A 57,671-nucleotide genomic window follows, 5' to 3' on the forward strand; every position below is an offset into this window, starting at 1 on the left:
GCCGCCAGCGTTCGTCCTGAGCCAGGATCAAACTCTCCAATAAAGTTTGATTGCTCATTTGTTCAAAAAAAATTAACGTTGACGCTTTTGTTTTGTTTAGTTTTCAAAGAACTTTGTCCTTTTGAAGCGACTTTTATATAATATCATAGTTATCTATCATTCGTCAATTGTTTTTTTGTAAAAAAACACGACTACTTTTGACAACTTGTTGACCTTGAATAGTATAGCAGGGAAAGTGATTGAGCGCAAGGGAGTAAGTAATTTTCATAATAATAAAACTACTAAAACTTTCTTTTTATAAGGTCCTTGTCGTAAACCTTATTGTTATGTATACAAAATTACACAAACCAAAAGGGTTTATAGATGAAAAGATGCCTAGAAGCTATAGTGCATAAGTGTTTATTTCTCAATAATCAATGCAAAACAGCCTATTACTAAAATAGCAATTCCACAATGAAGTTAAGTTTAGTAATGTTGGCATGGAAACTAGTAACGTACTCGTTTTTTAGTACAAAGAAACAACCTCAATTCGAAAACAGTCATTTATCACAAAATTACTTCCTCAATATAGACGTCTCTATAATCTTTTAATTGAATGATTTCATTAGTTTTAAATAAATTGACCATAGGTCGAGTAGGGTTTTTTTCTTCAACAAAAACTATTTTTCCTGTATAGCCATTTGATAGCTTAACCTTTTGACCAATAGCATAATTCGTAACTATTTTTGTTAACGCATGTACAACATTCGTATCTAATTTACCAAAACTATCTTGAATAATTAAATCCATAACTACAAATGGAGATTGTTTCGCTTTATATTCACGTTCAGATGTCATCGCATGATATACATCTGCTACTGCAACTATTTTACTAAAAGGGTGTAGTATTCCTTTTAGAATTCCTATAGGGTAGCCTGTTCCATCATCTCTAATATGATGTTGAAGAACCGCTTCCTTAACACCTTTTTTTAGGACACCAATTTTTTCAACCATTTTATAGCTGTATTCAGGATGTTTGTTTACTTCTAATCTTTCTTCCTCAGTTAGAGAAGATTGTTTTCTTAATATTTTTGGATTAATCTTTGCCATACCACAGTCACATAAAAAGCCAGCTAATGCAATTTGTATCCAATCTCCTTGGCTATAATGTAGCTGTTTACCTAAAAAGCCAGCTAATAAACTAACAGTTACCCCATGATGATATAAATAATCCTCTTTCGTACTATGTTGATGTAGCCAAAAAATAGATGATGGATTTTCCAGAAACCTTTCTAGCAATGGTAGTAGGTGCTTTCTTATATCACCAATATCGACTGATGAACCTGCTTGCCAGCTAGTAAACATTTTTTTATAATATGCTACCACTTGTAAATAGTGATCAATAAAAGTTAGGGTTTTTCCTTCTTTTTCCTCTATCTTTTCCTCATTTGGCTTCGTAGGTTTAAATAATTCGCCATTTACTAGAAATGTGTCAACTTTCACACTTTCGACTAGAAAAATATGCAAAATATTTAACAAGTTCTCATTTAAAACCGTACCTTTTACCATAATCGGTCTATTTGAAATCGACTTGACATCATCAGAAAGAATACACCCTTCCTGTAATTGATCAATGGATACCTTCATGAATACCCCTCCTATCACTTTTTAATTTCATAACTATATAGAAAGGGTGACCGAAAATAGGCATCAGACTCTACGACTTCGATATCTTGTATAAACAATCGAGGTTAAAAACCTCTTTATACAGCATATAAAGCGTACGGTCAGACCTTTTCAGTCACCCTCTTTAATTATGGCTTTTATTATAAACTTTAAAACTTTTTACTAAGTTTGCTCAGCTAGATGAAGCATTAGAATTACCAATGTTAACAATAGGAAGAGCTATAACAATACAGTTTTGTACAGTTAATTGATTTTTTCATTTATAAAAACATCCTAAAGTGAACTTATTCCTCATTAGCATTTAATTCTTCATCTTCTCCATCATCTTCATCTTCAACTTCTTTTTGTACTTTAGCAACTGTTGCTACAAATTCATTTTCATCAGATTCATCAAGACGAATAAGTCTAACACCTTGAGTGTTTCTGCCCATCTGTGATATGTCACCCACATCCATGCGAATAAGTACTCCGCCAGCTGTAATAATCATAATATCCTCAGTGCCAGACACAGCTTTAACCGCTACAACAGTTCCATTTTTATCAGTAATATTACACGTTTTTAAACCTTTTCCCCCACGACTTTGACTGCGATATTCTATCGCTGGCGTTCGCTTACCATAACCTTTCTTTGTGACGATGAGAACATCTGAGTCATCTTCTAAAATGTCCATACCTACAACTTCATCATCATCTTCAATCGCAATCCCTTTAACACCAGTCGCAGTTCTTCCCATAGATCGTACATCTGTCTCAATAAAACGGATAAGGATACCATTTTTGGTGCCAATAATAATATTTTTCGTTCCATCTGTCAGCTTAACAGAAATTAGCTCATCATCTTCTTTTAAATTGAGTGCAATTAACCCATTATTACGGATATTTGAGAAAGATGACAAAGGTGAGCGTTTTGATATCCCTTGTTTCGTAGTAAAGAACAAGTACATATCATCTCCAAATTCAGTGACAGGAATAATAGCATTTATCTCCTCATCCTTATCAATCTCTAATAAGTTAATGATCGGAATCCCTTTTGCTGTTCTGCCTAGCTCAGGGATTTCATATCCCTTTTTACGATACACTTTTCCTTTGTTTGTAAAATATAGAATTGTATCATGTGTGGATGTAGTTAATAAATGCTCAACAAAGTCATCCTCATTTGTCCCCATTCCTTGGATACCACGACCTCCACGTTTTTGGCTACGATAAGTTGATGCTGGAAGGCGTTTAATATAGCCATTGTGTGTTAAGGTAATAACAATGTTTTCCTGGGGAATTAAATCTTCATCTTCTATCGAATCGAACCCACCAGTTGCAATTTCAGTACGTCGCTCATCATTAAATCTTTCTTTCACTTCTGCTAATTCTTCTCTAATAATTTGCAAGATTTTTTCTTCATTTGCCAAAATTTCTTTTAGTTCTGCAATTAATTGTAGAAGGTTTTGAAACTCCTCTTCAATTTTCTCACGCTCTAAGCCTGTCAATCTTTGCAAGCGCATATCTAATATAGCTTGTGCTTGCTTTTCAGATAACGAGAATTGATTCATTAACCCTTCCCGTGCAATTTCTGTTGTCTGTGAACTACGAATAAGCGCAATAACTTCATCTAAATGATCTAAAGCAATACGTAGTCCTTCTAAAATATGAGCGCGTGCTTCAGCCTTACGAAGCTCAAACTCTGTTCTTCTACGAATAACAACTTTTTGATGTTCCAGATAATGATATAAACACTGCTTTAAATTTAATACTTTAGGTTGTCCATCTACTAATGCCAACATATTAATACCAAAACTAGTTTGTAAAGCAGTTTGTTTATATAAGTTATTTAATAGCACATTTGCATTTGCATCTTTACGAACTTCGATGACTATTCTCATTCCATTACGATCTGACTCATCACGTAAATCTGTTATGCCATCTATTTTTTTGTCGCGTACAAGTTCTGCAATTTTTTCTATTAACTTTGCTTTATTCACTTGGTAAGGTAGTTCGTTAACGACAATAACTTCTTTTCCACCATTTTTTTCTTCAATGACAACTTTACCGCGAATTGTAATTGATCCACGACCTGTTTCATATGCTTTTCTAATACCACTCCGACCGAGAATGATTCCTCCCGTTGGAAAATCCGGGCCATGTATTATTTCCATTAACTCAGCAACGCTAATATCAGAATCCTTACTTAGCGCCAAGACGCCATCAATGACTTCTCCTAACTGATGTGGTGGTATGTTTGTAGCCATACCTACAGCTATACCTGCTGCTCCATTCACTAATAAGTTAGGAAAACGAGATGGTAGAACAATCGGTTCTTTTTCAGATCCATCATAGTTATCTTGGTAGTCTATCGTATCTTTATTAATATCACGAAGTAACTCCATTGATATTTTTGCCATTCGTGATTCTGTATAACGCATCGCTGCTGCTGCATCACCGTCAACAGAACCAAAATTCCCATGGCCATCAACGAGCATATAGCGATAGTTAAAATCCTGCGCCATACGAACCATTGTATCGTACACAGCTGAATCTCCATGAGGATGATATTTACCAATAACATCTCCAACGATACGTGCTGATTTTTTGTATGGCTTATCTGCAGTCATCCCTTGATCATTCATTGCATATAATATACGTCGATGAACTGGTTTTAGTCCGTCCCTAACATCAGGTAACGCCCTTGATACTATGACACTCATTGCATAATCCAAAAATGAGGAACGCATTTCCTGACTAATATTTACTTCTTTTATACGAGAGCTTTGATTTTCAGACATGTGAATTTACCTCCTACGAGGGTGGTTGCAATTTTATTATTTAATAATCATAACATACTTTTTTAGTAGCACATATAAATGTCATTACATTGCGCATACTAATAACTATTTTATCCAAATATACACACTCTATATAACTCAAATAATAATATCATCTAATATACTGAACTGCTATTAACATAATAAATGACACGATAACCATCATTAACACCCATAACCAAGCAGTTTCTAAATTACCTGAATCTATTGCAACATAAATAGCTGTCGATGTTGTTTGTGTTTTTCCAGGGATATTACCAGCAAACATGAGTGTTGCGCCAAATTCACCTAGAGCTCTAGCGAAGCTTAATACTGCACCAGATACGATAGATTTAAATGCAAGTGGAATGGAGACAAAAATAAATACTTTCCACTCATTTGCACCATCTATTCGGGCAGCTTCTTCAATACCAAAATCAATGGAAGAAAAGCCAGTCTTTACTGATTGATACATGAGCGGGAAAGAAACGACAACAGCTGCTATAACGGCTGCCCACCACGTAAAAATAATAGATTGATTAAAAATTGTTTCAATTCCTTTGCCAACCGGACTGTTTTTTCCAAATATTACAATGAGTAAAAAACCAACTACCGATGGTGGAAGAACGAGAGGAAGCATTAAGATTGTTTCAAAAATGACTTTCCCCTTAAAGTTTTTTTTCGACATCATACGTCCCATAATTAAGCCAATTATGAGAACAATTAAACCTGAGACACAAGCAATTTCAATTGATTTTTGTACTGGAGACCAAAACTCTACCGCCATGATTGACTCCTTATTCCAAAGGTTTAAATCCGAATTTTTCAAAAACAGTTAAAGCTTGTTCACTCTGTAAAAATTCAAAAAATTGTTCTACTTCATGAATATTTTTCGTATCTTTTATAATTCCTACTGGATAAATAATAGATGAATGATTTGATTTATGAGTAACATCTACGATTTCTATGTCGGAAGAAATTAATGCATCTGTTTTATACACCATTCCTGCATCAACATTACCTGTTTCCACATATGTTAATACTTGTCGAACATCCTTAGACAATATAAGCTTTTCTTCTACTTCTTCCCATAAATCCATATGTAGTAGTGCTTCCTTTGCATATTTCCCCGCTGGTACTGATTCAGGAATACCGATTGCAAGTTGAGAAATTTTAGGACTAGTAAGGTCTTCAAAATTACTAATGTTTGTTCCATGCTCTTTCGGTGCAATAAGGACAAGTTCATTTGTTAACAAATTTACTCCTTGTGCAATCATACCTTCATCAACTAAGTAATCGTACTTATCCTTGGCAGCAGAAAAATACATATCTACAGGAGCGCCTTGTGTAATTTGTTGCTGTAACGCTCCAGATGAGCCAAAATTATAAGCAATCTTAATATTTTTGTTCCCTTGTTCAAAGAGTGATTTTAATTCTGATAGAGCATTTCGAAGACTTGCAGCTGCGGAAATAGTTAGCTCAATTTCTCTTTGCTCAGTGCCTTTACTATCATTATTTGATTGACTAGGCGAACATCCGATAAGTACAACAAAAATGGCCATAATAAAAATCATTTTTTTTCTTAATATGAAAACCACCTCCTGATTTAACAGTAGAAACTATTAAAATGTGGTTTTTTTGACTCTATTCAAAAAAATTGTTGCTAAGCTTTTCTTTTAGACATAAGAACACCAATTTATAGTAACAGCGCTATTACAAAGCCTCGATATAACAAGACTAAATACGAATATATATAATTTTCTATAACATATCTATTATATAGATTTTTATGATTTAAAGCTACTTAATATAAGAGTATTTCACTAACCAATTCAATTTAAAACAATACATACTTAATTTCTAATATGATCAATTGCAGCACATACACCTATCTTATATTTGATTTTATTTTTAATAGGCTTTTGTCTAGAAGTTTGTCACTATTGTCACCAAATTAGCATAGTCAAAAGGGTATTAATACATTTGACATCGTTTTGCAGAAGAAAATATCCCATGAAGGTTAATTATTCGTATTTAGCTCATATTTCGAAAAACAATTCGTAAATGCGCATACGACCAACATAAAAAGGGTCCCGGAAAATCAATGCTCGTTAATTCCGAAACCCCGTTTTATATCCAGTTAAATAGCATAACTCATATTAAATATCTAAATTCTTAACGTATTGTGCATTCTCTTCAATAAAGTTGCGTCTTGGTTCTACTTTATCACCCATTAATATTTCAAATGTCTCATCAGCATCAATCGCATCTTGAAGATTGACCTGCAGTAACGTGCGTGTATTAGGATCCATAGTAGTTTCCCAAAGCTGTTCTGGGTTCATTTCACCTAAACCTTTATAACGTTGAATTCCTGGTTTGGAGTTTCCAGTTAATTCTTCTAATATTCCAGTTAATTGACGCTCATTATAAGCATACTCTACTCTCTTACCTTGACTAACTTTATAAAGAGGTGGTTGTGCAATATATACATAACCCGACTCAATAATTTGTCTCATATATCTATAAAAGAAAGTTAATAATAAAGTACGTATATGCGCTCCGTCTACATCAGCATCTGTCATAATGACAATTTTATGATAGCGAGCTTTTGAAATATCAAAGTCTTCCCCAATGCCAGTGCCTAATGCAGTAATAATTGTCCTTACTTCATTATTAGATAATATTTTATCTAATCTAGCTTTTTCTACATTTATAATTTTTCCACGTAATGGAAGGATAGCTTGGAAATGACGATCTCGACCTTGTTTTGCAGACCCTCCCGCTGAATCACCCTCAACTACGTATAATTCACTTATTGATGGATCTTTTGATGAGCAATCAGCAAGTTTTCCTGGCAAATTCGAAATTTCGAGTGCATTTTTTCTACGTGTTAATTCCCTCGCTTTTTTTGCTGCAAGTCTTGCTCTTGATGCAGTAACTCCTTTTTCTACTATCTTCTTTGCTACTATAGGATTTTCAAGGAGAAATTTTTCCAATTTATCAGAAAAAAGAGAGTCAGTTATTGTTCTCGCTTCACTATTCCCTAATTTTGTTTTCGTTTGTCCTTCAAATTGTGGGTCAGGATGTTTAATTGATACGATCGCAGTTAAACCTTCCCGAACATCATCACCGGTAAGATTTGAGTCATTCTCTTTAAATATATTATGCTTTCTAGCATAGTCATTAATGATTCTCGTTAACGCTGTTTTAAAACCTGATTCGTGAGTACCACCTTCGTGCGTGTTTATATTGTTGGCAAACGAGTATATATTACTCACATAACTGTCGTTATATTGCAAGGCAACTTCTACTGAAATTCCTTCTTTTTCTCCTTCTACAAAGATCGGTTCATCATGAATAACTTCTTTCGTTCTGTTTAAATGTTCAACATACGAAATGATTCCACCCTCATAGTAGTATTCATTACTTTTATCTCCGACTCTTTTATCCTCAATCGTAATCTTGATGCCACGATTTAAAAAGGCTAATTCACGAAGACGGTTTGCAAGAATATCATATTCATACTCTAACGTCTCAGTAAATATTTCACTATCAGGCTTAAAATGGGTGATCGTTCCAGTTATATCTGTCTCACCGATGACTTTTAAATCCGCACACGGAACGCCACGTTCATATTTTTGATAGTGAATTTCTCCATTCAGGTGAACAAATACTTCTAGGTGAGTAGAAAGTGCATTTACAACTGAGGCTCCAACACCGTGAAGTCCACCAGAGACTTTATAGCCTCCACCATCAAATTTTCCACCTGCATGAAGTACTGTCATAATAACCTCAACAGCTGGTCGTCCCATTTTCTCATGAATACCAACAGGAATTCCACGTCCATTATCCTTAACAGTAATACTATTATCCTTTTCAATAATTACGTTGATCTCATCACAAAATCCAGCCAATGCCTCATCTATACTATTATCGACAATTTCCCACACAAGATGATGCAGCCCTTTACCACTTGTGGAACCAATATACATTCCTGGGCGTTTTCTTACAGCCTCTAGTCCTTCTAGGACTTGTATTTGATTTTCATCATAAGATTGTTGATCTACTTCTTTTTGCTCCATTGTCACTTAAACCACCTGCACTTTCAGTGAACTCGTTCAAAAATGCTATTAATAAAATTACTATAGAGAACAATGATATCTGACAAATCCCACACTTTTAGTGTAAAGATAGTCTTTATTCCATATTTCACTCGCAGTAGCACGTATCCTGGAATTCACATCATAATTTGCTTATATTTAGAATAAAATTGAATCTAGCTCTGAACCCATTTGTGCTCTTTTCTTCAGCGTATTCGATGATAGAGGTGAAAAATAAACTTTATCAAGAGTCACTACGACTGATTTTGTTTCACCAGAGAGTTGAACAGTGTCACTCTTGTGTGCTTTTATAAACTCTACAATAATTGGAGAGGATGTGAGTAACTGCCGATCCAAAATAGCGATTATATCACTATTTCTAATAATCAAGTCTTCTCCTAAATGAATGAACATGACATCACCTCATGATAGTTTTGTCAGTTCTCCTGACACAACTTGGTAAGTAGAGGCTTCATCTAATGTACTATGATCAAGCCCATCTACACTTGTTGTCGTAACAAATGTTTGCACTTTTCCTTTTATTGTATTTAATAAGTGAGATTGTCTATAATCATCTAATTCTGATAAAACATCATCTAGCAATAGAATTGGATATTCTCCTGTCTCAGCATAAATCAATTCAATTTCTGCTAATTTCAGTGAGAGAGCTGTTGTTCTTTGTTGTCCTTGTGATCCAAATGTTTGAACATCTTTACCATTGACATAAAAAGTTAAATCATCACGATGCGGACCAGCAAGAGTCATCCCACGCTCAATTTCCTTCTCTTTTATTTTAACAAACTTTTCCGTTAATGATTTTACCATTTTTGACAAACTAACATCTTCTGATACATCAACTGAAGGCTTATAATCAATTTGTAAACTTTCTAATCCTCGGCTAATACCTCTGTGAATTGGTTCAGCCCACTTCTGTAACAGCTCTAAAAATTCATATCTTTTTATTAAAATTTTAGCTGCAGCCTCAACAAGTTGCTCCGTCAAAACGTCTAGCATCGGATCGCTTTTCGACCTGTTAATTTGTAGCTTCTTTAAGTAATGATTTCTCTGTTGTAAAATCTTTTGATACTGATTTAAATCATGCAAATATAAAGGTGAGACTTGACCGATCTCCATATTAATAAATCTCCGCCTCACTTGCGGGCTACCTTTTACTAAATGTAAATCTTCAGGGGCAAACATGACAATGTTCATATTGCCGACATATTGACTTAATTTTTGTTGTTCAATATGGTTATATTTCGCTTTCTTGCCTTTTTTCGATATAACTAACTGCAAAGGAAGGATACCATTATTTTTGTGAATCCTTCCTTCTATTTTAGCATATTCTTCATCCCATCTTATAAGATCCTTGTCATTAGACGTTCGATGTGATTTGACCATCGCCAAGACAAAAATAGCTTCCATAACGTTTGTTTTTCCTTGAGCATTTTCACCTAGTATTACGTTAACTTTGTTTTCAAATGTTACTTGCACACTCTTATAATTCCGATAATTTTTCAGTGCTAGTTCTTCAATATACAAGTCGGCCACCAACTATACTTTCACAATAAAAGTTCCGAATCCAGGAATAACTACTTCATCATCTTGTTTAAGTTTTCGTCCTCTACGGTTTTCAGCTTGTCCATTTACAAATACTTCATGTTCACTTAAGAACCACTTTGCCATCCCACCTGTTTGAATTACATCTGCTAATTTTAAAAACTGACCTAATGTAATAATATCAGTTGAGATAGTGATCATTTTTGTCATATTATGATCGCTCTCTTTCATGTAATTTTATGCTAGTTTATATTGTAAACATATTATGTTACTTTCAAAAATTACTTATCACTTCATTGTACTAAAAAAAATGAGGATAGAAAAGAAAGCTACTAGTTTTTTCTCATACTAGCAGCTTTCTTTTTTGCAAGGCTCTTGTCGTAAACTTTGTTGCTATTGGGACTAATTTAGGACAGCAACAAATCATTATATGCAATTAATTAAATTATAAATGAGAAAAGATGCTATGAACGCTTGATTTATACATATTCATTTCTTATTACGGAAAGTAACAATCAATGACAAACTAGCCGTTTGCAAAGATAAAAAAAGATATATTTATCAGAGCTATATTCAGTTTGAGGATGTGCATGTCTATTTCTGAACTAATCTTCAACTAGTGATCATACCCCATTCAATTCAAGGTTATATTAGTTTCAAATTGTTGTTTCTGACATGTTTGTACATGAATTAATATGTGCGAACAGGTAAAATCAACTGTAGCATTGAATCGTCGTGAAGAGGACGAATGACAAATGGTCTCATGGCTCCAGTAAAATTAATATTAATATCTGTCTCTCCCAAAACTTTTAATGCATCCAGCATGTATTTTGAACTAAAGGAAATTTTTAAATCTTCACCGCTAATAGATTGACTTTGAACTTCCTCAATAACTTTACCAATTTCCGGTGAATTCGAAGAGATTTCAATAACGCCACCCTCTAAGATGGTTAATTTTACAACATTATTTCTATCCTCTCTTGCAAGTAAAGAAGCTCTATCAATGGCTTGTAAAAACTCTTTAGCAGACACTTTCATTTCAGTATTACTTTCCTCAGGAATTAAACGTGATGTATCTGGATAACTACCTTCAAGCAAGCGTGAGAAAAATAATATGTGTTTTGTTTTAAACAGCACTTGGTTTTCTGTAATTACGATATCAACTAAATCATTTGAATCATCTAATATTTTATTTAATTCATTCAAACTTTTTCCTGGAATAACAATATTATACGATACATCTGTCGTATTCAAATCAATTCTCGCTTTGCGTAAAGCAAGTCGATGACTATCTGTTGCAATACAGGTCAATTCGTTATTTTCTATTTTCAAGTTTACACCTGTCAATAAAGGTCGTGTTTCTGACGTGGACACGGCAAAAACTGTATGTCTAATTAATTGTTTTACTAAATCAGACGGAACTTGAAAAGCATCATTTTCTTCAATTTGTGGTAATAATGGATATTCTTCTGCATCTAAGCCGTTTAAATTAAATTCTGCTTTTCCAGATCTAATAATAGTCAAAAAGTGGTTTTGTACATCAATTTCTACACTTTCTTTAGGAAGCTTTTTAACAATTTCACTAAATACACGAGCTTGTAAAACAACACTTCCGCTTTTGACCAGTTCAACAACTTCTAAATCTTCGTGTTCAAGCGGAATAAATGATTCAATAGAAATATCAGAATCACTTCCTGTTAATGTAACTCCATTTTCATTTGCCACTATTTTAATACCCGTTAATATTGGAATTGTTGTTCTAGAAGAAACGGCTTTCATTACATCTTGTACACTGCGTAATAAATAGTCTCGTTGAATTATAAATTTCATTATAAAGTCCTCCTTTAGTCATAAACTAGTTAACAATTGAATATATATATAATCTTTTAAAAAAATAGTAGAAGTAATAGTAGGGGCTGTGGAATTGTGGATAACTAATTATAGCAAAGGAAACACAGTCTATCCACATGTGGATAGACTGTGTGTAATATGTGTTAAGTTATTCACAGTATTAAGAATAAGTATAAACCTACTATGCTTTTAAGTGAGAGTTAATATCATTCAATTGTTTTTGTAATTGTGAATCGGTTTGAATTAATTTAGAAATTTTTTCATGTGCATGAATAACAGTGGTGTGATCTCTTCCCCCGAATTCTTCGCCGATCTTTGGTAGTGAGAAGTCGGTTAATTCTCGTGATAAATACATAGCAATCTGTCTAGGAAAAGCGACTGATTTTGTGCGTTTTTTAGCCTTAAAGTCTTCAAGTTTCACATTATAATGCTGACCAACAGTTTTTTGGATTTCATGTATTGTTATTACTTTCGGTTTAGCACTAGGAATAATATTCTTCAAAGCTTCAGCAGCTAAATCTGCGTTAATATCTTTATTAATAAGTGACGAATAAGCTACAACACGTATAAGTGCACCTTCAAGCTCACGTATATTTGAATCGATTTGATTTGCGATATATAACATAGCTTCATTAGGAATATCTAGTCCTTCAGCCTTTGCTTTTTTACGCAATATTGCTATTCTTGTTTCCAAATCAGGAGGTGTAATATCTGTAATTAATCCCCATTCAAATCTAGATCTTAAGCGATCCTCTAGCGTCGGTATTTCTTTTGGAGGACGGTCACTTGAGATAACAATTTGTTTACTTTCTTCATGCAAAGTATTAAAAGTATGAAAAAATTCTTCTTGAGTTTGTTCTTTTCCAGCTAGAAATTGAATATCATCTATAAGTAAAACATCAACATTACGATATCTATTTCGAAAATCAACTGCTTTATTATCCCTAATCGAATTAATAAATTCGTTTGTAAACTTCTCGGAAGACAAATAGACTACTTTAGCTGAAGGATTATGCTCGATTACATAATGGCCAATAGCATGCATCAAATGAGTTTTACCTAATCCTACTCCACCATATATAAAAAGTGGATTATAGGCTTTCGCTGGCGCCTCTGCTACAGCTAATGAAGCTGCGTGAGCAAATCGGTTGCCAGAACCAATGACAAAGGTATCAAATGTATATTTTGGATTTAACATATTTTGCAGTAGTTCAGGGTGATTATTATCCTGTTTTTTCACTTTTTTCGCAGGTATATTTGTCTCAAGGTCTTCATCTTGCTGATTTTGAGGAATAATAAATTTAATCGTTAATTGTTCACCGGTTATATCGTAAATTGTTTCTGCAATTAATACAGAATATCTAGACTCGAGCCAATCTCTTGCAAATTCATTTGGAGCCGTAATGGTTAACGTATCATTTTTTAATGAATATGCTTTTGTCGCTTTTAGCCACGTTTCAAAGCTAGGTTTACTTAATTTTTTCTCAATTTCACTGAGAGCTTTATCCCATAAATCTGAAATATTTTCCAACACATGCCCTCCCTTACATTAGATTGCATTCACATAATTAGTATTACTGAATAAATATACACGCAGAAATTGTGTGGAGAACAGTTTATAATGATGAAAAGTAGTTTATCGACAAATCCCCATGCTTGTGGACAAGTATTTAAACAACCTTTAATAAAATATCCACACGTTATCCACATTTTGTGGATAACGCAATTATAAAATAAATTATTCACAGATAGAAAACACAAATATGATAACAAAAAAATATAATAGTTGCAATGCTTTTTAGTAGCTTATCCACAACTTTAACAGGTTGTTTAAAAAAAATGTCCACAAAAGGAGATATTGGGTAAATGCTGTCGATAACTGTAGAAGAACAAAAATAAATGGGAAAAAGTTGTCCACAGGGATGTATTACAACTTTATTAATGTGAGAAAGTATGTCAATTCTAAAAAAATATAGAAGTTTAAATGATAGGTTGACATTTATTATGTTTCTTTTCTATAATTAGTAAGACTGTCTTTAACAGCTATTCCTCAGGGAGGTGTCATATAATGAAAAGAACTTATCAACCAAATAATCGTAAGCGGAGCAAAGTACATGGATTCCGTAGTCGAATGAGCTCGAAAAACGGACGTAAGGTTTTAGCTCGTCGTCGTCGTAGAGGAAGAAAAGTATTATCAGCTTAGGCCACTGAAACGTCAGTGGTCTTTTTTCAATTAGATAAGAAAGTATATACATTATGTTGGAGTGCTATTCATGCTTGAGCATTAACTATATTTAGCCCCAAAATCTATCAGCTTGACGCCAAGCTGTCGCGTAAAGCGGCCAACTAAAGCTATTCATAAAACTATCTAGCTTTAGTGTTGTTGGAAGGATGATAGATATCGTAGGCTTTTCTTAATTTTGCGCATTGTAATGTTAAACCCTATGAATTACAGGGGGATAAAAATGAAGAAAAAGTATCGAATAAAAAAAAATGATGAATTTCAAAAAGTTTTCAAACAAGGAAAATCCTTTGCTAACCGTCAATTTGTAATTTATGTACTTGAAAAACCAGAGCAAGATTTTTTCCGAATTGGCTTGTCTGTAAGTAAAAAGATTGGAAATGCTGTTACTAGAAATAGAATAAAGCGATTGATTCGACAAGTGTTTACCGATTCGAAAGATGTTCTAAAAGCTGAAATGGATTACGTTATAATTGCTAGAAAACCAGCTGCTGAAATGGATTATGCGGAAATAAAAAGTAGTCTTAACCATGTATGTAAAAGAGCAAAAATATTAAAGAGTGGAAAATAAGCAAGGGAATTTTTGTTTAAAAAATGTTACAATACTTAGTGGTCATAAATCTAAACTTTTATCAGATAAAAGATCAAATTGAATAATATTTGAGGAGGAAATTTGATTGAAAAGGCGAATTCTTCTAGTAATTGGTCTTATTGGTTTAGTTGCTATCATATCAGGTTGTACTGAGGTAAACCAGCCAATTACGAAAGAAAGTACCGGATTTTGGAATGAATATATCGTTTATCCACTATCATGGTTAATAACATCTGTAGCAGAAATAATGAATAATAATTATGGATTATCGATTATTATCGTAACACTTTTGATTCGTTTAGTAATTTTACCGTTAATGATTAAGCAAACAAAAAGCTCGAAAGCTATGCAAGCATTACAGCCAGAAATGCAAAAGCTTCGTGAAAAATATAGCTCTAAGGATCAAAAAACTCAACAACAACTTCAGCAAGAAACGATGCAGCTATTCCAAAAACATGGTGTAAACCCATTAGCGGGATGTTTCCCATTAATAATACAAATGCCTATCTTAATTGGTTTTTACCATGCAATCATGAGAACTGTAGAAATTAAACAGCATGAATTTTTATGGTTTAACCTTGGTGAAGCAGATCCATTCTATTTATTACCACTTATAGCTGGGGTAACAACTTTTATTCAACAAAAAATGATGATGGCAGGCACTCAAAATCAAAATCCACAAATGGCAATGATGCTATGGATTATGCCGATTATGATCATTATTTTTGCACTAAACTTTCCAGCAGCATTATCTTTATATTGGGTAGTTGGGAACCTATTTATGATTGTACAAACATATTTTATTAAAGGACCAGAAATAAAAACATCTGAAATTGCGGGAGGAGCGAAAAAGAAAAAGTGAAACAAATAACTGCTACAGGCCAATCAGTCGATGAAGCAGTACAATCAGCTCTAGAACAGTTAAAAACAACAAAAGACCGCACTGAAATAAATATCATCGATGAAGGCAAAAAAGGACTATTTGGTATTTTTGGCACTAAGCCAGCAGTTGTAAAAGTTACCAAATTACATGATCCGGTCGAAGAAGCTCAGCAATTCCTTCAACAAGTTACAGAAAATATGGGTGTTCGCGTCAAAATTGAAGTTAAACAAGAAGGGAAATATGTTAACTTCCAATTGTCAGGTGAAAAAATAGCAATCTTAATTGGAAAAAGAGGACAAACTCTTAATTCTCTTCAATATTTAACACAATTAGTTGCAAATCGATATGCAGATCATTATTTGAACATTGTTGTTGATGCCGAAAATTATCGAGAACGTAGGAAAGAAACGTTGTATCAGTTAGCTCAACGTTTAGCAGAAAAATCACTTCGAACTGGGAAGGATATATCACTTGAATCAATGCCATCATATGAACGTAAAGTTATTCATACTGCATTGGCAACTAATGATAAAGTTAAAACATATTCTTCAGGTTCTGATCCTCATCGTCATATAGTAATTAGTCCAATAAAATAAGTACATTGGTGGCTCATAGGAGACCTAAGCAATAATACATTATTGTTTATAGACTACACGGTAGTTAATTTACAATAAATGGTAATTAATTGCTTGATGTCTTCAAAATTGAGTCGCTTTTTTTATTTTACAAACCTTACTAATTATTCCTCTCTGTGCATTCATCGCTATTGTAAGGATCTTTTCCATTAGTAGTAGTTATATACTACTGAACTTTATGGTTTTTCTCTATTTTAATATAATGGCAATTGTGCTGTTCTAAATTACAAAGGCTCTTCTTGTAAACATTGTTGCTATTGTTATCAAATTAGTACTATAAAAAGTGGTTTTATAATGTTATTCATTGTTGTCCAGGCGTTCTTTCTTAATGCGAAAAACAACAATTAATGCGAAAACAGCCATTACTAAAGAAACAACAATGTCAAACAAATATTCATAAAAGTAACTTGAAGTCATTTTGTAAAATGAATGACTAAAGTCTTTATTCACATGTGGATAACTGATAATCATCTAGGTTTGTTAAAATGGGTTATTCAATGTGGATATTAGGGAAATGATAATACAAATATCTTTTTAGATAATTGAAGATATGGTATTCTTAAAATTTAGGGAAACGTTTTTAAATATATTTATTGTCATATTAATTAGGCTCTTTTCGTAAACTTTGTTGCAAAAATGACTAAATTACATCAGAAAACGAGGTTTTATGTGATTGTTGCTGTTTTAAAAAAAGTTTTTTCGTAAACTGTATTGCTATTATCACCAAATTAAATGGTGACGAAACGTTTGTATTCGTTTTTTACAGAAAAAGATGTCACGAACTTTAGTTTTTTTTCTCGTGGTTATAACTTAATTAGAAAAGCAACAACCATTGCGAAAATAGCTTAATAATAAATAATGCTTGTTATTTTATGTTAAGAGAGCGGTGAATAAAAGAATGGACTTTGATACAATTACGGCAATCTCTACTCCGATGGGAGAGGGAGCAATTGCGATTGTGAGGCTTAGCGGTGCTGAAGCGCTAAGTATTGCAGATTCCATTTTCAAAGGACCTTCAGATAAAAAATTGATAGAGGTTCCTTCTCATACAATTCATTACGGTCATATCGTAGATCCGATAAATAATGAAACGATTGATGAAGTAATGGTTTCAGTAATGAAAGGGCCAAAAACATTTACTCGTGAAGATGTAGTAGAAATAAATTGCCACGGTGGTTTAGTTTCTGTCAATAGCGTATTACAGACAGTAATAAAAGGTGGAGCTCGCTTAGCTGAACCGGGAGAATTTACGAAACGTGCATTTTTGAATGGGAGACTAGATCTATCACAAGCTGAAGCAGTTATTGATTTAATACGTGCCAAAACAGATCGTGCTATGAATGTTGCTTTACACCAAATGGAGGGGCGCTTATCAAAGCTAATTAATCGACTCAGACAAGATATTCTGGAAACCTTGGCACATGTAGAAGTGAATATTGATTATCCTGAATATGATGATGTTGAAGAAATGACTCATCAGTTATTATTGCCAAAGGCGAGTAATGTACAGCATGAGCTTCATAAGCTAATCCAAACATCTCAACAAGGAAAAATTTTAAGAGAAGGCTTATCTACTGTAATTATAGGGAGACCGAATGTAGGAAAATCCTCCTTATTAAATAGTTTGGTTCATGAGAATAAAGCAATTGTTACAGATATACCTGGAACAACCCGTGATGTAATTGAGGAATACGTCAATGTAAGAGGAGTGCCTCTGAGGTTAGTTGATACTGCAGGAATTCGTGAAACTGAAGATATCGTCGAAAGAATGGGTGTAGAACGTTCACGAGAAAAATTAAAGGAAGCTGATCTTATCTTATTAGTTTTAAACTCAAATGATGAGCTTAGCGTTGATGATGAACAGTTATTTCATGCCGTAGAGGGTATGGATGTAATTGTCATTATTAATAAGACAGATTTACCCCAAACAATAAATATGACTCAAGTAAAAGAATTAGCAAATAATTATCCTATCGTATCTACCTCATTATTACAAGAGGAAGGGATTGAGCAGCTAGAAGAAGCAATTTCTTCATTATTCTTTGAGGGAGGCATAGAGTCAAAAGATATGACTTACGTATCTAACAGTCGTCATATATCGCTACTAACACAAGCTAAAGTTGCTATTGATGATGCGGTGAATAGTATTAATAGTGGAGTACCGATTGATATTGTTCAAATAGATTTGACAAGAGCTTGGGAACTTTTAGGTGAAATTATCGGTGAAGCAGTGCATGAAAGTCTCATCGATCAGTTATTCTCGCAATTTTGTCTTGGGAAGTAATCGAGACGGAAACAACAAGAAAAAAATATCGAATAAAGGGGGTACTCAAATGGGGTATCAAGCAGGTCATTATGACGTAATTGTTATCGGTGCAGGCCATGCAGGTTGTGAAGCAAGTTTAGCTTCAGCAAGGCTAGGAGCTAAAACTTTGCTACTTACTATTAATTTAGATATGGTTGCTTTTATGCCTTGTAATCCTTCTGTAGGGGGTCCAGCTAAAGGCATCGTCGTTCGTGAAATTGATGCTTTAGGCGGTGAGATGGCAAAAAATATTGATAAAACTTATATTCAAATGAGAATGTTGAATACTGGGAAAGGTCCAGCAGTTAGAGCTTTACGTGCTCAAGCCGATAAGTTCTTATATCAACATGAGATGAAGAAAACGTTAGAAAACGAACAGAACCTAACATTAATGCAAGGGATGGTTGAACGATTAGTTATAGAAGATGGAGTGTGTACTGGTGTTATCACTCAAACAGGTGCAATTTTTAAAGCGAGTACAGTTGTTATAACAACTGGGACCTTTTTACGAGGAGAGATCATTTTAGGTGATTTAAAATATTCTAGTGGACCAAACAATCAACAACCATCCATTAATTTATCTAAACATTTAGAGGAACTAGGATTTGATTTAGTTAGATTCAAAACAGGGACACCACCTCGTGTAAACAGTCATTCTATTGATTATAGTAAAACTGAAATTCAGCCAGGTGATGAAGTTCCTCGAGCTTTTTCATATGAATCTGTAAAAGAAATGGCTGACCAATTACCTTGCTGGTTAACGTATACAAGTGAGCATACACATAAAATAATCGATGATAACCTTCATCGTTCTCCAATGTATTCAGGTATGATAAAAGGGACAGGACCACGTTATTGTCCTTCAATAGAAGATAAAGTTGTCCGTTTTAACGATAAACCACGCCATCAAATCTTTTTAGAGCCTGAAGGAAAAAATACGCAGGAAGTATATGTACAAGGTTTATCTACTAGCTTACCAGAGGATGTCCAACAACAAATACTTTCCACAATCCCTGGACTTGAAAATGTCCAAATGATGAGAGCAGGCTATGCAATTGAGTATGATGCGATTGTTCCTACTCAATTATGGCCTACCTTAGAAACGAAGAACATACAAAACCTATACACCGCAGGTCAAATAAACGGAACTTCAGGATATGAAGAAGCGGCGGGTCAAGGAATCATGGCTGGGATCAATGCAGCAAATCGTGCTTTAGGAAAAGAAGAATTAATCTTAAGTCGTTCTGATGCGTATATCGGTGTTTTAATTGATGATCTAGTAACAAAAGGAACGAACGAGCCATACAGATTGTTGACTTCAAGAGCTGAGTATCGTCTATTATTAAGACATGATAATGCTGACTTGCGTTTAACAGATATAGGGTATCGGATTGGCCTTATTCAGGAAGAAAGGTATCAACATTATATTGCTAAGAAAAAAGCAATTGAACTAGAGAAAAAACGCTTGCAGTCATTTATTATTAAACCTAGTGATATAGTTCAGGAACATATTCGAAATGCTGGTGGTAGTGAACTAAAGGATGGGATTCGTGCATCTGATTTATTAAAAAGACCTGAAATGAGTTATTCAGACATTACAGTTTTAGCTCCTGACGAAGAAGAATTAAATGAAGAGGTTACTGAACAAGTTGAAATTCAAATTAAGTACGAAGGGTATATAGAAAAATCACTACAACAAGTAGAACGTTTAAAGAAAATGGAGAATAAAAAAATCCCAGATAACATTGATTATGATATGATTACTGGGATTGCAAATGAAGCAAAACAAAAATTAAATGAAGTAAGACCTTTGTCTGTTGCGCAAGCATCAAGGATTTCAGGAGTTAATCCAGCGGATATTTCAATTTTATTAGTATATATTGAGCAAGGAAGAATAGCTAGAGTGTCGAACGAATAATACCTTGCAAACTTCATTAATCCTATATAAGTCCCTTTATCATCACTAATGGAAAAATAGTTGCGTTCATCTGTGGAGATAAAGGGGAGCTTTTATACAAAGCTCTTTACGTTTTGTTGCTATTAAATTTGTACTATAAGAAATGGCTTTACATGTTAGTAATCATGTTGCAGAAGAAAAGGTGCCAAGAGCTCTAGTTGTATACAAGTTTTATATCCTAATATAAAAAACAACAAACAATGGGGAAACAGCCTTGATAATGAATCATGTCAAACAATTATTTAGCAAGTAGAATAGCTATTCATTGTATAAGTCGAATGTGTTATGATAACATCGTTTGACATGTTGTAAATCAGAGAAATTGTGCAATGAAAGGAATTGATTATGAATATTGAACAGTTTCAGCACATGCTGAATGAACAAGGGATAAAGTTATCCTCTCAACAATTACAACAATTTGAGCTGTACTATGAGTTATTAGTTGAGTGGAATAATAAAATGAACTTAACAGCCATAACTGACAAACAAGAAGTTTATTTGAAGCATTTTTTTGATTCAATTACAGCTGCGTTTCACTTTGATTTTACTAAAAACCTGTCAATTTGTGATGTAGGTGCTGGTGCAGGGTTCCCTAGTATTCCTTTAAAAATTTGTTTTCCGCATTTAAAAATTTCGATTGTTGATTCTTTAAATAAAAGAATTAGCTTTTTACAGCATCTTGCTAATGAGCTGCACTTGGATGATACTTTCTTTTATCACGATCGCGCTGAGACCTTCGGAAGAAAAGCAGAAATACGAGAAAGCTTTGATGTTGTAACTGCTCGAGCAGTGGCGCGTATGTCAGTATTGTGTGAATTATGTTTGCCGTTAGTTAAAAAAGAGGGCGTGTTTTTAGCATTAAAAGCTTCTTCAGTAACAGAAGAGCTAACGAACGGATCAAAAGCAATAAATACTCTAGGTGGTAAACTAATTGATGTTCATCATTTTTTATTACCAATTGAAAATAGCGAACGAAATATTGTTATTATTCAGAAAGAAAAGTCAACACCAAAAAAATATCCAAGAAAGCCAGGAACACCAAACAAGTTACCGATTGAATAATGGAATGTTTCACGTGAAACATTTAATAGTAAAATGTAATAGCAGGAACTTTATCCTTTTATAGAGAATATTAATTGAGGAGTTTCTAAAAGGTGGTGTGTATCATATGAAACATCATTTTTCACGAATCTTTGGACTAAGTGAAAAAGAAGAAAGAGAAATTATCGAAACAACAGAAAATGAAGAAATTAAACAATTGCACGTAACGGATATCATCCCAAACCGATATCAGCCTCGGTCGGTATTTGCAGAAGAAAAAATTTCTGAATTGGCTTCAACTATTAGAACACATGGAATTATCCAACCAATAGTCGTTCGTATATTAGATGACCAAAAATATGAACTCATTGCGGGAGAACGTAGATGGAGAGCTGTTCAGCAATTGGGATGGGATACGATACCGGCTATTATAAAAAACTATAATGACACAGAAACAGCATCTGTTGCTTTGATAGAAAACCTACAACGCGAGGAATTATCAGCAATAGAAGAAGCGATAGCATATGCCAAATTACTAGAATTACATAATTTAACTCAGGAAGCGTTAGCTCAACGTCTTGGGAAAGGTCAATCAACAGTTGCAAATAAATTACGCTTGCTAAAGCTTCCAAATGAAATACAGCAAGCTTTAATGGAAAAGAAAATTACCGAACGCCACGCAAGGGCATTAATTGCATTAAAAGATCCAAGAAAACAAATTCAGTTATTACATGAAATTATTGAGAAACATTTTAATGTCAAGCAAACAGAAGATCGTGTTGTAAAACTATTAGAACAATCAAATGTTAAAAAGAAGGCTAGTAGAAAGGCATTTAGTAAAGATATGAGAATTGCCGTAAATACAATACGTCAATCGTTATCTATGGTTGAAGACACTGGATTATCTATAAATGCTGAAGAAGAAGAATTCGATGAATACTATCAGTTCACAATAAAAATACCAAAGAAGTAAAACCTCATCTCATGAGGTTTTACTTCTTTCGTTGTTTTTTACTATGACATGAGTTCGTAGCACCTTTGCCACAATTAAGTGATGAAGCTCGGAAAAAACCACATCCTACTATATTAATAACTACAACAAAGCTTAAGAGCAAAGCCTTTTCTTTAGCTATGGAGTTGTTTTTACTAATATTAAGAAAATTTATGTGTAACTGTACCTTTTCTCCAGTACAATGCTAACATAGCTACATTAAAAAACTTCTCGTTAGCTAATTTCATGAATAGATCCCAATTTAAAAACCATTATGATAGACAAATAAGTAATAGTAATATGAGGAAGAGTTTTATTTTTTTGCGAAATTACAGTAAAATAGCATATTTTCATGATAAAATAGTGAAGTGGTAAAATTGATGTTCAATTAAAGGTAGGTGACATCGTGGGAAAAACAATTGCAATTGCTAATCAAAAAGGTGGAGTTGGGAAAACTACAACTTCTGTTAACTTAGGTGCTTGCTTAGCATACATAGGTAAGAAAGTCTTGCTAGTAGACATTGATCCACAAGGAAATGCAACTAGCGGAGCAGGGATTGAAAAGGCAGAAGTAGATCAGTGTATTTATGATATATTAGTTGAAGATATTGATGCAGAAGAAGTCACAATCCCAACAAAAGTTGAAAACTTGTATGCTATACCTGCGACCATTCAGCTTGCTGGTGCTGAAATAGAACTTGTTCCTACTATTTCACGTGAAGTGCGCTTAAAAAGGGCATTAGAACGTATTAAAGACCAATATGATTATATAATTATTGACTGTCCACCGTCGCTAGGATTATTAACTATTAATTCTTTAACTGCTTCTGACGCAGTGTTAATACCTGTACAATGTGAATATTATGCGCTTGAAGGTTTAAGTCAGCTTCTTAATACTGTTAGACTTGTTCAAAAACATTTAAATACTGAACTTACTATTGAAGGGGTTCTACTTACAATGTTAGATGCTAGAACAAATTTAGGGATTCAAGTGATTGATGAAGTGAAAAAGTACTTTCAAGATAAAGTATATCGAACGATTATTCCACGTAATGTAAGGTTAAGTGAAGCACCTAGTCATGGTGAACCAATTATCATATATGATCCAAAATCAAGAGGAGCAGAAGTTTATTTAGATCTAGCAAAGGAAGTGGTTGCAAATGGCTAAAGGTCTTGGAAAAGGTATTAATGCTCTATTTGCAAGTATGGATGTGGGAAATGAAGAAATTGTTCAAGAGGTAAAAATTAACGAGTTAAGACCAAATCCATATCAACCTCGAAAAACATTTCAACCAGAGGCAATCGACGAACTAAAAGAGTCTATCCTACAGCACGGAATATTACAACCACTAATTGTTAGGAAAAGCATTAAAGGGTTTGAAATTGTTGTAGGTGAACGTCGATTTAGGGCTGCTAAAGAGGCTGATTTATCAACTGTGCCAGTTGTTATTAGAGATTTATCAGAACAACAGATTATGGAACTCGCTCTATTAGAAAATTTACAGAGAGAGGATTTAACTCCTATCGAAGAAGCACTAGCTTACCAAACTTTAATTGATAAATTAGAGTTTACACAAGAGCAGTTAGCACAGCGGTTAGGAAAAAGTCGCCCTCATATCGCAAACCATCTTCGCTTGTTAGCTCTTCCTAAATCAATCCAAGTGCTCATTTCTGAAGGGAAACTAACAATGGGACACGGGAGGACTTTGCTAGGCTTAAAAAATAAAGAAAAGACGAAAAAACTAGCTGAAAAAGTGATAAATGAACAATTAAATGTGAGACAACTAGAACAATTAGTTCAACAACTTAATAAAGATGTTCCACGTGAAACATCTAAGCCGAAAAAAGAAAAGAACATTTTTATTAGGGAAAGAGAATCAATATTACGTGATCGGTTTGGGACGCCTGTTGTCATAAAACAAAATAAGAAAAAAGGAAAAATTGAAATTGAGTTTTTCTCAGAGGAAGATTTAGAAAGAATATTAGATATATTAGATACACCTACAAAATGATTTTCAATGAGCCATCATTAGCGGTGGCTTTTTTTTATTAGTTATTTTATATTATAGTGAATGCAACCAGAAGGGGATATGAAATGGTATTACTTGGAACTGTGATTAATTGTGTATCAATCGTTGTTGGTACGTTATTTGGAATGTTCATGCAAAGAATTCCAGAGAGAGTGAAAACGACTGTTTTACAAGGGATTGGTTTATCCGTCTTCATATTAGGAATACAGATGGGACTCAAAAGTGAACAATTTATCCTTGTAATCTTAAGTTTAGCTCTAGGAGGAATACTAGGTGAACTTTGGGGCTTAGATGACAAATTAAATTTGTTAGGTAAATGGCTGGAAAATAAAATAGGGACAAAGGATGAAGGTGCAGTTGCTAAAGGTTTTGTGACGGCAACATTAATATTCGTTATAGGGGCTATGGCAATTTTAGGTGCACTTGATAGTGGATTGAGAAACGATCACAATATACTATTCACTAAATCAATACTTGATGGATTTACTAGCTTTGTATTGGCTACAACATTAGGTGTCGGAGTAATTTTTTCTGCTATACCAGTGTTTATTTATCAAGGTTCATTAGCGATGTTTGCTACTCAAATCGACAAATGGATACCACCAAAGTTGATGGAATTACTCATAGTAGAAATCACAGCAACAGGTGGTATAATGATAATCGCTATAGGATTAAATATGTTAGGGATAACAAAAATCCGTGTTGCAAACATGTTACCAAGTCTGTTGTTTGTATCATTATTTGTGACAGTATTGTATTTTTGGCCAATTTTACCGTAAATTAATGAATCTTGTTGATAATTGTAACTACAAAACCATTCTTGCAACAATATTTTAACAAGTTGGCTCTTTCATAAACTTTGTTGCTATAGTTCTTAAATTAGAAGGAAAAAATATGTCACTATCTTGTTTAATTATTAGTATGACAAATAATAATCTATGCAAAACAGCCAACAAGTTATTGATGACTGCACCATGTACATTTTTTAATATGGTGCAGGATTTTTTATACGAACTAGCGAAGGAACCTAGATGATAGTTCTTTTAAACTATATTGGTTGTGTGCCTCATTAATGGCATTTGCTATCGTTTTAGCCATACTCATGACAATATGTAATCTAGTATTTTGTAGGACAAAAAACTCCATAAACCCACTCACGTTTACAATTCCCGTCATATGAATATCGCCTACTGCAGGTAATTCTTTATTTACCCCAGCACCTGGTTTAACAGGTCCATCTCCAATTGAAATATAACCTACACTATTTAATTTCCCTAAACAAGCATCAATACCAATGATAAATGGATTCCGGTAAGCGTTATTAATTTCTATTAACTTATCTTTCAGATTTACAGCATGAATAGGATCCTCTAACGTTCCATATACATGAAAATGAGTCAAATTCTTTTCCTCAAGTTTTGAACCTACTAATGGTCCAAGTGAATCACCAGTTGATCGATCGGTACCAATACAGACGAATACAATTGGTTGCTGAATTTCTTGTGGTAAGGAGGAAAGGAGTTTTGTTGCTAAGCTATTAATTGCGTGACCATCCTCATGAGACACACGAGTACTTTCATTAACAATATTTAAAAATTTCGGTTTAAGATTCATAGCTTTCACTCCTTTGTAATAGTAGTAACAGTATACGGAGGAAAAATTAAAACTATACATAAAATAGTTAAATGAAAAGAGGGAGCATGAGTATGTTAAAGTCTGGATTGAAGTGGATGTTTTTAATATTAGGCACAATGATTGGAGCAGGCTATGCATCTGGAAGAGAGATTTGGCAGTTTTTTGGACAAGAAAGTGGACTTGCTATCATCATTTTTACTTTAATATTTATCATTAGTTGCTTTGTCATTATGAAAATAAGTTACGAGGAGCAATCTGAACATTTTCTACCTGTCTTGCAAAGACTAGTAGGTAAACGATTATCTTTAGCATATGATTGGATGATAATATTATATTTATTTACTACTACTGTTGTTATGCTTGCAGGTGGAGGAGCTACACTAGAAATATTACAGATTCCATATTGGATAGGAATATTAATTTTTTGCTTCATGCTTGTATTCTTGTTTATATGGGATTTAAAAGGAATTGTATCCATTAATATTTTTATTCTACCGATTTTAATTATTAGTTTAATGGTAACATTATTTCTGTTTTTATATAAAAATGGACAAAGTATTAATCTCAATCTTAATGAACAATCAAATTGGCCGTCTGCATTTACTTTTACAGCATTAAATATTCTACCTTTAGTTGCTGTTCTTTCAGCAATTGGTAAAGAAATAAAAAGGGTTGGTGAGGCATGGATTGCAAGTATAGGGAGTGGCTTATTATTAGGGATTATTTCATTTATTTATAATCAGTCATTATTACAAATAGCTAGTGAAATGATACTTTATGAGATTCCGTTATTTGGAGTATTGAAATACTTTCCATATGCCATGTTGATTATTATGTCATTTTTATTATGGTCAGCCATCTATACAACTGCTGCTTCTGGCATATTCGGTTTAACAACGAGATTTCGAAAGAAAATAAAGCTCCCGTTTTGGCTCCTTGCATTGTTAACTTTAATTACTATGATTCCGTTTACGTCATTTGGATTTGCTACATTAGTATCTGTTCTCTATCCTATCTATGGTGTCATAAATTTATATTTGCTTGCAGCAATATTGATCCATCCTATTGCAAATCGGTATAAATGGGAATGAAAACTTGGTAATATAGTAGTATCGACTTTACTATAAGCAGTTTCCTGAATATTAAAGGCTCTTTTCGTAAACATTGTTGCTATTGTTATTAAGTTAGAACTATAAAAAGTGGTTTTATGTTGTTAGTCATCATTGTACAGAAGAAAAGATGCCACGAACGATAGTTATAATCGTATGTAGCTCTAATTATGAAAAACAACAATCAATGCGAAAACAGTCATGTTAAATGATGAAAATAGATGTATGAAAGGATAGTGTAAGTTGGAAAATAAACAATTTGGAATAAATGATATCGTTGAAATGAAAAAGCAACACCCTTGTGGTGTGAATAGATGGAAAATTATCCGTATGGGTATGGACATTAGGATTAAATGTGAAGGGTGTGGACATAGTGTAATGCTTCCAAGAAAAGAATTCACACGTAAAATGAAAAAAATTATTGAAAAATATGAGGAATAATTTAAAGTTATCCGTACTTTAGTTAGTAAAAAAACATGCTAATTTGAAATAACCTCTTATAAGGGTGATACGAAGGTGAGAGTAAAGTATAAAACAGCTTGTCCGTTAAATTGTTGGGATAGTTGTGGTTTTGAAGTAACAGTTGAAAATAATATGGTTGTAAAAATTGAAGGAGATCAAGATCACCCGATTACAAAAGGTAAAATTTGTGGAAGGGGTAGGATGCTTGAACACCGAGCAAATTCTAATGAAAGAGTAAAATATCCACTAAAAAAAGTGAATGGGACGTTTCAAAGAATTTCATGGGAGCAAGCGCTAAATGAAATTTCTAATAAACTAGCTGCTATTAAGAAAACATACGGTACGACAGCAGTACTTCATAGCCATGATTACTCAAATAGTGGATTGTTAACAAACCTTGATAAACGTTTCTTTAATTGCTATGGAGGAGTTACGGAACTAACAGGTAGCATTTGTTGGGGAGCAGGCATAGAAGCACAAACTTGGGATTTCGGTGATTCATATAGTCATAGTCCAGATGACGTATTTAATAGCAAAAATATAGTGATTTGGGGTAGAAATGTAGCGCGTACGAACATGCATTTATACGCTAATTTAACCAAAGCCAAAAAGCAAGGTGCGAATATTATAGTTATTGATCCAATGTCAAATGCAACTGCAAAATTAAGTAATGAATATGTTTCGATTAAGCCTGGTATGGACGGTTTGTTAGCGATAGGTATTATGAAAGAGATCGTGCGCCTCAATTTACAAGATCAACAATTTATTGATGACCATACGCTTGGCTATAGTGATTTACTGAACATACTTGAAGAAATAACACTAGATGAACTTGAAGAGCTTACAGATGTATCGAAAGATATTATGACAAAATTAGCTCATATATATGCGAATGAGCCAACAATGACTTATTTAGGTTTAGGTATGCAAAGATATACAAATGGAGGGAATACGATCCGTTTGATCGATGCTTTGGTTGCAATAAGTGGTAATATCGGTATTCCTGGTGGAGGTGTGAATTTTGCTAATAAGCAAGTCGGTGAAAGCTTTGACATAAATGCACTGTCATTGCCAAATCGCAGACATCATAAAAGGACATTTACCATGATGCAACAAGCAGAAGGGATTCTTTTAGCTAATGATCCGCCTATTAAAATGGTCTTTGTTACATGTGGAAACCCAGTTACACAAGTACCAAATACAAATCGAGTGAAACAAGCTTTTTCAAAGGTAGACACGATAGTTGTTGTAGAACAATTTATGACTGATACTGCTCAGATGGCTGATTATGTATTACCAACTACGACCGTATTTGAAGAAGAGGACGTGTATTATTCGTCTATGTATCATCATTACGTGAATTATGGTTCAAAATTAGTCGAGCCTCCCGGTGAAGTAAAATCGGAATTAATGATATGGACAGAGTTGGCAAAACGCTTAAGTTTTGCAGATGATTTTGCATTTGATAGAGAACAATTTATTAATATTGGGTTAGGAGATTTAGTTACAAAAGGTATTACACTTGAGAGATTAAGAAAGTATGATCATTTACCTTTACCTATTGATCATGTTCCTTGGAGTGATAAGAAGTTTATGACAGCAAGTGGAAAGTATGAATTTACTTCATCACAAGCAACCCAAAAAGGTTTTGATGGCCGGTTACGAATTGATTATCCACTTGAATCAAAACAAAAAAATCCAGATCTCCTTGGAAAATATCCATATACTTTGTTGTCCATTCATCCATTGAGATCAAATCATTCGCAACACTATCATCTTATTGATTCTATGCAAGAAATTAAGGTAGAGGTATCAAAAGATGTTGCTGAAAAAGAAAGACTACAAGAAGATGATCTTGTAAAAGTGTTTAATGAACGTGGAGAACTAGAGGGACGTGTGCGAATTTTGAAAGAAGCCCATCGCAATACAATTAATATAGATGAAGGTCAGTGGAGTAAGTTTGGTGGAAGTGTTAATTTGCTCACTCCAAATCGTATTTCAGATAATGGGATGGGGAGCACTTTGTTTGATTGTGTTGTAGCGATTGAAAAAATATAACTCCTTGTTTTTTTAACTAGGAATCACTATAATTGGGAAAGACTGAATTGATAGCGGATAAATAAGAGGAGTGAAATTACAATGGCTTTAACTGCAGGAATTGTGGGTCTACCGAATGTTGGTAAATCTACGCTTTTTAATGCAATTACTCAAGCGGGAGCTGAATCAGCAAACTACCCGTTTTGTACAATAGATCCTAATGTAGGCATAGTAGAAGTACCTGATCATCGCTTGGAGAAATTAACGGAGCTTGTTCAGCCGAAAAAGACTGTACCTACAGCATTTGAATTTACAGATATAGCTGGTATTGTTAAGGGAGCAAGTAAAGGTGAAGGTTTAGGTAATAAATTTTTGTCTCATATTCGACAAGTTGATGCTATTTGTCATGTTGTTCGTTGTTTTGTGGATGAAAATATTACTCATGTGTCTGGTCAAGTGGATCCAATTGCAGACATAGAAACAATTAATTTAGAACTAATTTTAGCAGATTTAGAAACTGTAGATAAACGAATTGATCGCGTTGGCAAAATGGCAAAGCAGAAAGATAAAGAAGCGATGTACGAGCACGAGGTGCTTGTGAAGCTGAAGGAAACTTTTGAAAATGAAAAGCCAGCACGTTCAGTTGAGTTTACTGAAGAGCAAATGAAAATTGTTAAAGGACTACACTTATTAACGATTAAACCTATTCTATATGTGGCGAACGTCAGTGAAGAGGAAGTCGCGGATCCTTCAAACAATGAATATGTAACGCAAGTTAGAGAATTTGCAGCAGGAGAAAATTCAGAAGTCATCGTAGTATGCGCAAAAATTGAATCTGAGATTGTTGAGCTTGAAGGGGAAGAGAAAGAAATGTTTCTTGAAGAGCTCGGAATAGAAGAATCAGGCCTAGATCAACTTATTCGTGCAACCTATAGCTTACTTGGACTAGCTACTTATTTTACAGCCGGTGTTCAGGAGGTTAGAGCATGGACTTTCCGTAAAGGAATGAAGGCTCCTCAATGTGCAGGGGTCATCCATACAGATTTTGAACGTGGCTTTATTAGAGCAGAAACAGTGTCATACGACGACCTTTTAGCGGCAGGTTCTATGACAACGGCGAAGGAAGCTGGTAATGTTCGCTTGGAAGGAAAAGAGTATATTGTTCAAGATGGAGATGTCATTCACTTTCGATTTAATGTGTAAAACAGTATCTATCGTTTAGGCTCTTTTCGTAAACTTTGTTACTACTTTAACTTAATTTGAGAAGCTAGATGATGGTGATAGCCATTGTCTTTGCTTTATAGAAGAAAAGATGTCACGAACGTTAGTTATGTGCGTGTTTGTTGGCAAGCACAATCATGTGAAAACAGCTCGACGTAAAAGTAATGGCTTCACATAATTGTGTTTTGTAAGATTTTTTAGGTGCATGCGCTTAAATGTATATACAAGGGTTAATTTTATTTAACAATAAGAAGCTCGAGTGTCTATCTCTTCGAGGTTACTTCGCCATTTCATTGGAGGACAAAAAGTACCTTCATGTGAAATGGCGAAATGTTTATCAGAAATTTGTAAGGCGCTTGCGATATTCTTCTCCATATGCTATAATCACGTATTGTGAGTAATTAATTCAATTGCTCCTTGCTCTCATTTGAGAGCCGTCAGACCAAAAGGAGGTGACTGTGATGAGAAAATACGAAATTATGTATATCATCCGCCCAAACATTGACGATGAGTCAAAGAAAGCAGTTGTTGAACGTTTTAGCAACGTTTTAACTGAAAAAGGTGCGGAGATTGCTGAAGTAAAAGAATGGGGAAAACGCCGTCTAGCTTATGAAATCAATGATTTCCGTGATGGTTATTATATGATTTTACAAGTAGCTTCTAATGCTGAAGCGATTAACGAATTTGATCGCCTAGCAAAAATTAGTGAAGATATTATTCGCCATATCGTTGTAAAAGAAGAAGAATAAATATAAATTGAAAGAAACTCTGTAAAATAGAGGTTCTTTAAAGGGAGTGGTTCTGATGATGAATCGTGTAATTCTTGTCGGACGATTAACGAAAGATCCAGAATTACGATATACTCCAAGTGGAGTAGCAGTTGCAACCTTTACGTTAGCTGTCAACAGAACATTTACAAATCAGCAAGGTGAACGACAGGCCGATTTTATTAATTGTGTTGTATGGCGTAAACCAGCTGAAAACGTCGCAAACTACTTGAAAAAGGGTAGCTTAGCTGGAGTAGATGGACGTGTTCAAACACGCAACTACGAAGGACAAGACGGTAAACGCGTATATGTAACTGAGATAGTTGCTGAAAGTGTGCAATTTTTAGAGCCGCGATCAGGTAATGAGCAGCGACCTGCAGGCAATAATCACCAAGGAAACCAAGGTGGCTACGAGCAATTTGGACAAAATCAGAACCAACGTAATAATAATAATAATCAAGGGTTTACTCGAGTAAATGACGATCCGTTTGCAAATGATGGACAGCCTATAGACATTTCTGATGACGATTTGCCGTTCTAATTTGCTGAGTAGTTTATTCGATTATTCTTGAACGTGTATATATAAATGAAATAGAAAGGAGGATGAACAATGGCAGGAGGACGCAGAGGAGGACGTGCTAAACGTCGTAAGGTGTGTTATTTCACATCTAACGGTATCACGCACATCGATTACAAAGATATTGATGTACTTAAAAAGTTTGTCTCAGAAAGAGGTAAAATTTTACCACGTCGTGTTACAGGCACAAGCGCTAAATATCAACGTAAATTAACTATTGCTATTAAACGCGCTCGTCAAATGGCATTACTACCTTATGTTACAGGTGAATAATAATTTTTAAAGCAGCGGGGGTTCCTTGCTGCTTTTTCCTTTCTTAAATAGGTACATACTTATGTTAAGTCTTTGTTCCTCAGGCTGTTATAGCTTTAGTGATTATGTCGTACGCAGTATAAATACGCGCATTGACGATCTGTCGTCTGTCTGTCTGAAAATAGCCTTATGTAAAACGAACGTTGTTTATATCCAACTCCAAAGCCTTCATATGAAGTGCCTTCAGTGCTTGCTGGTTAACTAGGCACCATACTCTATTGCTGAGACTGAGCAATCGCATTTACTTTACGTACTAATTATGAATTGATATAGTAAGTGAAGAAAATGAAGAAATTAAGCTAACATGAGGTGGAATTGTGAAGAATGCGAAAGTATTAACAGAAGGAGCTATACTACTAGCAATTTTTATTATTTTAGTGTTCATTTCAATGTACATACCATTCCTTGGATCAGTATCAATATTTTTTCTTCCACTACCAATTATGCTTTTTACGATTAGAAATGGTTTGCGAAATGGCATAATATTAATTATACCTGCTATTTTATTAACAATAGCTGTTGGTTCAATATTGGCAGTACCGCTAGCATTAATGTTTACAAGTGGTGGTATTGTTACAGGGTATTTAATAAAGGAAAAGAAAAGTCATTACATGACACTGTTAGTTGGAACGGTCATATACTTAATTAATATTACATTTATTTATGTTGGATCCATGTTGCTGTTCAAAATTGATTTCATAAATGAAATGACATTATTGATGAATGAGTCAATAACGATGGCTACAAACATGATGGAGGGCTTAGGACAAGATGCAAATGAGCAAGTCCTTAAGCAATTTCAAGCAACAATAGATTTATTACAATACTTAATACCGAGTTTTTTTGTTATGACTGCGTTTTTATTTGCGCTCATTTCGTTAATTGTTTCAATACCGATTATTAAGCGTTTTAATGTAAGTATTGAACCGTGGCCACCTTTTCGAGATCTTATGCTGCCCAAAAGTGTAATTTGGTATTATTTAATTACGATCATTATGTCATTTGTTATAGAAGAAGAATCAAGTTTATTTTTTCCAATGATAAATATTGATTTCATTTTGCAACTACTAATGATTATTCAAGGTATGTCTTTATTATTTTACTTCTTACACCATAAAGGCTATTCCAAAGTTGTTCAATTGTTTGTATTTATCATTTCATTGTTTCTTATACCAATTATTCGATTATTAGGTATAATTGATATAGGATTCGACCTGCGGAAAAGAATAGTATCTAAGCGCTAATGGGCGCATATATCTTAAAATTTAGGAGCTGAAAAACGTGCCTTCGTACTATAAAAAGAGTGTAATTCGGTATCCTATATATGGAATAATTAGCATTTCAATTTTAATGATACTTATTATTACTTTTTATCAATGGATCTACGGAATCATTGCTTTTGTGCTCCTTGTCATCCCTATATATTTTTTTATTAAGTCCGAAAAGGTAATTAACCAATCGATAGAAGACTATATTTCTACTCTTTCCCACCGAGTCAAAAAAGTTGGAGAAGAAGCTTTACTTGAAATGCCTATTGGGATATTACTTTATAACGAACACTTTAATGTCGAATGGAGTAACTCATTTTTGACTTCCTATTTTCCAGAGGATACATTAGTAGGACGTTCACTACATGACATTACAGAGAGCTTAATTCCAATTATTAAGCAAGAAGTTGATGATGATATTATTACGCTTTATGAACGAAAAGTTAAAGTTCATGTAAAGCCAGAAGAACGTCTGATCTATTTCTTTGATGTAACAGAGCAGAAAGAAATTCAAATTCAATATGAGAATGAACGGACTGTACTAGCAGTAATTTTGTTAGATAATTATGATGAAGTTACGCAAGGAGTAGAAGATCAAACAAGAAGTAATTTGAACAGCCAAGTAACGTTTTTATTAAATAAGTGGGCAAAGGAAAACGGGGTTTTTATTAAAAGAACATCATCCGAACGTTTTATCGCTGTGTTAAATGAGTATATCTTGAAGCAATTAGAAACTGAGAGTTTTTCTATATTAGACGATGTTCGAGAAAAAACTTCAAAGCACCATTTGCCTTTAACATTAAGTATTGGTATTGGAGTAGGAGTTTCATCTTTACCTGAGCTAGGAGTACTTGCCCAATCAAGTCTTGATTTAGCACTCGGAAGAGGTGGTGATCAAGTTGCTATTAAGCAAACGAATGGAAAGGTGAAGTTCTACGGAGGAAAAACGAACCCTATGGAAAAAAGGACAAGGGTACGTGCGCGTGTTATATCGCACGCATTGAAAGAACTAGTAACTGAAAGTGATCAAGTATTAATAATGGGACATGTCAACCCTGACATGGATTCAATAGGTTCAGCAATAGGGATTTTAAAAGTTGCTGAAGTGAATGAGAAGAATGGATACATTGTAATAGACAAAGATGATATAGGAACTGGAATCGAACGTCTGATTAATGAGATTAAAAAAGATACAAACTTATGGTCTCGATTTATTACACCTGAACAAGCACTTGAAATAATTACTGACGAGACATTGCTAGTCGTTGTAGATACTCATAAAAGTTCCCTAGTTATTGAAGAAAGATTACTTAATAAAACGGAAAGTGTAGTTGTAATCGATCATCATAGAAGAGGTGAGGACTTCATAGAAGACCCCCTTCTCGTCTATATGGAACCTTACGCATCTTCTACTGCTGAGCTTGTAACAGAGCTATTAGCGTATCAACCTAAAGGTTTAAAGATGGATATGCTTGAAGCAACTTCCTTGTTAGCAGGAATTATCGTAGATACAAAAAGCTTTACGCTTCGCACTGGCTCACGAACTTTTGATGCTGCATCTAATTTACGTGCTCACGGTGCAGATACTATACTCGTTCAAAAATTATTAAAAGAAAATATTGATCATTATGTAAAACGTGCTAATCTAATATCAAAAGCGGTGATCTATCGATCTGGCTTAACAATAGCACTTGGAGATGCTGATGAAACGTATGATCAAGTGTTATTAGCTCAAGCCGCTGACACATTATTATCAATGAATGATGTAACAGCTTCGTTTGTTGTTGCGATGCGTAGTGATCATGTAATTGGAATTAGCGCTCGATCTTTAGGTAATGTAAATGTTCAAGTCATTATGGAAGCTCTCGGCGGCGGTGGTCACTTAACAAATGCAGCAACACAGTTAGAGAACATAACTATTGATGAAGCTAAACAGAAATTAAAGTTAGTACTTGATGATTATTTAGATGGAGGGAAAGAATCATGAAAGTAATATTATTAAAGGATGTTAAAGGGAAAGGAAAAAAAGGGGAAATAAAAAATGTATCTGATGGATACGCTCAAAACTTTCTTTTTAAACAAGGTCTTGCAGTAGAAGCAACAAAAAGTAATATGAGTTCATTAGAAGCGAAGAAAAAAAAGGAAGAGAAGCAGGCTGAAGCAGAACTAGATCAATGCAAAAAACTAAAGGCAGAGCTTGAGAAAATCACTATCGAATTTACTGCGAAAGCTGGTGAAGGTGGCAGATTATTCGGTTCAATTACGAGTAAGCAAATAGCTGAGCAATTAAAAACAAAACATAAAATGAAAATTGACAAACGTAAAATAGAGCTTGCGGATGGAATTAGAGCTTTAGGATTTACAAACGTATCTATTAAACTACATCCAGAAGTATCCGCTTCTGTCAAAGTTCATGTAATAGAGGAATAATTTAATTATACAAAATGAGTGAAAATGTGATTTAATGATAAAGTGTACATTTTTAAACGTACCTTTTTCTAAAAATCACATTTTTTCTATAGGATGGTGAAAGTGGATGAGCGATATGATAATGGATCGCATACCACCGCAAAATATTGAAGCGGAGCAAGCTGTATTAGGTGCTATTTTCCTTGAGTCATCATCATTAACTTTGGCTTCTGAAATATTAATTCCTGAAGATTTTTATCGAGCTGCTCATCAAAAAATCTTTCATGTTATGCTATTACTTTCAGATAAGGGTGAACCTGTTGACTTAGTAACAGTCACGTCAGAATTAGCAGATGGGAAGCTTTTAGAAGAGATCGGTGGACTAAATTATTTAAGTGATTTAGCTAACTCTGTGCCCACTGCAGCAAATATTGAGTATTATGCAAAAATAGTGGAAGAAAAATCTATTTTACGTCGCCTAATTAGAACAGCTTCGACGATTGCTCAAGATGGCTACAGTCGAGAAGACGAAGTAGATGTTCTTTTAAATGAAGCAGAAAAACAAATTATGGATGTTGCCCAAAGGAAGAACGCAGGTGACTTTCAAAGTATAAAAGACGTTCTCGTTCGAACGTATGACAATATAGAATTATTACACAATCGCAAAGGTGATATTACTGGTATACCAACAGGCTTTTCTGAGCTTGATCGAATGACTGCTGGGTTTCAGCGTAATGATCTAATTATTGTTGCAGCACGTCCTTCTGTCGGTAAAACTGCATTTGCGTTAAATATAGCTCAAAACGTTGCTACAAAAACTGATGAAAATGTAGCGATTTTTAGTCTTGAGATGGGTTCAGAGCAACTTGTAATGCGTATGCTCTGTGCTGAAGGAAATATTGATGCCCAAAACTTAAGGACCGGTTCACTCACTCCTGAGGATTGGGGTAAACTAACGATGGCGATGGGGAGCCTTTCTAATTCAGGTATTTACATCGACGATACGCCTGGTATACGTATTAGTGAAATTCGCTCAAAATGCCGACGCCTAAAGCAAGAGAGTGGTCTAGGGATGATTTTAATTGACTACTTACAGCTCATCCAGGGTAGTGGGCGAAGCGGGGAAAATCGTCAGCAGGAAGTCTCTGAAATATCCCGTTCATTAAAAGCACTTGCACGTGAATTAAAAGTCCCTGTTATTGCTCTTTCACAGCTTTCCCGTGGGGTTGAACAAAGACAAGATAAGCGACCGATGATGTCAGATATTCGTGAATCAGGAAGTATCGAGCAAGATGCAGATATCGTTTCCTTCCTCTATCGAGAAGATTATTATGATAAAGAAACAGAAAATCAAAATATAATAGAAATCATTATTGCCAAACAACGTAATGGTCCAGTCGGGACTGTACAATTAGCATTTGTCAAAGAGTATAATAAATTTGTAAACTTAGAGACTCGCTATGGCGATTCAAGTGTTCCTGCTGGAGCATAGTTTAGGAGATTACTAAAATAATAGAGAACCACAAAGTAGAGATTATCTACATGTGGTTCTTTTTTTGTTAACTAATACAATTTTCCGTATTATGAAAAGTTGATCGTCTATATGGAATATGATTTTTGTTACTGAGCAAATAAAGCTAACCATCTATTTATATAATCATCTATTATATGTTGTTTGTCCCAATTGTCATGATGTGTTTTACGCAACAGTCATCGTTATACAGAAAAAAGGTGCTAGTTGTATGCGTGTTTAATTTTTATTACGATCAATCTATTAAAAAAATGTTTAAGCCATTGATTATTATAAACTACGAACAAAATTACTAGAAAAAATAATAATGTTCGGTTTTAATTGACTATACACGATGAAATTGGTACACTAATCATGTTTGATAATAATAAAAATGAAAGTTCGGAAAAAGCGGAGGTGCCTATAGATGGCTTCAGTAGTCGTTGTTGGAACACAATGGGGAGATGAAGGAAAAGGTAAAATTACAGATTTTCTTTCAGCAAATGCAGAAGTAGTTGCAAGGTCTCAAGGTGGAAATAATGCAGGGCATACAATAAAGTTTAACGGTAATACGTATAAGTTACACTTAATACCTTCAGGCATTTTTTATGCTGATAAAATTTGTACGATTGGGAATGGCACGGTAATAGATCCTAAGGCTCTTATTAAGGAACTGAATTATTTGCGCGAACGTGGAGTAAGTACTGAAAATTTACGTATTAGTAATCGTGCACATGTCATTTTACCTTATCACCTTAAACTTGATGAGGTCGAGGAAGAGAGAAAAGGCGCTAACAAAATTGGAACGACGAAAAAGGGCATAGGGCCAGCATATATGGATAAAGCTGCTCGTATAGGTATCCGAATTGCAGACCTTCTTGACCGTGAAGTATTTGAAGAGAAACTAGCTAAAAACCTTGGAGATAAAAATCGTTTATTAGAGAAAATGTACGAGGTAGATGGCTTTAAATTGGAAGATATATTAGATGAATATTATGAGTATGGACAACAATTTGCAAAATATGTTTGTGATACATCTGTTGTGTTAAATGATGCGCTAGATGAAGGACGTAGGGTTCTATTCGAAGGTGCTCAAGGTGTAATGCTAGATATAGATCAAGGAACGTATCCATTTGTAACATCTTCAAATCCAGTCGCAGGCGGAGTAACAATTGGTTCGGGTGTCGGTCCTACTAAAATAAAACATGTTGTAGGAGTGTCAAAAGCATATACGACGCGAGTTGGAGATGGACCATTTCCTACGGAGCTTACGGATGAGGTAGGAGATCAAATTAGAGAAGTAGGACGGGAATATGGTACGACTACTGGTAGACCACGTCGCGTCGGTTGGTTTGATAGTGTAGTTGTTCGACATGCTCGTAGAGTAAGTGGAATCACTGATCTATCACTAAACTCAATTGATGTACTTACAGGAATAGAAACATTAAAAATCTGTGTAGCATACCGTTATAAGGGACAACTTATAGAAGAATTTCCTCCTAGCTTGAAAATGTTAGCTGAGTGTGAGCCAGTATTTGAAGAATTACCTGGCTGGTCAGAGGACATTACAGGAGTCAAAAGTTTAGGAGAGTTACCTGCAAATGCTCGTCATTATCTTGAAAGAGTATCACAGCTAACAGGCATTCCTTTATCAATCTTCTCAGTTGGACCAGATAGATCACAAACAAATGTTGTGCGTAGCGTATATAGTTAATTTTTGTTTCTTGCTTTAGTTTTGTTCAGGTTGATTGTTGTTTTTCACCCTAGAGTCGCGACAGCAGCCTCTAGCAACCATATGTATTTAATAGTCAAAGTCTATTTTAAAATAAGACAGAAGGGCTAAAATGAGTAACTTTTAGCCCTTCTGTCTGTTAAAAAGGTTGTATCGTTTTGGTTGTTGTTTTCGATTATTGTATTAATATACGCTTTTACAACTAATGCTCGTAGAATTTTGCTACTATAAAAATAATTGCAATCCAATATTGTCTTATTAATTTAGTCAACATAATAACACAGCTTACAAAAAGAGCCTAAAAAATAATTAAAATACTATTGCATTTTATTTTGAAAATATGTTAGTATATTAAATGTCGCTGATAATCAATTGAGATTTTATGATTATATGGCCCGTTGGTCAAGTGGTTAAGACACCGCCCTTTCACGGCGGTAACACGGGTTCGAATCCCGTACGGGTCACTTATAAAAATTAAGTATTACATAATAAACTGTATACAATATTTGGTCCCGTGGTGTAGCGGTTAACATGCCTGCCTGTCACGCAGGAGATCGCGGGTTCGATTCCCGTCGGGACCGCCATTTTATTACTTAAAAAACTAAGAAATTATTAATGAATAGCAAATATGGCTCGGTAGCTCAGTCGGTAGAGCAGAACGTAAACATCTATGAAATGACATCAGTGTAGTTCTGTGAGGAGCAATGTCTTGCAAAAGAGATGCGACGAGCAAAGATATGAGTATTTGACTAAAAGGTAAGATATAAAAGCACAATTTATTATGGCTCGGTAGCTCAGTCGGTAGAGCAAAGGACTGAAAATCCTTGTGTCGGCGGTTCGATTCCGTCCCGAGCCACTGTCAAAGTATGGTCTGTATAGATCATACTTTTTTAATTAAATGATAATGTTGGTAATAATTCTAGTAGAATGCTAGCTTTTATTACCTTGTATTTTACAAAAGACACTATTAAATTACAGCTATAATACAATTATGTTACATCTTTTGATCTAGTATGCCATTATTTTTATTTTATGATAAAGTAATAGAGTGTTTAATAGAGAAATTTGTCACATTAATAAAAAGAATTTTCTCTCCCAAGGCGATGGAGAAACCTGTTTTAGGAGGAAAAGTAGTGTTAAAACAAACAAACATATATACTAAAGTACGCCATATGATTAAACCTGTTAACTTTGATAAGAAAGCGCTTAGTATCGTCAAAAAAGCAATGGTCACGACGGTAGCAGTCGCAACACTAACAGTTGGTTCTGTAGAAGCTGCTAATAGTGCATCAGAAATATCTACAATCTATCATGTATATGTTAACGGAGAAAATATTGGAACAGTAGATGACAAAAAGACTATTGAGAAGGCTGTAAACGACAAGATGAAAAAGATGGACGATCGTAACGGTTATCTTGAATTTTCTGTAGGAGAACAGTTAACCTACATACCAGAAAAAGTCTTTAGTCCTATCGTTAATAATGAAACTACCGCTAAGAAAGTTAAAAATAACATAGAGATATATGCTGCATCAGCTGCAATTAATGTTAACGGAGAACCAATAGCTTATTTTGCAAACGAAGAAGAAGCAAATGAAGTGTTGAAAAAGATCAAAACGTCTTACGTGTCAGCAAAAGAGTTAGAAAAACTAGAGCTACAACAAAAGATGAATGAATTACCGAATGACTTATCGAATGAATTACCGCCACTGAAGGAAGGCGAATCACGAATTATTGACGTATCTTTTGATGAATCAGTTAAAGTTACTAAAGATGACATTTCACCAGATAATATCATTACTGTTGACCAAGGTGTTTCTTTATTAAAGAAAGGGACGTTGGCAGAAAAAAAATATGAAATTAAACAAGGTGATGTCTTAGGAAGTATTGCTAATGCTCATGATTTAAGCACAGAAGAACTTCTTAAACTTAATCCAGATATATCCGAAAAGACTATTTTGCAAATTGGTCAGCAATTAAATGTTACACAGTATGAACCATATGTACATGTTCTCGTGAAAGAAGAACATTATAAACGAGTTGTAATGCCATTTAAAACCGAGACGATTGAAAAAGATACAATGTATAAAGGTGATCAAAAGGTAAATCAAGAAGGTCAAAATGGTGAGAAACTAGAGAATATTATTATTGTAAAAGATAATGGTACGCAAATAGAAAAAACAACGATTAAAGAAGAAGTTACTAAAGAACCTGTAAATAAAATTATTTTCAAAGGTACGAAGGTTGTGCCATCACGTGGAACTGGTACTCTATTATGGCCAGCCTCAGGCGGTTATGTTTCAAGTGAAATGGGACAGCGATGGGGAAAGCTGCACAAAGGTATGGATATTGCGAGACCGAGTAATTATACGATTAAAGCTGCAGACAATGGAGTCGTTGAATTTGCAGGATGGGATGGAGGATATGGGAATCGAATTGTTATTAATCATAACAACGGTATAAAGACAACATATTCACATCTGTCATCAATAAGCGTCTCAGTTGGACAAACGATTGAAAAAGGTCGCAAAATAGGTGTGATGGGATCGACAGGTAATTCAACTGGAACTCATTTACATTTTGAAGTGTACAAAAATGGAAGTGTACAAAATCCGAGAAACTTCTTACAGTAACCTCTAGCATTGCTAGAGGTTTTTTTGTAATTCATATACTCGTCATGATAAAGTAAGGGTACAGAATGTTCCGGGAAAGGAGTCTTTCTATGAAAAATAAAGTTCTTGTAGTAGACGATGAAAAACCAATTGCTGATATTTTAAAATTCAATCTAGAAAAAGAAGGTTATGAAGTTACATGTGCTTACGATGGAGTTGAAGCACTTAATCAAGTTGAAGAGGTAAAACCGAGTATTATATTACTCGATATTATGCTCCCACTAAAAGATGGGATGGAAGTTTGTCGAGAAGTAAGGAAAAAATATGATATGCCAATCATTATGCTAACAGCAAAGGACACAGAAATTGATAAAGTTCTTGGTTTAGAATTAGGAGCAGATGATTATGTAACAAAGCCGTTCAGTACTAGAGAGTTACTTGCACGCGTAAAAGCAAATTTACGAAGGCATCAACTCATCCCAGAAGAAGATACATCACAAGATGACAATAATTATTTATCAATTGGACCACTAGTCATACAACCTGATGCTTATGTTGTTTCAAAACGTGGTGAAACGATAGAACTGACTCACCGCGAGTTCGAATTATTACATTATTTAGCAAAGCACCTAGGTCAAGTAATGACAAGAGAGCATTTGCTTCAAACAGTGTGGGGTTATGATTATTTTGGCGATGTTCGTACAGTCGATGTCACAGTTAGACGCCTCCGTGAAAAAATTGAAGATAACCCTAGCGATCCGATTTGGATTGTTACTAGAAGGGGTGTTGGCTACTACTTACGAAATCCAGAGCAGGAGTAAATTTATTTATGAAAAAAGTTGGTGTGTTTCGTTCCATTCATATTAAGTTTATTCTAATTTATATTCTCCTCATCCTTATTGCTATGCAAATTATTGGAGTGTATTTTGTTCGGAAGTTAGAAGGTCAGCTCGTCGAAGGCTTTAAAGTATCACTGGATAGACAAGAAAACATCCTATCCTACTATTTAGAGGAAGCCATAACATTAGAGCGTGATGAACAAGCAAGCACAGTTGAGGATGATGTCAAAAATATTTTGCGAGACTACGATTATCAGGACATTATCGAGGTACGTGTTATTGATATCAATAGTCGTGTCATAGGAACGTCTAATCCAGATAATGAGAAAATTGTTGGGAAAAGAATGACTGAGCGTGGTATAAATCTTGCACTTATTGTTGGAACAGCTAGTGATGAATTGGTTATAGAACCAAATACAGGGTTCAGATTGCGTGTATTATCAACACCTATCAAGTCAAATGATGAAATTGTTGGTGCGATATACTTAGTAGCCTCTATGGAAAATGTTTATAATCAAATGAAGCAAATTAATCGTATCCTTGTTACAGGAACAGTTTTAGCTATGGTCATTACTGCAGTATTAGGGATATTTTTAGCCCATACGATTACTCGTCCAATTTCAGATATGAGAAAACAAGCTCTTGCGATGGCGAAAGGAAATTTCTCTAGAAAGGTTCGTATTTACGGGTATGATGAAATTGGTCAATTAGCATTAACCTTTAATTATTTATCTAGAAAACTCCAAGAAGCACAAGCGTCTACAGAAGGCGAGAGACGTAAGCTTGCTTCAGTTATTACTCATATGACAGACGGGGTTATTGCGACTGATAGAACAGGGCATATCATATTAATAAATGATCCTGCCTTAAAATTATTAGGTATATCTAGGGAAGACGTATTTAATGAACCTATTATTTCAGCCTTAGGTTTAGAGGATGAGCTTAATTTTGATACACTTTTACATGAGAGGGAATCTTTAATACTAGACGTGAGTACAAAGGAAAATTCTTATATACTTCGAGTGAATTTTTCTGTCATTGAAAATAAAATTGGTATTACAAATGGCTTAATAGCTGTTTTACATGATGTGACAGAGCAAGAGAAGATCGAGCAAGAACGGCGAGAGTTTGTTGCGAATGTGTCACATGAATTAAGAACGCCACTTACGACAATGAGAAGTTATTTGGAAGCACTAGCGGAAGGGGCATGGCAGGATAAAGATATTGCGCCACAGTTTTTACATGTTACACAAACAGAAACTGAACGTATGATAAGACTAGTGAAAGATTTACTACAGCTATCTAAGTTAGATAGTAGGGATTACTCATTACATAGAACATCTGTTAATTTTAATGAATTTTTTCATCAGATCATTGATCGATTTGAAATTTCAAAGAATCAATATGTAACTTTCAAACGACAGCTACCAGATGAACAAATTACGGTTAGTATTGATAAAGATAAAGTAACTCAAGTCATAGATAACATCATTTCAAATGCATTAAAATACTCTCCAGAAGGAGGACAAGTCAGCTTCTCTTTGAGGAAAAATGTTAATCATCTTGAAGTAATCATAAGTGATGAAGGTGTCGGTATTCCTAAGGCAAACCTTGCACATATATTCGATAGGTTTTATAGAGTTGATAAGGCTAGAAGCCGTAACCTGGGTGGAACAGGCCTAGGTTTGGCAATTTCCAAAGAAATGATAGAAGCACATGGAGGAGACATTTGGGCAGAGAGTGAGGAGGGCAAGGGTACGACAATTTTCTTTACACTCCCACTTGAAAAGGAGCAAGAGGATGAGTGGTCATGAAATTTGAAGTCATAAAATCAATATTGCTAACAACCCTAATCTTGATCAGTATTATCTTAACATGGAATATTTGGACTTTCCAAAATAAGTATAAAACATTAGAAAATCCAGATATTAACCAATTTGTATTAGTTAACAATGAAACTCGTGATGTTGAAGAACTGATTAAACCTAGTCAAATGTTTATTCATTATAATTACGATGATTATGGAACAAATGAATATTACAAAATTGATAAAATGCTATCAGAAATACAAAAATGGATTATTACGAATGTAACAAATATATCTAATACTATTCCACAAAAAGATTTTTTATCATTTATCCATGGAGATAGTAAATTTGAAATAGTCTATCAAGACCAAGTTCCAGCTGAATTTACTAAGAAAATGTTTCAATTTCAAAATCCAGATATTTTAGTCGGGCTGTATGATCGTATTGTTGTTGATGTAGATAAGGGAGAGTTATATTTTGTTTTATATGATAAGCAAAGAGTGTATAAAGCATCACTAGATAATGTTTATTTAGAAAATATAAGGAAAAATTTCCAAGAAAAAAAATCGTATTCACACTATATCCCATACGACATTAATGAGGTAAAACGCATTTATGTACCTTCGGGAGAACAAGCTGTATATCAATTAGAATACACGTATGAAACTCTAGCTCCAGAAGTATTTAAGGATGCCCTGTTCAGTGATCCTAAATCTGTTAAAAAAGAATCATTATATTCTCACGTAGTTGTGTATACAGATGGCTCACGCTTCATGGAAATAAATTCTTTAACGAATCGATTAAAGTTTGAGAACCCTGTATCAGAGGATAGTGATATATTAAGTACCGCAAACACAGTATTAAAAAGCATTGATTTTGTAAATAGTCATGGCGGATGGACAGATAAGTATCGTTATTGGAGTTGGGATGAGAACAGAGAAAAGTATACGCAAACGACAGAGTTTCAATTATTTCTACGAAACCTACCTGTTTTCAATGAAAGTAACCTTACAAAAATTGAACAATATTGGCGAAATGGTAAATTATATCGATATGAACGCCCGATGATTGAGCTAAAGATTTCTGAACATAGGGAGGTTACTATACCAACAGGTGAAGAAATTATTAATCACTTGGAACAAATGGAACAATTCAATAAAGATTCGCTTGAAGATCTAATCTTAGGCTATAGGCTTAGACGAGATGAACGAGATGTTTTGATTTTTGATCCAGTTTGGTTCTATCGTTATAATAACATTTGGCGTCATATTAATGTAGAAGAGGTAGGAGGAGAGTATATTGGATTGGAATAAGACGAAAACCATTTTCATTATTACTTTTCTCTTGCTAGATATTTTTTTAATCTATCAATTTCTTGAAATGCGCAATAATAACCAATTAATGATACTGACAGAAAAAACAATTGAAGAAAATTTAGCTGCTGACGATATTACTTATGATAAAATTCCTGAGGTAGAGGAGAGAGGCAAATATTTAAGCGGAATAAGTAGATTATTTACAGAAGAAGAACTAGCGAAGCTTGCTGATCAGGATATACCTATTGTTGATACTACAATAGTAGAATCAACATTGTTAACACCGTATCCATTAGAAGAAGCAAAGTTTGATTTCCTGCTAAATCAATTTTTCAATGAGTATATTATTGATGGCGATAAATATATTTTTTGGGAGATGGATGAGGAGCTAGACCAAATTATTTTCTATCAACTATATAATGATAAAGTTATTTACAACGAAGAAAACAGTAGTATTATCGTGCAACTAAATGACTTAAATGAAATCATTTCTTATAAGCAGACAATGCTTAATATAGAGGAATACGAAAAAGAAGAAGAAATCATTCCTGCGATAAAGGCTTTAGAAATTCTCCACAATAAAAACTTATTAAAGTTTGGTAGCCAAATAACAGAAATTGAGTTAGGATATTATTCAATTGTGCCATTTACAACCCCACAATCAAAGGTTCTTACACCGACTTGGCAATTTGTCGTAAATGATAAGGAAAACTATTACGTCAATGCATTTGAGGGGAAAGTAATTGACGAGGAAAGTTTGGAGTGAAAGAAAGTATGAGTTTACAATTTAGTGTGCTTGCAAGTGGCAGTACTGGAAATGCCTTTTATATAGAAACGAATGAGCAATCAATATTAGTTGATGCTGGCTTAAGTGGTAAACAGATGGAACGATTATTTCTTCAGATAGACCGTTCGATTAGCAATCTATCTGGAATTTTAGTAACTCATGAACATATTGATCATATAAAAGGGATAGGTGTATTGGCTAGGAAATATCAATTACCAATATACGCGAATGCAAAAACGTGGAGTGCGATGGAAAGTAAAGTTGGTGAAATCCCTACAGAACAAAAGTTTATTTTTGATATGGGTAAAGTAAAATCGTTTGGCAATTTAGATATAGAGTCATTTGGAGTGTCACACGATGCAGCTGAGCCAATGTTTTATGTTTTCCACCATGAAGGTAATAAAATTGCACTCATTACGGATACTGGTTATGTCAGTGATCGAATGAAAGGAATTATTAACAACGCTGACGTATTTGTGTTTGAGAGCAATCATGATGTTGACATGCTAAGAATGGGTAAATATCCATGGAATATTAAGCGTCGAATTTTAAGTGATGTTGGTCATGTATCAAATGAAGATGCTGCCATTGCGATGACTGAAGTTATAGGTGATCGTACGAAACGTATTTATTTAGCACATTTAAGCCAAGATAATAATATGAAGGATTTAGCACGGATGGCAGTTTCTCAGACATTAGAATCAAAAGGTTTTATAATCGGAGATCAGTTTAGCTTATATGATACTGATCCAAACCAACCGACAAAGCTCATAGCAGTCTAAGTTATTTGTTCATAGTCAGATCTTCCATGAACTTCAATTGAGTTATAGCATCCATCCCTTAGAAGTTGCTCCATCCTTTTCACTAGACTGTTTTCGCATAGCTTGTTACTTTTCGTACAAGAAAGCGTTCGTGACTTCTTTGCTATTTTTTAATTATTGAGCGTGGATAAAACCTTATATGACTGTCCATTTTCATAACAATAGCATACGAAAAGAGCCTTTTCTAAAAGGGAAAAAACACCCTTCATGTGAAATTATGTGATGACTGTGTTAGTTCGTGGATATGATAGATTTATTAGTATTTCTGAGTATAATAAATATTACAAGCATTAATCGCAAAATCTAACATTCATCGGTGAAAGGGTGGATAACTTATGGGATATTATGATCAAGACTATGAGCAAGCTCAAGGAAAGCAAAAAGGAAATCGAGGCGGTTGGTTTTTATCAGCACTTGTTGGGGCTATTCTAGGAGCGTTGCTAGTTGTTATTGCAATTCCTACTTTAGTTAATTTAGATGTTTTACCGTATGACATAGCTATTAACGAGGAGCAAACTGAGCAACTCGAAACAAATAACGGGACACCAACGAATGAGGGAATTAATAAAAACGTTGCCGTCAATGTATCCTCACAAGTAACGGATGCAGTTGATAAAGTTTCAGACGCAGTTGTCGGTGTAGTAAATATCCAGCAAGCTGGCTTTTGGAGTAACAACGAAGCTGGAGCACAAGAAGCAGGAACAGGGTCAGGGGTTATTTATAAAAAAGATAACGGTAAAGCTTATGTTATCACTAATCACCATGTCATCGAAGGTGCTAATGCAGTGGAAGTAAGCTTGGCTGACGGAACTCGTGTACCAGCAACTATACTAGGAAGTGATATTTGGACTGATTTAGCGGTTCTTGAAATTGATGGGGAACACGTTACAACGGTAGCCGAGTTCGGTGACTCTGATCAAATTAATCTAGGTGAGCCAGTCATTGCTATTGGAAATCCATTAGGCTTGGAGTTTTCTGGTTCAGTAACACAAGGGATCGTATCCGGCTTAAATCGTTCTGTACCAATGGACATTAATGGGGATGGCACGTATGATTGGAACTCTGAAGTTTTGCAAACAGATGCAGCAATTAACCCAGGTAATAGCGGTGGAGCATTAGTTAACATCGATGGTCAGGTCATAGGTATTAACTCAATGAAAATAGCTGAACAAGCAGTTGAAGGAATTGGTTTCTCCATTCCAAGTAATTATGCGCTACCAGTTATTGAGGATTTAGAGCAATACAAGGAAGTGCGCCGTCCTTATATGGGAGTAGGAGACTTAGTATCGTTAAATGAGATTTCAGATTACCATAAAAATCAAACGCTTCATTTACCTGAAGATGTTACAGAAGGTGTCGTCATCCAGCGAGTAGAGCCTAATTCTCCAGCAAGCCAAGCAGGCTTAACAGAATTAGACGTCATTGTCGCAATGGATGGTGTACAAATTACAGATACAATTGAATTAAGAAAGTACTTGTATAATGAAAAAGCAATTGGCGACACGATGGAAGTCACTATCTTCCGAGATGGTGAAGAACAAACAGTCACAATGAAGTTGATCGAAGAAATATTTTAGATATTAATAGGTAGAGGCTTCTCTTTAGTCAAATAAGTTTGGCTTAGAGAAGCCTCTTTTTGAAGTTTGGACAGTAAAAGGCTATATTTGGACAGAAGAAGGGGAGATTTCGACAGTAAGAGCTTAAATTTGGATAGAAAGAGTGCTGTTTTGGACAATAAAGAGATGATCATAGGAAATTAAGATAATGATTAGTACAGTTACATATATGTTGGTAGATTTTTCTTTACATATAAGTATAATATACTATAGATATGGTCTAAAAAATGTAACAAACTGTGGTACTTGAAGGAAACAATGCAATGACATGCAGTGTAATTATTGAACAAATACATTAGCTAACCTATTGTCCGATGAAAGGATGAATAATAAATGGGCTATTATGACGATGGTTATGTTCACTTACAAAAAAGATACAAGAGGAAGAGAAAGAAAAAAGGTTGGTTGTTAACTGTATTTATAGGTGCAGTTGTAGGCACATTCATTGTCATTATGTTCATTCCTCTTTTAGCAAAATTAGATGTTCTCCCTTATAAGATTGTATATGAACACCAAAAAATTCAATCACCAGAGGCAACTGACTCTGTTTCAGTTACAGCAGCCCCTAGTAGAAATATGTCAGTCAATGTGATTACATCTGTAACTGAAGCTGTAGAGAAAGTTTCAGAGGCAGTTGTCGGTGTTGTAAACATTCAAGAAGCAAACTTTTGGTCAAGTAGAGGACCGGTCGAAGCTGGTACTGGTTCAGGTGTTATATATAAAAAAGACAATGACATAGCATATATTGTGACAAATCACCATGTTGTTGAACAGGCAAATAACGTTGAGGTCGTACTTTATGATGGTACACGTGTAAATGCGGAGATAGTCGGAACTGACGCATTAACAGATTTGGCGGTACTCAAAATTGATGCAAAGGATATAACGGTCATTGCCGAATTAGGTGACTCAGATCAAGTAAAAACTGGGGAAACCGTCATCGCAATAGGTAACCCATTAGGAATCCATCTATCAGGATCGGTCACAAAAGGCATTATTTCTGGTACAAATCGGTTTATCCCAGTAGAAGTAGAATCAAAAGGCAGAATCATTGATTGGTTTGCTGAGGTTTTACAAACCGATGCTGCGATAAACCCAGGTAATAGTGGAGGCGCACTAGTAAATATGAATGGAAAGGTTATCGGCATAAATTCGATGAAAATTGCGAGGCATGCTGTTGAAGGTATAGGCCTTTCGATCCCAATTAACTATGTACAACAAACAATTGAAAACCTAGAAGTGAATGGCGAGATTAGACGCCCATATATGGGCGTAGAATTAACCTCTCTCCAAGATATTTCGGTAGAGCATTTACAAAAAACATTAAAGCTACCAACAGAAGTGACTAAAGGTGTAGCTATCACTGGCGTTGAACGATCCTCACCTGCTGACGAAGCCGGCTTGCAAGAGCTTGATGTCATTGTCGAGCTTGACGGTGAGCAAATAAATGACCTAACAAGCTTAAGAAGGCATTTATATACGAAAAAGTCAGTCGGAGATACGATGGAAGTAACATTGTTTCGACAAGGATTAACACAAACGATAACGATGAAGCTGTCGAAATATATTTTGTTGTAGGCAGCTGTATAAAGGTAAAACGAGAGGGTTATGAGAAGCCCTCTTTTTTATGATGAACTTTTATATAGATATGTTGTATTTATTAATTGGATCATAAGTAAAATAGCTATTGAATGAGTGTAAGCTTATTTTAGCGTCTATCTTCAGGAGGTCACTTCGCCTTTTCACTCGAAAGCGATAAGCCTCTCTAAGAGAATTACCTTGAGTTCATGTGCTTGTTGGGGAGTTAGGATGGGCTGACAACATTCCGCCGTTACCGATAGGATGTGTGGAAGTGAAGTCGTTTTGCTTTTTAAGTGTGTGGATAAATATTTACGTCAGTAATTACCCACAATAATATATGCTACAATGGATAACGGAAAAAAGAATTGCCCACATGTGGATAAATATTAAGAGTCTTTGTTTGGAGGAATGAGAGCATGAAATGCTGTGATGAACATATAGATTTAGCCATTGATATGTATGTAGATGAACATGAAATTGCACCAGAAATAAATATGCTAAATGAAGAAGAAAAGTTGTCAACATGCTGTGAATTTTGTCGAAATCCAGCAACATATATTGTAGGGAACTAATATTCTCATACAAGATGTGGATAGAAAATGTGCATATGTGGATAACCACTGTGGATAACTTGTAAGTAAACTGTTTATAAAGCGGGGATAAATGTGAATATCTCAATTATTTCAATTGGAAAACTAAAAGAAAAATACTTAAAACAAGGCATACAAGAATACTTAAAACGCCTCACACCTTATGCAAAGGTGAATATCATTGAGCTCTCAGACGAAAAAGCACCCGAAGCATTAAGCGAGCAACAAATGGAACAAATCAAACAAAAGGAAGGCGAGCGCATACTCGCAAAAATATCAGAAGACACCCATGTCATCGCCCTTGCCATCGAAGGCAAAATGAAAACATCGGAACAGCTCGCAAAAGACCTTGATAATTTAGCAACGTACGGCAAGAGTAAAGTTGCTTTTGTAATTGGAGGGTCACTAGGACTAAGTAATGAAGTAATGCAGAGGTCGAACGAATCGTTGTCATTTTCTAAGATGACGTTTCCTCATCAGTTGATGAGGTTGATTTTGTTGGAGCAGGTTTATCGGGCGTTTCGGATTAATAGGGGGGAACCGTACCATAAGTAAAAAACTAAAATACAAGTATCAGTATGTCTGTTGAATTTTTGCCTCTAATAAGTCGGCTAAAGATATTTTTAGATAAAAAAACCGCACCTCCAATTGTATCTAACAATCGAGGTGCAGTTCTTCAAGGAACAGATATGTTCCTTAGGTCTCTATCTATGTTTTTTACTTCAAATCAAACCGATCTGCATCCATCACCTTCACCCAAGCTGCTACAAAGTCATGGATAAATTTTTCTGTATTATCATCTTGTGCATACACTTCAACTATAGCCCGAAGAACTGCGTTTGAACCGAATACGAGGTCAAAGCGTGAGGCAGTACGCACGACTTCCCCAGATTTGCGGTCACGGCCTTCATATTTGTTGAAGCCTGCTGGTTTCCACTCAATGCCCATATCAAGCAGGTTTACAAAAAAGTCGTTTGTTAATGTACCGACACGGTCAGTGAATACGCCGTGTTCCGAACCGCCATGGTTCGTGCCAAGGACACGCATACCGCCGAGCAAGACTGTCATTTCTGGTGCAGTTAGGTCTAGTAACTGTGCTTTGTCAACGAGCATTTCTTCTGGACTGATAGAGTATTCTTTTTTCTGGTAGTTACGGAATCCATCAGACACGGGCTCTAATACTTCAAAGTTTTCCACTTCTGTTTGGTCATTAGTTGCATCACCACGACCAGGAGAAAATGGAACTGTTACATCGAAGCCTGCGTCTTTAGCTGCTTTTTCAATTGCAGCGTTTCCGCCAAGTACGATTAAATCAGCAAGGCTGACTTTTTTATCAAGCTTACTTTGAAGGTCTAAATAGATTCCAAGCACTTTTTCTAGCTGTGCAGGTTCGTTAGCTTCCCAATCTTTTTGAGGAGCCAATCGGATGCGTGCACCGTTCGCACCCCCGCGCATATCCGAACCACGATATGTGCTTGCTGAAGCCCAAGCTGTTTTCACTAGTTCGCTTACGGATAATCCAGTGGTCAGGATTTTTTCTTTTAGGTCAGCGATTTCGGCATCAGATAGTTCATAATCGACTTCTGTAATCGGATCCTGCCAGATTAACTCTTCTTGTGGAACCTCTGGACCCCAGTATCTATCTTTTGGCCCCATGTCACGGTGAAGTAATTTAAACCATGCACGTGCGAATACATCTGCAAACTCTTCCGGATTCTCATAAAAACGACGGGAAATTTTTTCATATTCCGGATCCATACGCAAAGCCATGTCCGCTGTTGTCATCATCGTCTTTACACGTTTTGATGGATCTTCAGCATCGGGGGCCAAATGTTCCTCCTGCATATTGACAGGTGCCCATTGGGAAGCGCCTGCAGGACTCTTCGTCAACTCCCACTCATATCCGAATAACAACTCAAAGTAGCCATTATCCCATTTAATAGGGTTCGTCGTCCACGCACCTTCAATACCACTTGATATCGTATCACGGCCTTTTCCGCTCTTGTATGTGCTCTTCCAACCAAACCCTTGTGTTTCAAGTGTAGCTGCTTCAGGGTCGTCACCTACTTGAGAGGCATCCCCTGCGCCATGCGCTTTACCAAATGTGTGTCCACCCGCGACAAGCGCCACCGTTTCTTCGTCATTCATCCCCATACGTTCAAATGTATCACGAATATCACGGGCACTTGCAAGTGGATCTGGCTCTCCGTTTGGACCTTCAGGATTTACATAAATGAGCCCCATCTGTACAGCAGCGAGTGGATTTTCTAGCTCACGGTCACCGGAATACCTGTTGTCAGCTAACCATTCCTTCTCTGAACCCCAATACACATCTTCCTCAGGGTGCCAAATGTCCTCACGTCCTGCTCCAAAACCAAACGTTTTTAAGCCCATTGATTCAAGTGCTACGTTACCTGTTAATACAAGTAAGTCCGCCCAGGAAATCTTGTTTCCATACTTTTGCTTAATAGGCCATAACAGACGGCGGGCCTTATCAAGATTGACATTATCCGGCCAGCTGTTCAGAGGTGCAAAGCGCTGTGAGCCAGTTGAGCCACCCCCGCGTCCATCAGCCGTCCGATATGTACCTGCTGCATGCCAAGACATACGAATAAAGAATGGACCGTAGTGACCGTAATCAGCAGGCCACCAATCCTGGCTATCTGTCATTAAGTGATGAAGATCTTTCTTTAGAGCATCATAATCGAGCTTAGAGAATTCTTCTTTATAATTAAAGTCTTCTCCCATTGGGTTGGATTTCTTGTCATGCTGGCGAAGAATGCCCAAATTTAATTGGTTCGGCCACCAGTCTTTATTCGTCGTACCTCTAGGCGCTGTCGTTGTCGTGATTGCACTATCTTTGTGATGAGTTACAGGACATTGCCCCGCAGCTGCAGCTGTGTGTTCTTTTTGGTCAGGATAATTGTTGTTTTCCATTCATCATTCTCCTTCCTATTCTTGAACATTTAGTCGATGATAACATTACATCTTGCCACAAATAGGTGTTAGACTATTATGATAATTCTTACTCTCTATTATAGTGGACTGGGTGTTTGATTCAAAGTGATATGTGCTGTGGATGGAGAATTTTTAACAATAGTTACTTTCAAACAAGATTCATCATCACACAAAATAGGGCCAATAATGTTGTTTTCATGTTTATTAGAATTACCTGAGTATGAGGTTGTTAAACAGGATTTTTCCGCTTCTTACTACATTATTTTTGAGCAATTACGTTAATCAAACCATCAACGAAGCTATTGCTGCAGAACTGATATAATCTTCATCTAAATTACACAGCTTACTATCGAAATCACACAGTTTACTGTCCAAAACGACTCTTTACTATCGAAATCACACATTTTACTATCCAAATCAGGCCTTTTACTATCCAAATTACCCATTTTACTGTCCAAATCAGCTCTTATACTGTCCAACCGACCACACCGCTCATCATCAAACTAACCACCCTATTAGTTGTTCTAAAGAATAATGCAGTTGCATATGTTGAAGTGGCTTCATCTTGTCATATCATCATCTTCGGTTGTCCTACAAATATATCTTCTAGTAGTCTTTCTTTATTAAATCTACTTATTCAAATCGTAATATGAGTCATATTTTGTTAGCTTCATAGCTAAGTGATATGCTATAACAATAATAAAGAGAAAGATGGAGGTGTAGCTCACATGAGTGATATCCTTATTCGATATTTGAAACATTATACAGATGCTAGTGAATCAGAGATAGAGATGATTGTTGCAGATATACCTATTGCAGAATATAAAAAAGGAACTATCCTTTTAGATCAGGGAGAGGTTCCAGAGAAATGCTATTTTGTTGTAAAGGGTTGCGTCCGCCAGTTTGCAGTTGATGAAGAGGGGAGAGAAACGACGTATAATTTTTTTACAGAAGAGCAAGCGGTGACGATCTTCAATCAGCATAGTTCTGATAAAACATCTAAGTACACGTTAATCTGTGTGGAGGACTGTGTTCTCGTTGTAGGTGATTTATCTAACGAGGAACAGATGTATGACAAGCATCCAGGACTTGAGACGATGACGCGTAAGTTAATGGAAGAGATTATGGGTGAAATGCATGATGATATTGCTACGTTTATATCATCTCGCCCAGAAGAGCGGTATAAGGCGCTCGTTGACAAACGCCCTGATTTGGTTCACCGTGTACCACAGCATCAGTTAGCAAGCTATTTAGGTATTACGCCTGAGTCACTTAGTCGTATCAAACGAAGATTATAGTATTCAAATTTGCGCAGCCTTGTTATGTGTCTTCCTTGTTGAATACGATTTAATAGGTGTTTTACCACCTTTCACTAAGAGCCAAATGCAAAAGCCTAGCTCTCCAGCTGTCATTGGAATCATCAAAATCATCTCGATAGTTGAAGTCACATTTTCAAGCGTTGGAAAGAATCCGTCTAATAGATGAACCAACATATAACTTGCACCCCCTAATACAAGTAAAACGCTTATGATCTTTGGAACTGTTTTAGTTTTAGAAACGACAAAGCCCACTATTAATAGATGCATCCCAAAGACGATTAACCCAAACGACCAAACAGATTCAAATGCTAGTACAGACATCATGACTTCAGAAGCGAGAAGACTGTCAGGCTGATTCAACAGCTCATTACTATACTTAATGAGATTATCTACCTGAATGAGATTTGAGACCGCAATAGCCAGTATGGCAGTATACATCAATCGAAGCCAAGCAGCTAACGTTGCTAACCCTTCATGTATTGGTTTTAAAAAGATATAAAATGCCCACGAAACGAGAATATCCGTTATTAATATAACTAGCCAACCAAGTATTCCTGCTCTAAATAAGCCTGTTGATGCTGAAATGTTATTAAATGTTTCAATCGAGCTATTACTAATCATTAAAGAACTATGAACATAGCCAAAAGAGAAAAATGCAGCTACGGTCATGATGATCAAAGATATGCCTGCAATTAATGCTGATTTTCTAAGCTGATTTACATCTTGCTGTAATACTTCCATATAATTCCCTCCTAAGTCTTTTGATTGTATTGTAGTGAAAAAATGAATATGATTCATTGACTTAAGTCAATGAATCAATTAGAAAATAATCTATTGCCTAAGTAAATATACAAGCTTCTTCAGTAATCATATTACGATTATTTATCTATCGAACAAAAGAAGACATTTATACGAGATTTCAAACTAATATTTGTACAAGGTCGACCTTGCTACAAACATCTATATTCCCTATTTTGTAGCTAATCTGGCATGGAGGTGATTAAAGTAGTCACTTCAAAAAGAAGTTTCTTGTGTAGAGGTTATTCATTGAAGTGAAAGATTATTAGACGTGAAAAAGGTATGGTAAATCTGCCTATTATTCTTTTGTTATGCTCATTTAAATGAAAGTCATGTTGATAAGGTTGGGAGGAGTGTTATGAAGCGTTTTTCAAAAGCGGAGCGGGGTTGGATTTTTTATGATTGGGCAAATTCAGCGTATTCAATTATTATTACAACAGCTATATTTCCACTATTTTATAAAGAAGCTGCTACGAATAGTGGAATATCTGCGGCAAATTCCACGGCTTACTTAGGCTATACAATAGCGATTGCAACCTTTATATTAGCAATGTTAAGTCCTATATTAGGTACGATTGCAGATTATCAAGGGTTAAAGAAAAAGTTTTTCGTATTCTTCCTTTTCTTAGGTGTGACTTCAACGGCGATATTAGCATTTATTCCGAGTGATCAATGACTGCTGTTACTAGTTTGTTATACCGTGGCAACGATTGGATCTGCTGGAGCAAATATTTTTTACAATGCTTTTTTAGTAGATGTCACACCAAAGAAACACATGAATCGTGTGTCTACATACGGTTTTGGATTTGGTTATATTGGGAGTACAATCCCTTTTATCGTTAGTATCGCTATCATCATGTTATCTCAAAGTAGTATCCTGCCGATTAGTACAACAGTTGCAAGTAAGATAGCCTTTATGATTACAGCATTATGGTGGTTTATT

General features: G+C 35.0%; 47 protein-coding genes, 3 tRNA genes and 1 pseudogene (1 of these 51 running past the window's edge). 38 read left to right on the plus strand and 13 right to left on the minus strand.

What is annotated here, in order from left to right; translation table 11 throughout:
- Positions 1-546: 546 nt before the first annotated feature.
- The 10 genes from SLH52_RS00005 to dnaA form a co-directional block, all read right to left on the minus strand.
- Entirely contained in the window at positions 547-1,626 is a 1,080-nt protein-coding gene (locus SLH52_RS00005) for an HD-GYP domain-containing protein (RefSeq protein ID WP_320207269.1), read from the minus strand.
- A gap of 323 nt (positions 1,627-1,949) precedes the next feature.
- Positions 1,950-4,439 carry a DNA gyrase subunit A gene (gene gyrA / locus SLH52_RS00010; protein ID WP_320207270.1) on the minus strand — a complete coding sequence of 830 codons (2,490 nt, stop codon included), beginning with the start codon at positions 4,437-4,439 and terminating at the stop codon, positions 1,950-1,952.
- 151 nt (positions 4,440-4,590) lie between these two features.
- Positions 4,591-5,244 carry a molybdate ABC transporter permease subunit gene (gene modB, locus SLH52_RS00015; protein WP_320207271.1) on the minus strand — a complete coding sequence of 218 codons (654 nt, stop codon included), beginning with the start codon at positions 5,242-5,244 and terminating at the stop codon, positions 4,591-4,593.
- 10 nt (positions 5,245-5,254) lie between these two features.
- Positions 5,255-6,019, minus strand: a complete 765-nt coding sequence (modA, locus tag SLH52_RS00020; RefSeq protein WP_320207272.1) for a molybdate ABC transporter substrate-binding protein — start codon at positions 6,017-6,019, stop codon at positions 5,255-5,257.
- Positions 6,020-6,616: 597 nt separating this feature from the next.
- Entirely contained in the window at positions 6,617-8,539 is a 1,923-nt protein-coding gene (gene gyrB, locus SLH52_RS00025; protein WP_320207273.1) for a DNA topoisomerase (ATP-hydrolyzing) subunit B, read from the minus strand.
- A gap of 177 nt (positions 8,540-8,716) precedes the next feature.
- Positions 8,717-8,971: an extracellular matrix regulator RemB gene (gene remB / locus SLH52_RS00030; protein ID WP_320207274.1), complete on the minus strand. Its 255-nt coding sequence runs from the start codon at positions 8,969-8,971 to the stop codon at positions 8,717-8,719.
- A gap of 9 nt (positions 8,972-8,980) precedes the next feature.
- Positions 8,981-10,099 carry a DNA replication/repair protein RecF gene (gene recF, locus SLH52_RS00035; RefSeq protein WP_320207275.1) on the minus strand — a complete coding sequence of 373 codons (1,119 nt, stop codon included), beginning with the start codon at positions 10,097-10,099 and terminating at the stop codon, positions 8,981-8,983.
- A 12-nt stretch (positions 10,100-10,111) separates the two neighbouring features.
- The gene (yaaA, locus tag SLH52_RS00040) at positions 10,112-10,327 is read right to left on the minus strand and encodes a S4 domain-containing protein YaaA (RefSeq protein ID WP_214482794.1); all 216 of its coding nucleotides are present in this window, start codon (positions 10,325-10,327) and stop codon (positions 10,112-10,114) included.
- Positions 10,328-10,807: 480 nt separating this feature from the next.
- On the minus strand, positions 10,808-11,947 hold the full coding sequence (gene dnaN / locus SLH52_RS00045; protein ID WP_320207276.1) for a DNA polymerase III subunit beta: 1,140 nt from the start codon (positions 11,945-11,947) through the stop codon (positions 10,808-10,810).
- 202 nt (positions 11,948-12,149) lie between these two features.
- Positions 12,150-13,499, minus strand: coding sequence for a chromosomal replication initiator protein DnaA (gene dnaA, locus SLH52_RS00050; RefSeq protein ID WP_320207277.1), 1,350 nt, complete (start codon positions 13,497-13,499; stop codon positions 12,150-12,152).
- A gap of 537 nt (positions 13,500-14,036) precedes the next feature.
- Here dnaA and rpmH point away from each other — a divergent pair.
- The 11 genes from rpmH (at position 14,037) to SLH52_RS00105 (ending at position 25,423) form a co-directional block, all read left to right on the plus strand.
- Positions 14,037-14,171 (plus strand): 50S ribosomal protein L34, encoded by a 135-nt coding sequence (gene rpmH / locus SLH52_RS00055; RefSeq protein ID WP_214482797.1) that lies wholly within the window; start codon positions 14,037-14,039, stop codon positions 14,169-14,171.
- Between the two features lie 262 nt (positions 14,172-14,433).
- On the plus strand, positions 14,434-14,781 hold the full coding sequence (rnpA, locus tag SLH52_RS00060) for a ribonuclease P protein component (protein WP_320207278.1): 348 nt from the start codon (positions 14,434-14,436) through the stop codon (positions 14,779-14,781).
- Between the two features lie 106 nt (positions 14,782-14,887).
- Complete coding sequence (gene spoIIIJ, locus SLH52_RS00065) at positions 14,888-15,664, plus strand: YidC family membrane integrase SpoIIIJ (RefSeq protein ID WP_320207279.1); 777 nt, start codon at positions 14,888-14,890, stop codon at positions 15,662-15,664.
- Entirely contained in the window at positions 15,661-16,281 is a 621-nt protein-coding gene (gene jag, locus SLH52_RS00070) for an RNA-binding cell elongation regulator Jag/EloR (protein ID WP_320207280.1), read from the plus strand. The genes spoIIIJ and jag overlap by 4 nt, the downstream gene beginning before the upstream one ends.
- Before the next feature lie 937 nt (positions 16,282-17,218).
- Positions 17,219-18,604 carry a tRNA uridine-5-carboxymethylaminomethyl(34) synthesis GTPase MnmE gene (gene mnmE, locus SLH52_RS00075; protein ID WP_320207281.1) on the plus strand — a complete coding sequence of 462 codons (1,386 nt, stop codon included), beginning with the start codon at positions 17,219-17,221 and terminating at the stop codon, positions 18,602-18,604.
- 49 nt (positions 18,605-18,653) lie between these two features.
- A complete protein-coding gene (gene mnmG / locus SLH52_RS00080) occupies positions 18,654-20,543 on the plus strand; it encodes a tRNA uridine-5-carboxymethylaminomethyl(34) synthesis enzyme MnmG (RefSeq protein ID WP_320207282.1) in 1,890 nt (629 codons plus the stop codon).
- Positions 20,544-20,927: 384 nt separating this feature from the next.
- On the plus strand, positions 20,928-21,644 hold the full coding sequence (gene rsmG, locus SLH52_RS00085) for a 16S rRNA (guanine(527)-N(7))-methyltransferase RsmG (protein ID WP_320207283.1): 717 nt from the start codon (positions 20,928-20,930) through the stop codon (positions 21,642-21,644).
- A 106-nt stretch (positions 21,645-21,750) separates the two neighbouring features.
- Positions 21,751-22,596, plus strand: a complete 846-nt coding sequence (gene noc, locus SLH52_RS00090; RefSeq protein WP_320207284.1) for a nucleoid occlusion protein — start codon at positions 21,751-21,753, stop codon at positions 22,594-22,596.
- Between the two features lie 424 nt (positions 22,597-23,020).
- Positions 23,021-23,782 carry a ParA family protein gene (locus tag SLH52_RS00095; protein ID WP_214482804.1) on the plus strand — a complete coding sequence of 254 codons (762 nt, stop codon included), beginning with the start codon at positions 23,021-23,023 and terminating at the stop codon, positions 23,780-23,782.
- The gene (locus SLH52_RS00100; RefSeq protein WP_320207285.1) at positions 23,775-24,626 is read left to right on the plus strand and encodes a ParB/RepB/Spo0J family partition protein; all 852 of its coding nucleotides are present in this window, start codon (positions 23,775-23,777) and stop codon (positions 24,624-24,626) included. Before SLH52_RS00095 ends, SLH52_RS00100 begins: the two co-directional genes overlap by 8 nt.
- A gap of 83 nt (positions 24,627-24,709) precedes the next feature.
- The gene (locus SLH52_RS00105; RefSeq protein ID WP_320207286.1) at positions 24,710-25,423 is read left to right on the plus strand and encodes a DUF554 domain-containing protein; all 714 of its coding nucleotides are present in this window, start codon (positions 24,710-24,712) and stop codon (positions 25,421-25,423) included.
- Between the two features lie 235 nt (positions 25,424-25,658).
- Here SLH52_RS00105 and yyaC read toward each other — a convergent pair whose 3' ends face one another.
- The gene (gene yyaC / locus SLH52_RS00110; RefSeq protein WP_320207287.1) at positions 25,659-26,258 is read right to left on the minus strand and encodes a spore protease YyaC; all 600 of its coding nucleotides are present in this window, start codon (positions 26,256-26,258) and stop codon (positions 25,659-25,661) included.
- A 92-nt stretch (positions 26,259-26,350) separates the two neighbouring features.
- Here yyaC and SLH52_RS00115 point away from each other — a divergent pair, with 92 nt between their 5' ends.
- The 25 genes from SLH52_RS00115 to rlmH all read left to right on the plus strand — a co-directional run bounded on the left by SLH52_RS00115 (position 26,351) and on the right by rlmH (position 52,208).
- Complete coding sequence (locus tag SLH52_RS00115) at positions 26,351-27,370, plus strand: hypothetical protein (protein WP_214482808.1); 1,020 nt, start codon at positions 26,351-26,353, stop codon at positions 27,368-27,370.
- Between the two features lie 261 nt (positions 27,371-27,631).
- The gene (locus SLH52_RS00120; RefSeq protein ID WP_320207288.1) at positions 27,632-27,829 is read left to right on the plus strand and encodes a DUF951 domain-containing protein; all 198 of its coding nucleotides are present in this window, start codon (positions 27,632-27,634) and stop codon (positions 27,827-27,829) included.
- 75 nt (positions 27,830-27,904) lie between these two features.
- A complete protein-coding gene (locus tag SLH52_RS00125; protein ID WP_320207289.1) occupies positions 27,905-29,908 on the plus strand; it encodes a molybdopterin-dependent oxidoreductase in 2,004 nt (667 codons plus the stop codon).
- Positions 29,909-29,989: 81 nt separating this feature from the next.
- Positions 29,990-31,090 (plus strand): redox-regulated ATPase YchF, encoded by a 1,101-nt coding sequence (gene ychF / locus SLH52_RS00130; protein ID WP_320207290.1) that lies wholly within the window; start codon positions 29,990-29,992, stop codon positions 31,088-31,090.
- Positions 31,091-31,569: 479 nt separating this feature from the next.
- Positions 31,570-31,857 (plus strand): 30S ribosomal protein S6, encoded by a 288-nt coding sequence (gene rpsF / locus SLH52_RS00135; RefSeq protein WP_214482812.1) that lies wholly within the window; start codon positions 31,570-31,572, stop codon positions 31,855-31,857.
- Positions 31,858-31,912: 55 nt separating this feature from the next.
- Positions 31,913-32,416 carry a single-stranded DNA-binding protein gene (gene ssb / locus SLH52_RS00140; RefSeq protein ID WP_320207291.1) on the plus strand — a complete coding sequence of 168 codons (504 nt, stop codon included), beginning with the start codon at positions 31,913-31,915 and terminating at the stop codon, positions 32,414-32,416.
- A gap of 69 nt (positions 32,417-32,485) precedes the next feature.
- Positions 32,486-32,725, plus strand: a complete 240-nt coding sequence (gene rpsR / locus SLH52_RS00145; RefSeq protein WP_214482814.1) for a 30S ribosomal protein S18 — start codon at positions 32,486-32,488, stop codon at positions 32,723-32,725.
- 356 nt (positions 32,726-33,081) lie between these two features.
- Positions 33,082-34,008: a YybS family protein gene (locus SLH52_RS00150; RefSeq protein ID WP_320207292.1), complete on the plus strand. Its 927-nt coding sequence runs from the start codon at positions 33,082-33,084 to the stop codon at positions 34,006-34,008.
- A 37-nt stretch (positions 34,009-34,045) separates the two neighbouring features.
- On the plus strand, positions 34,046-36,019 hold the full coding sequence (locus SLH52_RS00155; protein WP_320207293.1) for a DHH family phosphoesterase: 1,974 nt from the start codon (positions 34,046-34,048) through the stop codon (positions 36,017-36,019).
- Entirely contained in the window at positions 36,016-36,462 is a 447-nt protein-coding gene (gene rplI, locus SLH52_RS00160; RefSeq protein ID WP_320207294.1) for a 50S ribosomal protein L9, read from the plus strand. Before SLH52_RS00155 ends, rplI begins: the two co-directional genes overlap by 4 nt.
- Positions 36,463-36,568: 106 nt before the next feature.
- Positions 36,569-37,933 (plus strand): replicative DNA helicase, encoded by a 1,365-nt coding sequence (gene dnaB, locus SLH52_RS00165; RefSeq protein ID WP_214482818.1) that lies wholly within the window; start codon positions 36,569-36,571, stop codon positions 37,931-37,933.
- A gap of 445 nt (positions 37,934-38,378) precedes the next feature.
- Complete coding sequence (locus SLH52_RS00170; protein ID WP_320207295.1) at positions 38,379-39,665, plus strand: adenylosuccinate synthase; 1,287 nt, start codon at positions 38,379-38,381, stop codon at positions 39,663-39,665.
- Positions 39,666-40,075: 410 nt separating this feature from the next.
- Positions 40,076-40,147, plus strand: a tRNA-Glu gene (locus tag SLH52_RS00175).
- Between the two features lie 44 nt (positions 40,148-40,191).
- A tRNA-Asp gene (locus SLH52_RS00180) sits at positions 40,192-40,267 on the plus strand.
- Positions 40,268-40,466: 199 nt separating this feature from the next.
- Positions 40,467-40,539, plus strand: a tRNA-Phe gene (locus SLH52_RS00185).
- A 277-nt stretch (positions 40,540-40,816) separates the two neighbouring features.
- A complete protein-coding gene (locus SLH52_RS00190) occupies positions 40,817-42,316 on the plus strand; it encodes a M23 family metallopeptidase (RefSeq protein WP_320207296.1) in 1,500 nt (499 codons plus the stop codon).
- A gap of 89 nt (positions 42,317-42,405) precedes the next feature.
- On the plus strand, positions 42,406-43,116 hold the full coding sequence (gene yycF / locus SLH52_RS00195) for a response regulator YycF (RefSeq protein WP_320207297.1): 711 nt from the start codon (positions 42,406-42,408) through the stop codon (positions 43,114-43,116).
- A gap of 8 nt (positions 43,117-43,124) precedes the next feature.
- Positions 43,125-44,948, plus strand: a complete 1,824-nt coding sequence (walK, locus tag SLH52_RS00200) for a cell wall metabolism sensor histidine kinase WalK (RefSeq protein ID WP_320207298.1) — start codon at positions 43,125-43,127, stop codon at positions 44,946-44,948.
- Complete coding sequence (locus SLH52_RS00205; protein ID WP_320207299.1) at positions 44,945-46,255, plus strand: YycH family regulatory protein; 1,311 nt, start codon at positions 44,945-44,947, stop codon at positions 46,253-46,255. The genes walK and SLH52_RS00205 overlap by 4 nt, the downstream gene beginning before the upstream one ends.
- Positions 46,242-47,024, plus strand: coding sequence for a two-component system regulatory protein YycI (locus SLH52_RS00210; RefSeq protein WP_320207300.1), 783 nt, complete (start codon positions 46,242-46,244; stop codon positions 47,022-47,024). Before SLH52_RS00205 ends, SLH52_RS00210 begins: the two co-directional genes overlap by 14 nt.
- Before the next feature lie 8 nt (positions 47,025-47,032).
- The gene (locus tag SLH52_RS00215) at positions 47,033-47,827 is read left to right on the plus strand and encodes an MBL fold metallo-hydrolase (protein WP_320207301.1); all 795 of its coding nucleotides are present in this window, start codon (positions 47,033-47,035) and stop codon (positions 47,825-47,827) included.
- Positions 47,828-48,201: 374 nt separating this feature from the next.
- Positions 48,202-49,443, plus strand: coding sequence for a S1C family serine protease (locus tag SLH52_RS00220; protein WP_320207302.1), 1,242 nt, complete (start codon positions 48,202-48,204; stop codon positions 49,441-49,443).
- Positions 49,444-49,815: 372 nt separating this feature from the next.
- The gene (locus tag SLH52_RS00225) at positions 49,816-51,060 is read left to right on the plus strand and encodes a S1C family serine protease (RefSeq protein WP_320207303.1); all 1,245 of its coding nucleotides are present in this window, start codon (positions 49,816-49,818) and stop codon (positions 51,058-51,060) included.
- Positions 51,061-51,479: 419 nt separating this feature from the next.
- Positions 51,480-51,635 carry a CxxH/CxxC protein gene (locus SLH52_RS00230; RefSeq protein ID WP_320207304.1) on the plus strand — a complete coding sequence of 52 codons (156 nt, stop codon included), beginning with the start codon at positions 51,480-51,482 and terminating at the stop codon, positions 51,633-51,635.
- 93 nt (positions 51,636-51,728) lie between these two features.
- Positions 51,729-52,208, plus strand: coding sequence for a 23S rRNA (pseudouridine(1915)-N(3))-methyltransferase RlmH (rlmH, locus tag SLH52_RS00235; protein WP_320207305.1), 480 nt, complete (start codon positions 51,729-51,731; stop codon positions 52,206-52,208).
- A gap of 162 nt (positions 52,209-52,370) precedes the next feature.
- Here rlmH and katG read toward each other — a convergent pair whose 3' ends face one another.
- A complete protein-coding gene (katG, locus tag SLH52_RS00240) occupies positions 52,371-54,590 on the minus strand; it encodes a catalase/peroxidase HPI (protein ID WP_320207306.1) in 2,220 nt (739 codons plus the stop codon).
- 749 nt (positions 54,591-55,339) lie between these two features.
- Here katG and SLH52_RS00245 point away from each other — a divergent pair.
- Positions 55,340-55,909 carry a Crp/Fnr family transcriptional regulator gene (locus tag SLH52_RS00245; RefSeq protein ID WP_320207307.1) on the plus strand — a complete coding sequence of 190 codons (570 nt, stop codon included), beginning with the start codon at positions 55,340-55,342 and terminating at the stop codon, positions 55,907-55,909.
- A 3-nt stretch (positions 55,910-55,912) separates the two neighbouring features.
- On the opposite strand, the gene SLH52_RS00250 is transcribed toward SLH52_RS00245, so the two are convergent.
- Positions 55,913-56,671: a DUF4386 domain-containing protein gene (locus tag SLH52_RS00250; RefSeq protein WP_320207308.1), complete on the minus strand. Its 759-nt coding sequence runs from the start codon at positions 56,669-56,671 to the stop codon at positions 55,913-55,915.
- 415 nt (positions 56,672-57,086) lie between these two features.
- Between SLH52_RS00250 and SLH52_RS00255 the strand changes: the two are divergent.
- Positions 57,087-57,671 (plus strand): annotated as a pseudogene (locus tag SLH52_RS00255) (MFS transporter) (it continues 693 nt past the right edge of the window).

It is taken from the genome of Cytobacillus sp. IB215665 (genome assembly GCF_033963835.1).
Taxonomy (GTDB): Bacteria; Bacillota; Bacilli; order Bacillales; family SM2101; genus Nanhaiella.

Bases quoted from the DNA above. Each gene is read 5' to 3' on its own strand.
- SLH52_RS00115 (WP_214482808.1), top strand. From the start codon at position 26,351: ATGTTAAAGTCTGGATTGAAGTGGATGTTTTTAATATTAGGCACAATG.
- yyaC (WP_320207287.1), bottom strand. From the start codon at position 26,258: ATGAATCTTAAACCGAAATTTTTAAATATTGTTAATGAAAGTACTCGT.
- rpmH (WP_214482797.1), top strand. From the start codon at position 14,037: ATGAAAAGAACTTATCAACCAAATAATCGTAAGCGGAGCAAAGTACAT.
- yaaA (WP_214482794.1), bottom strand. From the start codon at position 10,327: ATGACAAAAATGATCACTATCTCAACTGATATTATTACATTAGGTCAG.
- remB (WP_320207274.1), bottom strand. From the start codon at position 8,971: ATGTTCATTCATTTAGGAGAAGACTTGATTATTAGAAATAGTGATATA.
- SLH52_RS00100 (WP_320207285.1), top strand. From the start codon at position 23,775: ATGGCTAAAGGTCTTGGAAAAGGTATTAATGCTCTATTTGCAAGTATG.
- SLH52_RS00205 (WP_320207299.1), top strand. From the start codon at position 44,945: ATGAAATTTGAAGTCATAAAATCAATATTGCTAACAACCCTAATCTTG.
- ssb (WP_320207291.1), top strand. From the start codon at position 31,913: ATGATGAATCGTGTAATTCTTGTCGGACGATTAACGAAAGATCCAGAA.
- modA (WP_320207272.1), bottom strand. From the start codon at position 6,019: ATGGCCATTTTTGTTGTACTTATCGGATGTTCGCCTAGTCAATCAAAT.
- walK (WP_320207298.1), top strand. From the start codon at position 43,125: ATGAAAAAAGTTGGTGTGTTTCGTTCCATTCATATTAAGTTTATTCTA.
- SLH52_RS00005 (WP_320207269.1), bottom strand. From the start codon at position 1,626: ATGAAGGTATCCATTGATCAATTACAGGAAGGGTGTATTCTTTCTGAT.
- mnmG (WP_320207282.1), top strand. From the start codon at position 18,654: ATGGGGTATCAAGCAGGTCATTATGACGTAATTGTTATCGGTGCAGGC.
- ychF (WP_320207290.1), top strand. From the start codon at position 29,990: ATGGCTTTAACTGCAGGAATTGTGGGTCTACCGAATGTTGGTAAATCT.
- rnpA (WP_320207278.1), top strand. From the start codon at position 14,434: ATGAAGAAAAAGTATCGAATAAAAAAAAATGATGAATTTCAAAAAGTT.
- modB (WP_320207271.1), bottom strand. From the start codon at position 5,244: ATGGCGGTAGAGTTTTGGTCTCCAGTACAAAAATCAATTGAAATTGCT.
- dnaN (WP_320207276.1), bottom strand. From the start codon at position 11,947: ATGAAATTTATAATTCAACGAGACTATTTATTACGCAGTGTACAAGAT.
- gyrA (WP_320207270.1), bottom strand. From the start codon at position 4,439: ATGTCTGAAAATCAAAGCTCTCGTATAAAAGAAGTAAATATTAGTCAG.
- rplI (WP_320207294.1), top strand. From the start codon at position 36,016: ATGAAAGTAATATTATTAAAGGATGTTAAAGGGAAAGGAAAAAAAGGG.
- rsmG (WP_320207283.1), top strand. From the start codon at position 20,928: ATGAATATTGAACAGTTTCAGCACATGCTGAATGAACAAGGGATAAAG.
- SLH52_RS00220 (WP_320207302.1), top strand. From the start codon at position 48,202: ATGGGATATTATGATCAAGACTATGAGCAAGCTCAAGGAAAGCAAAAA.
- rpsR (WP_214482814.1), top strand. From the start codon at position 32,486: ATGGCAGGAGGACGCAGAGGAGGACGTGCTAAACGTCGTAAGGTGTGT.
- SLH52_RS00225 (WP_320207303.1), top strand. From the start codon at position 49,816: ATGGGCTATTATGACGATGGTTATGTTCACTTACAAAAAAGATACAAG.
- SLH52_RS00170 (WP_320207295.1), top strand. From the start codon at position 38,379: ATGGCTTCAGTAGTCGTTGTTGGAACACAATGGGGAGATGAAGGAAAA.
- dnaB (WP_214482818.1), top strand. From the start codon at position 36,569: ATGAGCGATATGATAATGGATCGCATACCACCGCAAAATATTGAAGCG.
- noc (WP_320207284.1), top strand. From the start codon at position 21,751: ATGAAACATCATTTTTCACGAATCTTTGGACTAAGTGAAAAAGAAGAA.
- gyrB (WP_320207273.1), bottom strand. From the start codon at position 8,539: ATGGAGCAAAAAGAAGTAGATCAACAATCTTATGATGAAAATCAAATA.
- SLH52_RS00105 (WP_320207286.1), top strand. From the start codon at position 24,710: ATGGTATTACTTGGAACTGTGATTAATTGTGTATCAATCGTTGTTGGT.
- rpsF (WP_214482812.1), top strand. From the start codon at position 31,570: ATGAGAAAATACGAAATTATGTATATCATCCGCCCAAACATTGACGAT.
- SLH52_RS00245 (WP_320207307.1), top strand. From the start codon at position 55,340: ATGAGTGATATCCTTATTCGATATTTGAAACATTATACAGATGCTAGT.
- SLH52_RS00230 (WP_320207304.1), top strand. From the start codon at position 51,480: ATGAAATGCTGTGATGAACATATAGATTTAGCCATTGATATGTATGTA.
- mnmE (WP_320207281.1), top strand. From the start codon at position 17,219: ATGGACTTTGATACAATTACGGCAATCTCTACTCCGATGGGAGAGGGA.
- SLH52_RS00250 (WP_320207308.1), bottom strand. From the start codon at position 56,671: ATGGAAGTATTACAGCAAGATGTAAATCAGCTTAGAAAATCAGCATTA.
- yycF (WP_320207297.1), top strand. From the start codon at position 42,406: ATGAAAAATAAAGTTCTTGTAGTAGACGATGAAAAACCAATTGCTGAT.
- SLH52_RS00215 (WP_320207301.1), top strand. From the start codon at position 47,033: ATGAGTTTACAATTTAGTGTGCTTGCAAGTGGCAGTACTGGAAATGCC.
- katG (WP_320207306.1), bottom strand. From the start codon at position 54,590: ATGGAAAACAACAATTATCCTGACCAAAAAGAACACACAGCTGCAGCT.